Source organism: Achromobacter sp. GW823-FHT04E03, assembly GCF_058796095.1.
This window is the reverse complement of record NZ_JBXAIJ010000004.1, coordinates 54,980-110,178: the sequence shown is the minus strand read 5'-3', so window position 1 is coordinate 110,178 and position 55,199 is coordinate 54,980. Positions and strand designations below refer to the sequence as shown.

The following is a 55,199-nucleotide window of genomic DNA, read 5'->3' as shown; positions in this document are numbered from 1 at the left end:
GCAGCTGGTCGGCCGGCACCTTGGCGTAGCGCTTGTCGAAACGCGGATGGCGTTCGTCGTCCAGCGCCAGCGGTTCCGGGGCGATGGCGTAGGCGCGGCGCCAGATCAGCACTTGCTCGTCGCCGTACTTGGCGGCGGTTTCGGCCTTGTTCAAGCCTTGCAGCGCGCCGTAGTGACGTTCGTTCAGGCGCCAGGTCACGCCGACCGGGGTGTACATGGCGTCCATGGAGTCCAGGGCGATCCACAGGGTGCGGATGGCGCGCTTGAGCAGCGACGAGTAGGCCAGATCGAAGGTGAAGCCTTCTTTCTTGAGCAGTTCGCCGGCCTTGCGGGCCTGTTCGCGGCCGGTCTCGGTAAGGTCGACGTCGGTCCAACCGGTGAAGCGGTTTTCCAGATTCCACTGGCTTTCGCCGTGGCGCATCAGAACGAGTTTGTGCATGATTTGGGACGCTTGTAACGCGGGTTAAAGTGAAGGAATGCGCTCATTTTATAATTGAGCGATTTTGCCCTTGATTTTGCCCCGGCGCACCCGCCCATTTCTGCGGCGCGGCGCATCAGGGTTCGCCTATACCAGGCTAGTCGCCGCACTTCAGGATGCCCCGTGGACCTTTTGCAATTCTTGATCGATAAAAACAACGTCTTCATCGTCGCCGTTGCCGTGATCTCCGGCATCATGCTGGCCATCCCCGCCCTGCGCAAAGGCCGCACCGGTTCGGCCGTGAGCACGACCGAGGCCATCCAGATGGTCAACCAGCGCCAGGCCGTATGGGTCGACGTCCGTCCCGCCGAACAGTTCCAGGCCGGCCACATCGCCCAGGCCCGCAACGTGCCGGCGGCCGATCTGGAGCAAAAGGCCGCCGCGCTGCCCAAGAACAAGCCGCTGGTCGTGGTTTGCGACAATGGCCGCGATTCGGCCCGCGCCGCCGCCAAGCTGCGCGCCCAGGGTTTCGCCGACGTCGTGCCGCTGGAAGGCGGCATGCGCGCCTGGTCGGCCGCCAGCCTGCCCGTGACCCAGAAGGGTTGAAGCCTGGGGCCGCGCCCCCATCTACCTATTCTTGTACTCACAGGAGCGCCCATGAATAAAGTCGTCATGTACAGCAAGGACTATTGTCCCTATTGCGCCCGCGCCAAAGCCCTGCTGGAGCAGCGCGGCGTGACCGACCTGGAAATCATCCAGATCGACCGGGACCCGTCCCAGCGCGACGTCATGATCGAACGCACCGGCCGGCGCACCGTCCCGCAGATCTTCATCGGCGATACCCACGTCGGCGGTTGCGACGACCTGATGGCCCTGGACCGCTCGGGTGGCCTTGCCCCCATGCTGGCCAGCTAAATCGCCCCCTTTTTGCCCCTCCCACCAACGGAAACACTCATGGCTGATCAAGACCAAAACACCCAGCAAGAAGGCGGCAACGCGCCCTCGTTCAATCTGCAGCGCGTCTACCTGAAAGACCTTTCGCTGGAAATGCCGAATGCGCCCCACGTCTTCCTGGAGCAGGAAGCGCCCCAGGTCGAGGTAAGCATCACCGTGGGTGGCCAGCGCCTGGCTGAAACCGTGTTCGAAACCACGGTTACCGTCACCGTCACCACCCGCATCAATGAAAAGGTCGTGTACCTGGTCGAAGGCACGCAAGCCGGCATCTTCGAGGCCGCCAACATCCCCGAAGAACAGCTCGACCCGCTGCTGGGCATCGTCTGCCCGACCATGCTGTACCCCTACCTGCGCGCCAACATCGCCGACGCGATCACCCGCACCTCGATGCCGCCGCTGCACCTGACCGAAGTGAACTTCCAGGCCCTGTACGAGCAGCGCCTGGCCGAGCTGCAACAGCAGCAAAGCGCCGCCAACGGCAACGGCAGCGACTCGGGCATCATCCTGCCCCCCGGCGCGACCCGCCAGTAAAGCAGCCGCGGCGTCCAATGAAAAGAGCCCCCACGCTGCGCCTTCGGCTTGCTGCCCCCCGTGGGGGCGCTTTTCATCTTGAGGCGGCTCGGCGATGAAAAATCCCATCGAGCCACGCCTGCGCGTCGCCGTCCTGGGTGCGGGAAGTTGGGGCACCGCGCTGGCGGCGGCTGCCAGCCGCCGCCACGCCACCGTACTCTGGGCGCGCGATGCCGCGCAGGCCGCCGACATGGCCGCCTCGCACGAAAACGCGCGCTACCTGCCGGGCATCGCCCTGCCGCAGGCACTGAATATCTCCTCCGATCTCGACGCCACGCTGCGCAGCCTGCAAGAAGACGGCGCGCGCCGGCTGATCGTGCTGGGCGTGCCCGTGGCCGGCTTGACCGCCATCTGCGGCGAGCTGTCCCGCCGGCTGCCCGCGCTGGGATTGCAGGACACTCCCATCGTCTGGACGTGCAAGGGCTTTGAAGCCGACACGGCCAGGCTGCCCCATGAAATCATGCGCGAGGCCCTGCCTGGCGCCACCGGCGGCGCATTGTCGGGCCCCTCGTTCGCGCGCGAAGTCGCGCAGGGCCTGCCGGTCGCGCTGACCGTGGCCAGCGACAGCCCCGCCTTGCGCGCTGCCACCACTGCCGCCTTCCACGGCGCGGCGCTGCGCGTCTACGCCAGCACCGACCTGGTGGGCGTGGAAGTGGGCGGCGCGCTGAAAAACGTGATCGCGGTCGCCTGCGGCATTGGCGACGGCCTGGCCCTGGGCACCAATGCCCGCGCCGCGCTGATCACCCGCGGCCTGGCCGAGATGACCCGCTTCGGCGTGGCGCTGGGCGCGCAGGCCGAGACCTTCGCCGGGCTGACCGGCCTGGGCGACCTGGTCCTGACCGCGACAGGCGAGCTGTCGCGCAACCGCCGCGTGGGCCTGGAGATCGGCGCCGGGCGCAAGCTGGCCGACATCCTGGCCAGCGGCATCACGGCCGAAGGCGTGCGCTGCGCGCGCGCCGCGCTGGACCGCGCCCGCGCCATCGGGGTCGAACTGCCCATCACCGAAGCCGTCTGCGCCGTGCTGTTCGACGGCGTGGCCCCCATGACGGCCGTGTCCGCCCTGTTGGCGCGCGACGCCCGCTACGAAAGCGGGATAGCCAGCCAGCCGGACGCGTCGCCGGACAACCGGCCCCGCTGAGCCGCCCCAAAAACAAATACCACGCACAACCCCGAGGAGACATCCTTCATGACGCAAACCCGCAAGTTCCGGGTCGGCCCGCTGCTACGCGGCCTATGCCTGAGCCTGGCCGCCATCCTGCCCGCCGCCGCCCATGCCGACTGGCCCGACCGTCCGATCCACATGGTCGTGCCCTTCCCGCCCGGCTCGTCGCCCGACATCCTGGCGCGCACCATCTCGGAACCGCTGTCGCAGGCGCTGGGCCAGCCCATCGTGATCGACAACAAGCCGGGCGCCGGCGGCAACATCGGCACGCGCATCGTGTCGCAGGCCAAGCCGGACGGCTACACGCTGCTCTACACGATCAACGGCCCGCTGGTCACCGCCCCCACGCTGTACAAAAAGACGCTGGGCTACGACCCGCTGCGCGACCTGCAGCCGGTATCGCTGGTGGGCACCAGCCCCAACGTGCTGGTCGTGCCCAGCAGCCTGAAGGTCGATAACGTCAAGGACTTCGTCGCGCTGGTGAAAGGCCGCGGCAATTCGCTGAACTACGGTTCCGTGGGCCCGGGCAGCTCGGCTCATCTGGCGATGGAAATGTTCAAGGAAAGCGCCGGCGTAGACCTGGCGCACATCCCCTATTCCGGCTTCCCGCAGGTCATCTCGGCCATCATCGGCGGCGATGTCCAGGCCGGCTTCATGGTGCCCGCCATCGCCGTGCCCCAGGCCCGCGACGGCAAGGTGAAGCTGCTGGCCGTGACCAGCCTGCAGCCCAGCGAGGCGCTGCCGGGCGTGCCGACGATGGCATCCCAGGGCTATCCGGACTTTGAAGCAATTTCCTGGAATGCCGTGCTGGTTCCCGCCGGCACGCCCACGCCCATCGTCGAACGGCTCAACAGCGAGCTGGCGCGCATCATCGGCAGCGAAGCGGTGCGCAAGCAGCTGGCGCTGCAGTACTTCACCCCCGCGCCGTCCACGCCGGAAGCCCTGACCGCCCGCATCAAGAATGAAAAGGCGCGCTGGGACCAGGTGATCGAGAAGCTGAATCTGTCGCTGGATTGATTGCAGCCCAGCCGTGACGGGCCAGGCGCGCCGGCTTCAGCGCGCACCCGTCACACTCCCCCTTCATACCCCTGTTGACGCCAGGCCTCGAACACCGTCACGGCGACGGCATTCGACAGGTTCAGGCTGCGTTGGCCAGCGCGCATCGGCAGGCGCAGGCGCTGCTGGGGCAGGAACATCGCCTGATGTTCTTCCGACAGGCCCGACGTTTCGCGGCCGAATACGAACACGTCGCCCGGCTTGAAGCCGATATCCGCCACGCTGCGTTGCGCATGCGTGGTCAGCGCGTAGATGCTGGACGGCGCGGCGCCGGTATCGGCCAAAGCCTCCTCCAGCGTGTCGTGCACGCGGACGGGCTGCCATTCGTGGTAATCCAAGCCGGCGCGGCGCATGCGGGCGTCGTCGAGCTCGAAGCCCAAGGGACGAACCAAGTGCAATTGCGCGCCCGTATTGGCGCACAGGCGGATGGCGTTGCCGGTATTGGGCGGGATTTCGGGACAAACAAGGATGACGTGGAACATGGCGCTAGGGACTCGGGACGGCTTGCGGCGGAAACGTCGCCGCGCACCGGGAATTGTCGCCGATTTACCTGGGGGCCGGCTCAGGGCGTGCGCGCCGCCACCAGCACCGTGACATCCGCAGCTCCTGCTGCCAGCAGCGCAGCGGCGGCCGCGTTGGCGGTGCTGCCGGTGGTCATGACGTCGTCCACCAATAGCAGCTGCCGGCCGCGCACGTCGCCCACGCAATAAAACAGGTTTTGCGCCCCGAGCCGGCGGGCCTGGCGGCCCTGCGCGGTCTGCCGGGGCGTCTCGCGCCGGCGCCGCAGCAGCCCGCGCGCCAGCGGCAGCCCCAGCTCCGCCACCAGGCTGCGCGCAATTTCACCGGCCGGATTCATGCCGCGCTGGCGCAGCGATGCGCGGCTGGCGGGAACGGGCACCAGCAAGGCGCCGTCCGGCGCAGGCCCGTCGCGGGCCACGGCAGCCGCGATCATCCGGGCCAGCACCGGCGCCATGCTGAGGCGCAGCCGGGTCTTCAGCATCAGGATCAAGGTGTCGGCGGGCGGCGCGTAGTCAAAGGCGGCAATCGTGCGCGAAAACGTCCGGGGCGCGCCCAGGCAGGCGGCGCAGTGCGGCGCATCCGGGCGCAACCGCAGGGCGCAACGCGGACAGCGTGGCGCTGCAGGGCGACGCGCGACCACCCCACTATCGGCCCGGCGGAGAGCATCGCCGCAGATATCCGCCTCGCAGCCCGCGCAAAGCCTAGCACCCGCCACCCGGGCGCCGCACAAGGGGCAGTCGCAACCGACGCGCGACAGCAGCCACCGCCCCATGACCCGTAGGGGCAATCGGAAGCCGCGGCCGGGATGCGCAATAATGGATGCCATCCCTCATGAAACCATGATCCGCCCGCGTTGCAGACGCGGGTGCGACCGAAATGTCCCTGCCAGAATCCGCAACGCTCCCCTCCCTGCCCATCGTCAGCGCCGACGTGCCCCGGCAATTCGCCCGCCGCGGCGACCTGGCCGAGGCCCAGTTCCTGTACGGGGAAATCGCCCGCCGCATGCTGGGCCGCCTGCAATACATCCGGGTCCAGCCGCAAGCCATGCTGGACGCGGGCTGCGGCGCGGGCGACAACCTGCCGCTGCTGCGTGAACGCTATCCCGACGCCGCCTATACCGGGCTGGACAACTGCGAACCGCTGCTGGAACAGGCGCGCAAGCGCCATGCCCCTGCCGGCCTGTCGGCCTGGATCGGCAAGCTGGCGCGCCGCGGCCCGGCCGCCCCTGCCTTCGTCAACGCCGACCTGGCGGCGACGGGCCTGGCGCCCGAATCGCTGGAACTGGTGTGGTCCAACCTGGCCATGCACTGGCACCGCGCTCCGCACGCCGTGCTGGCGGAATGGCGGCGCATCCTGAAAGTGGGCGGACTGGCGATGTTCTCCTGTCTTGGGCCGGCCACACTGCGGGAACTGCGCCAGGCCCTGGACGACGCCGGGCTGCGCACGGCTACGCCGTCCTTCGTGGACATGCATGATTTCGGCGACCTGCTGGTGGAAAACGGCTTCGCGGATCCGGTCATGGACCAGGAGATCCTGACCCTGACCTACCGCAGCCCGGAAAAGCTGCTGCAGGACGTACGCGCGCTGGGCGGCAACCCGGCCGAAGGCCGGCGCGGCGGCCTGGTGGGCCGCGACTGGCGCGACCGTCTCTGCGCCGCGCTGGAAGCGCAGCGCCGGCCCGACGGTCTGATCGTGCTGAGTATCGAAGTCGCCTACGGCCACGCCTGGCGCGCCGCGGCGCATCGCACCGTGGCCGGTGAAACCCGGCTGTCGGTCAGCGCGATTGGCGGCCGGCACCGCGCGCCCTGACCTGGGCCGCAGGCTGACCGGCAGAGCCGGCGCTTTGCGGGCGCCGGCCTCCCCGTCTAGTGCAGGCGTTCCGGCATCGGCACGCTGACCCCGGGCTCGGAAGCCGGCAACGCCGACATGGGCTCGGAGGTTGCGCGAATGCGGCGCCTCAGGACCGCCGTCGGTTCTGCGGGCCCTACGCCGGGCGAAGCCACGCCGCGCCATGCGTTCGACATGGCCTCCACCACCAACGGCAGGTCGCGCAAGCGGTGGAACTGGCTGCGCAGCCAGCGGGAATCGTTGCCGCTGCGCATGGATTCATCGCGCAGGGCGGCGATCATGTCGCCCGTGCCCAGTTCTTCAGCCACCGGCATCAGGCGCTGGAACAGGTTGCGCAGGTGGTCCATCAGCCGCAGGCGCTGTCCGTCCGGCGTCACGTAGCTGCCCTGCAGGCCGAAGCGGCAAGCCTGGAAGTGATTGCTGCGATAGGACAGCCAGGCGCCGTCGCCGGGGTCGCCCTCGCGCATCAGCAGCACCGCCAGGGCCTGGGCAAAAGCCGCCAGCTGGCAAGCCCGTTCGACCGTCAGCGGCGTGTCGCACACGCGGATTTCGACCGTGCCGAATTCCGGTTTGGGGCGGATGTCCCAGTACAGGTCCTTGATGCTTTCCGCCAGGCCATAGGCGCGCAGCTGCGCCAGATGGGCCTCGAATTGGTACCAGTCCTTCACTTCGGGCGGCATGTGCCCGGCCAGCGGGAAGCTGTTCACCGCGTTCAGGCGCGAGCACGAGAACAAGGTGTCCACCCCCTCGCAATAGGGCGACGAGGCCGACAGGGCGATAAAGTGCGGCACATAGGGCGACAGGCGGCGCAACAGTTTGATGGAATCGTCGCCGTTCTTGACGCCCAGGTGGATGTGCTGGCCGAAGACCGTAAATTGACGCGCCAGGTAACCGTACATTTCGGCCAGGTACTGGAAGCGCGGGGTGTCCGAAATGGACCGTTCCTGCCAACGCATGAAGGGGTGGGCGCCGCCACCAGCGACCGATACGCCCACGGCGTCCGCCGCTTCGATCAGGGCGTCGCGCATTTCGCGCATCTCGGCCAAGAGGCCCATGGGGTGCTCGTGCACCGAGGAATTCAGTTCAATCATGGACCGCGTGATTTCCGGTTTAACGCGGTCGGCGATGGGGTGGTTGGCCATTTGGGCCAGCAGCTCGTCCGAGGCTGCGGTCAGGTCAAAACTGCGCGGGTCTATCAGTTGCAGCTCGAGCTCGATGCCCAGGGTGTTGGGGGCCGACGAAATGAACGGGATCTGTTCCATCTCGGACTCCTTTCTGAATGTTTGATGAGGGTGTGCGCCGTTCGACCTTGAAGCCCGGAAACAGCCCGGGGGGCACTAGACGGCAGCTTGTGCACGCATGATAGCCGCTGTTTTGTGGCAAGAAGATGGAAAATCGTGACATTTATGTGCAACATCACGAAGCAATCGGTTTTTCCCTGTGAAGGAAAGTGAGCGAGCGCTCACGGCATAGAAATGGCGCGGCCTCCCGGGCTGCGGCAGCCGGAAAGCAAGCACTCAAGGGGCTTTCAAGAGGGGGTGGGACAACCCTTATAAGGGTTATCCCTTATCTATTTCCGCCAGAAAATAGGGGTGAACAACACCAGCACCGTCAGCAGTTCCAGGCGCCCGATCAGCATCGCGAAGGTGCAGACCCAGATCTGGAAATCGGACAGGACGGCGAAGTTGCCCATGGGTCCGACGGGCCCCAGGCCTGGTCCGGTGTTGTTGACGCTGGCGAAGACGGCCGAGAAGGCGGTGATCGGATCCAGGCCGGACAGGAGCAGCAGGCTGGTGAAAACGGCGATGGAAAGGCCGTAGAACAGCATAAAGGCCAGCACCGACGACATGGTGCGGGTCTCGACCGCGCGGCCATTGATGCGCACCGGGCTGACCGCGTGCGGGTGCAACATTGTGACCAGCTCATTGCGCGCCTGCTTGACCAGCAGGATCGCCCGGATCATCTTGATGCCGCCCCCGGTCGACCCGGCCGACGTGGCGAAGCCCGACAGCAGCAGCATGGTCAGCGGAGCGAACAGCGGCCATTGCGCGAAGTCGGTATTGGCGTAGCCCGTGGTGGTCGCCATGGAAATCGTGTTGAACATGCCGTAGCGCAGCGCCTGCAGCGGGTCTTCATAGACCCCTTTCAGGAACAGGAACACCGAGATGACCAACCCGACTCCCAATACCACCACCAGGTAGGGGATCGCCTCCGGACACCGCACGTAGGCGCGCGCGCTGCGCTGGCGGAAGGCATTGAAGTGGGTGGCGAAGTTGATGCCTGCGATCAGCATGAACACCATCGCGACCATTTCCACCGCGACCGAATCGAAATGAGCGAAGCCGTCATCCCAGGTCGAAAAGCCGCCCAGGCCCATGGTGGTGGCCATGTGGCACCAGGCCTCGAACCACGACAGGCCGACCGCCCGGTAGGCCAGGAAGCACAGGATGGAGAACACGAAATACACCGCGTACAGCGCCTTGGCGGTGCTGGCGATGCGCGGCGTGAGCCGCTCGTCCTTCATCGGTCCGGGGGTTTCCGCCCGCACCACCTGGTGCCCGCCGACCCCGAGCAGGGGCAGAATGGCCACGGCCAGCACCAGGATGCCCATGCCGCCGATCCAGATCAGCGTGGCCCGCCACAGGTTGATCGACGCGGGCAAGGTGTCCAGATTGGTCAGGACGGTGGCGCCGGTGGTGGTCAGGCCCGACATGGCCTCGAAATAGGCGCCGGTAAACGACAGCGGCAAGCCGGCGCCATGGAAGTAGAGCAGCAGCGGAATGGCCGCCAGCAGGGGCAGGCCCGCCCACACGGCCGACACCAGCACGAAGCCGTCGCGCGCCCGCAGCTCGCAGCGGGCGCGGCGCGTTATCGCGGCCAGGCCGCCGCCTATGCCCACCGAGATCAGGAACCCGTCCAGGAAGGCCTCACGCGCGCCGTCGCCGCCCACGTAGGCGACGGTCAGCGGGATCAGCATGGTGAGCGCGAACATCACCATCGTCAGGCCCAGGATGTAGAGGGTGCCCAGGACGCGCTTCATGGAGCTATCCGGCCGCGCGCGGCCCGCGCAGAAGGAAGGAGGCGGCGCGCATCAGAAGAACGACGCCGAGACTTGGAACAGCTTTTCCACGCGCGGCATCTGCCGCCGCGAGGGCACGAAGACGATGACGTGGTCGTCGGATTCGATCACGGTGTCGGCGTCCGGCAGGATGATTTCGTCCTCCCGCACCAGGGCGCCGATGCTGGCGCCCTTCGGCAGGCTGATCTGCCCGACCGCGCGCCCCACCACCTTGGAAGTGGAGCGGTCGCCATGGGCGATGGCCTCCAGCGCTTCCGCCACGCCCTGGCGCAGCCGGTGCACGGCGGCCACGTCGCCACGGCGCACATGCCGCAGGAGTTCGCTCATGGTGGCCTGGGATGGCGACACGGCGATGTCGATATGGCTGCCCTGCATCAGTTCGCCGTAGGCCTGGCGGTTGATCAGCGCGATCACCTTGCGCGCGCCCAGGCGCTTGGCCAGCAGCGAGGACATGATGTTGTCCTCGTCGTCGCTGGTCAGCGCCAGCCAGGTGTCCATGTCCTCGATGTTCTCGCGTTCCAGCAACGCCTCGTCGGTGCCGCTGCCGTGCAGCACCAGCACGCTGTCGGGCAACTGGGTCGCCAGGTATTCGCAGCGCTTCTGGTCGCGCTCGATGATGCGGACGCTGTATTTTTCCTCGGCCAGTTGGCGCGCCAGGCGCAGGCCGATGTTGCCGCCGCCCGCGATCATCACGCGGCGCACGGCACGCTCGGCCTCACGCAGCTGCCGAACGGCGCGGCGCGCATCGCGCGAGTCCACCACCAGCACCACTTCGTCGCCCGGGGCGACGACGGTACCGCTGCCGGCCCGCAGCGGCCGGCCGCCGCGCAGCACGTCGATCACTCGCGCCTTCACGTCGGGCCAGACGTCGCGCAGCTTGTCGACCGGCGAATGGGCCATCGGGCTGCCCGCGCCGACCCGCACGGTCACGACGCTGACCCGGCCTTCGGCGAACTCCACCACCTGCAGGGCCTCGGGAAATTCGATCAGGCTGTGCAGATAGGTGGTGACGCTGCGCTCGGGGCTGATCAGGGCGTCGATGCAGAAGCCCTCTTCGCTCATGAGTTCCGGGTGTTCGGCGAACTCCACCGAACGGATGCGGGCAATGCGGCGGGGAATGTTGAACAGCTGGCGCGCGATCTTGCAGGCCACCATATTGGCCGAATCCGAGGCCGCACAGGCGATCAGCAGGTCGGTGTCGGCGGCGCCAGCGGCCTCCAGCACCGAAACCTGCGAGCCGTCGCCATGGACGACGCGCAGGTCGAAGTGTTCTTGCAGGTATTGGAGCTGGACAGGATCCGAATCGATCACCGTGATGTCGTTCTCTTCGGACACCAGGTTCTCGGCCACGCTGGTGCCTACGCGACCAGCGCCCATGATCAGGATCTTCATGAGCTCCGCTTGCGGGCGGACTCGATGCCCAATTGCTTGAGCTTGCGGTACAGGTGGGTGCGTTCCAGCCCCGTGCGTTCCGACACGCGGGTCATGCTGTGGCTTTCGCGGACCAGGTGGTATTCAAAATAGATGCGCTCGAATTCGTCGCGCGCCTCGCGCAGCGGTTGGTCCAGCGAAATGCTGCCCAGTTGGCCGTTGGACGTGACGGGGACTTCATTGGACGGCGCGGCGGCCTGGACCGGGGGATCGAGTTCGTCTTCCAGCGCCACCGCGGGGCTGGCCACGGCCGAATGCGCGGCGGCAGGCGCCGGATGCGGCGCGCGGCCGCGCGCCAAGCCGGCGGCGACCGTCTTCAGGAGGCGCTGCAGCGTGATCGGCTTTTCAAGGAAGTCCATGGCGCCGATGCGCGTGGCTTCGACTGCCGTGTCGATGGTGGCATGGCCGCTCATCATGATCACGGGCATGTCCAGCAGGCCTTGCGAGCCCCATTCCTTGAGCAGGCTGACGCCGTCCGTGTCCGGCATCCAGATGTCCAGCAACACCAGGTCAGGACGCATGCGCAAGCGTGCGGCGCGCGCTTGCGCCGCGTTTTCAGCCAGCTCGACCGTGTGTCCTTCGTCGTATAGGATTTCCGACAAAAGCTCGCGTATACCGACTTCGTCGTCAACCACCAGAATTCTGGCCATAAAGCATCCACCTATTGCGTAGCCGCATTATCCTTTTCTTGCGCGGTCGCGTCCATAGTATCGGCCTCGGAAGCCAGCCGGGTCAACAATATGGAGATCCGCGCGCCCCCTTCCTTGCGGTTCGCAAGGTCTATACGCCCGCCGTGTTCTTCCACGATCTTGCGTACGATTGCCAATCCTAACCCAGTCCCGTGGGACTTGGTGGTGACGTAGGGCTCGAACGCGCGCTGCATGACCTGGGGAGGAAAGCCCGGGCCCGTGTCGGCGACCGTGAACCTGAGCGCCTGATGGGCCGCCCGGTCGGGCTGCTCGCTGCGCATGAGCTGCGTGGTCACGCTGACCCGCCCTTGCCCGCCCTGCTCGGCGATCGCGTCGCGGGCATTGGACATCAGGTTATGGATCACCTGCCGCAACTGGGTGGGATCGCCCTCGATGGGCGGCAGGTCCGGCGCCAGCGTCACGTCCAGATTCAGGGCCTTTTCGGCCAGGCGCGACGAACCGCCTTCGGGCTCCCAGCCGTACAGCGACAGCACGTCCGCCACCAGGGCGTTGAAGTCGATGCGTTGCATCACGGCCGGCGGCGTGCGGGCATATTCGCGGAAGTCGTCCACCATCTGCTTGAGCGATGCCACCTGGTTGACGATGGTATTGGTAGACCGTGCCACGATCTGGGCCTCGGCGGGAGGCAGCTTGCCCTCCAGCTTCATCGCCAGGCGCTCGGCCGATAGCTGGATCGGCGTAAGCGGGTTCTTGATCTCGTGCGCCAGCCTGCGGGCGACTTCGCCCCAGGCCACGGTCCGGTTGGCCGAGATCACTTCGGTGATGTCGTCAAACACCACCAGATAGCCGTTGCCGCGCCCGTCCACGCGCAGATGCGTGCCGCGCGCCAGCAGGGTCAGGGGCTGCGAGCCAGCGGGCGCGTCGTCCTGGCCCGGGGCGATCTCGAATTGCTGCTGCCAGTGCTGGCGCTCGGACCCCACCGCGGCGTGGGCGGAAAAAGCCTGCCGCACGATGTTGGCGAACTCCAGCATGCCGGCCACGGTTTCCAGCGGCCGTCCGATCACCGAGCGCAGGTCCGCGCCCAGGATGGTCTGGGCGCCCTGGTTGACGGTGGTGACGCGGAACGATTCGTCGAACACCAGCACCCCGGAGGACAGGTTCGACAGCACGCTTTCCAGATAGACATTGGAGCGTTCCAGCTGCTGCCGGTTGCTCTCGACCATGCGGCGGGCCTCGTCGAGCTGGCGTGTCATGGCGTTGAACGAACGCGTGAGCTGGCCGACTTCGTCGCGCTCGGGCGGCTCGGGCAAGGGCCGGTAGTCGCCCACGCCCACGGCCTGCGTGCCGCCCGCCAGGCTGAGCAGCGGGCGCACCAGCCGCTTGGACAATGAGAGCGCCACCGCGATGGCGCCGAAGGCCGCCAGCAGCAAGGCCAGGGTCAGGGTGATGCCGTACAGCTTGCGCAAGCCCAGCCGCGACAGCGCCAGCTCCTGGTAGTCGCGAAAACCCTGCTGCACCAGATTGGCGTTGTGGGCGATCTGCTCGGGTACCGGCTGCAGCAGCTGCAGCCAACGCGGTTCGGATGCCGGTCCCAACAGGTTGTCGTAGCGGTCGGGGCCGGTCAGCGGAATCACCACCCGCAGGTGCAGCCCGCCTTCAGCGCCGGGGGTCACCGGGTCATCGGCCTCGGCGGCGGAGTAGCCGCGCGCCAGCCGCAGCTGGTTCATGACGGTGGACGGCGGCATCGCGGGCAGCAATTGCCCGTACTGGCTGGTGGAGAACGCGATCATGCGCCCGCTGCCGGTAAAGACCATGGCTTCCTGCACGCCGTTGGCCTCGCGCAGCCGCGTCAAGGCGAGCGTCACGCCGCTGTCGGAACTGCGGTTCAGTTCCATCGCCATGGAGCGCGCACGCGCGTCCAGGTCGGCCAGCAGCGAATCCAGCGCGGCGCGGCCCAGGTTCAGGCCCGCCTCCAGCGCCGTGTCCACGCGCACGTTGAACCAGGATTCGATCGAGCGCGACATGAACTGCACCGACACGGTGTAGATCAGGGCGCCGGGCACCACGCCGATCAGCGCAAACGCCAGGGAAAAACGGGCCGTCAGCCGCGCGCCGAACTGGCGTCGACGGATCTGCCGCGCCAGCCTCACGGTCAGCGCCACCACCCAGATGAAGAGCGCCAGCGCAAAAATGCCATTCAGCACCAGCAGCGTGTCGTAGTAGCGCGCAAAGCGCGAGGCATTGCCGGTGGACCACGCCAACAGCCCCAGCAATGCCAGGCCGCTTGCGGCGCCAACCATCAGGGCCAGCCGAAGCACAAGCCTCATGACGGGTCTTTCTCCTTGTCGCTGAGCACGAACGTGAAGTCCATCCACGGCGTCGACTGTACCCAGGAGCTGCTGTTCAGGGCGTTGACCTGGAAGGGCCGCGGCAGCAGCGACGTATCCAGGCGCAGGCGCAACTGGCCGCCGTACAGCACGCCCGCATCGAAGTCGGCGGCGTCCGCCACCGGCCAGTTGCGGATATGCCGGATGACCCCCATGGCGTCATCCAGCGAGGCGACTGGAAAGGTCAGTTCGCCCACGCCCACCCGCCATTGCCGGGTCAGGGCGTTGTAGATGATGCGCCAGGTGCGGGACGTGTCGACCAGGGACTTGTCGAACCACCACCAGCGTTCGCGCGTGACGGTGAGGTCGGCGGTGAGATACAGCGGCACTCCGCGCTGGGCGGCTTCGCGCAGCTGCGAGTTCAGTTCGAACTCGATGTCCGCGTCGATCTGGAGCTGGCCGTCTCGAACCGCCGGGCGAACTTCGGTGACCTTGGGTTCCGCCCCATGCGCCTGCCCGCCCGGCACGAAGGAAAGCAAGGCAGATGCGAGCAACAACCCGAGAAATAAGCGCGGAATAATGGACATACGGCACCGGAACTACGTCATGCCCCCTATTCTTGGCGATTCAGGACTGCTTGGCAAACAAGGCGTAGAAAAACCCGTCGCGCTGCGCCGCAGGTGTTGCATCGACCGCAACTGGCAGCAATTGGCCGGGCGCGTCCAGGCGCTGCGCCTCCGGATGGCGCTGCATGAACTCCAGCGCCTGGCGCGTACCCTCGATCGGGAAGATCGAGCAGGTCACGTAAAGCAGCCGCCCGCCGGGCGCCACGGTGCGCCAGAGCGCGTCCAGGATGCTGGCCTGCAGGGTGGCCGTGCGACGCACGTCGTTCTCGCGCCGCAGCCAGCGGATGTCGGGATGGCGGCGCACGATGCCCGAGGCCGTGCAGGGGACGTCGGCCAGCACGGCGTCGAACGGCTTGCCGTCCCACCAGGCGTCCAGGTCGGCCGCATCCGCCGCTTTCAACTGGACACGATCGCTTGCCAGACCCAGCCGGTCCAGGTTCTGCCCGACGCGGGCCAGCCGGTCGGCGTCGGCATCCAGCGCCAGCAGGTCGATATCGGCCAGCTCCAGCAGGTGGGCGGTCTTGCCGCCAGGGGCCGAGCAGGCGTCCAGCACCCGCATGCCGTCGGCAGGCGCCAGCAGTTCGGCCGCCAGTTGCGCGCCGGCGTCCTGTACCGACCACCAGCCCTCGGCAAAGCCGGGCAGTTGCGTGACCGGCTTGGGCGTGGCCAGTACCAGGCCGGACTGGCCCACAGGTTCGGCCGCCAAGCCGGCGGCCTGGAAGGCGGCCAACACCTGCTCGCGGCTGGCGCGGCGGCGATTGACCCGCAGGGTCAGCGGCGCGGGCACATTGGCCGCAGCCAGGATCTCGCGCCATTCCCGCGGATAGGCCACGCTCAGCTGCTTGACCCACCAGCCGGGGTGGTTCCATTGGGCCTCGGGGCTGTCCGCCACGGCAGCCTCGAGCGCCGCGCGCTCGCGCAGGAAACGACGCAGGCAGGCGTTGAGCATGCCCTTATAGGAAGCCAGGGCGCGGCTGCGGGAGGCCGCCGTCACGGCCTGGTCCACCACCGTATGCGCGGCGTAGACCGGCATGCCCGGCAGGGCCGCGGCGGCATCGCCCTCTTCCTTCAGCAGGGTCAGGGACACCAGCAGCAGGGATTCGAACAGCACGCTGGGATAGCGCTGCACCATCTCGCGGCCCACGGCGTCGGCCCAGCCCAGGTAGCGCATCGCATGGAACGACACCGCCTGCGTGGCGGGCCGCAAGGACGATTCCACGCCGGCCAGCGCGTCCGTCAGGGAGCGGCCGTCCAGCACGCCCTCGACCACCTCCGCGCTGGAAAGCAGGACGGAGGACAGCGGAGGGGCAAGATTGGGGGAGTCGGAACGCGTGGACATGATGCAAATTCAGGAGATAAGACCGCTATGGTAGCCGGACCTGGACGAATGGCGGCCGTCGCGGCACACTGGCCCCAGCCACGGAGCCCCCTCATGACCCTCGCCACCCTGCTGCTCTTCATCCTGGCCTCGGCCGTCACCATCATCACGCCGGGCCCCACCGTCCTGCTCGCCATGAGCAACGGTTCGCGCCACGGCGTGCGCGCGGCCTGCTGGGGCATGGCCGGCGCAGTCCTGGCCGACCTGGTCCTGATCGGCGCGGTGGCGTCGGGACTGGGCGTGGTGCTCGCGGCGTCCGAAATCGCCTTCCAGCTCATCAAATGGGTGGGCGCGGCCTATCTGGCGTACCTGGGCTGGAAGATGCTGCGCTCGGACGCGGCGCTGGTCATGCCTGCCGCCCAGGCGGACGCCCGCCGTCCGGCCGGCCTGGCGCTGGGCCTGCGCAGCTTCGCGGTGGCGCTGACCAACCCCAAGGCGCTGCTGTTCATGTCCGCCTTCCTGCCCCAGTTCATCAATCCCGCCGCCCCTCTGCTGGCGCAGTACGCCGTACTGGCCGGGGTCATGGCGCTGATGAACGTCGCCGTGATGCTGGCCTACGCCGCGCTGGGCGCGCAGATGGTGCGCGCCTTCCAGGGCGCCGGCCTGCGCTGGCTGAACCGCGTCTGCGGGGGACTGCTGATCGGGCTGGCGGGGACGCTGGCGCTGTATCGGCGCAGCGCGCCTTGAGCGGCATCGCCCCCGGCCGGGCCGCCCGCTAGGCCCGCCCCAGCTGCCGCGACAAAAAGCTGCAGGTCGCCACCAGCAGCTTCGCGCACTCGGCCACATTGCCCTCCATGCGGTGCTTGGGCCCGGCAACCGCCACGGCCAGCGTCTCGTTGTTGATGGTGAGCGTCGTCGCGACTGCCCACACGTCATAGACGTTCTCGCCCCGGGTCACGAAATAGCCGTTCTTGCGGCTTTCCAGAATGTCCTGGATCAGCGCCGCATGCTCGGTCTTGGTCTCCGGCGTGATCGCGGCCAGTTGCTGGTTCTCCAGCCATGCGCGCAGCTCGCGCTCCTTCAGGGTGCCCAGGAAGGCCTTGCCGATGGAACTCGAATGCAGCGGTTTGAACTCCCCTGGTTTGGCCGAATAGCGGATGGAGTGCAGCCCTTCGATGACCTGCAGGTAGATCGCCGATTCGCCCAGGCGCTTGCCCAGGATCACGGTTTCCCGCGTGGAATCGCGCAACCGCTCCAGAACCTGGGTGACGTGTTCGATGAACGGGTCCTTGGCCAGGATGTCGCTCGTCACGTCATACATGCGTTTGGTGGGGTACAGCGTGCGCGGACGGTTCAGCGTGTACAGGTAGCCGCGCGCCGTCAGCGTCGAAACGATGGCGTGGCAGGTGCTCTTGGGAATGCCGGCCGCCTCGGCCAGATCGGTCAGGGATAAAGGCCGCTCGTTGGCCTGAAACGCTTCAAACACGTCAAGCACTCGCTCGACGCCGGTCACCGTGACTCCAGACATGGCGCTTCCTTTTGGAAAGTGGGATAGCCGTAATTCAGCCCGCTGAATAAATCCGATAAATCCGTTCCGTTCCCGATTTGCCGCAGGATTTTGTTCGTAATACCGAACAAGTGTCCTTGTTCCCGAATATTTTGCTTCATACCATCCTCAGCACGCAATACACCTCGACGGAGATCAGAAAGCGTGCAGACGAACAAGGACATCGCGGTAGAGGAGCGCGCCGGCGGCGAGGTGTGGATCACCGTCGAGCGGCCGCATAAGCACAACGCGCTTGCCCGCAGGGTGCTCACCGAACTCGGCTTGGCAGTGCTTGCGGCGGGCGCGCGCACGGATACGCGCTTCATCGTCCTGACCGGCGCCGGCGACCGGTTCTTCGCGGCCGGCGGCGATCTGGTGGAACTGGCCGAAGTACGCGACGAAGCCGCAGCCATTGACATGGCCGAGCAATCCCGCGCAGCGCTGGACGCGGTGCGCAACTGCCCCGTGCCAGTGCTGGCCTACCTGAATGGCGACGCGATCGGCGGCGGCGCCGAGCTGGCCCTGGCCTGCGACCTGCGCATACTGGCCAGCCACGCGCACATCGGCTTCATCCAGGCGCGCCTGGCCATCTCGTCCGTGTGGGGCGGCGGCGTCGATCTGTGCCAACTAGCCGGCGGCGCCCGCGCCATGCGCATGATGGGCCGCGGCGAACTGATAGACGCGCCGCTGGCTCTGGACTGGGGCTTGGCCGACGCCATCGTCTTCGACGGGCCGGCGGGCGCGGACATGCAGGCCTTCCTCAAGCCGCTGCGGCTCTGCGCGCCACAGGTGCTGCGAGCCATCAAGGCGCAAGCCGCGGCCTGGCGCCAAGGCGCATCGTACGAGGCGCGCCGCGCCGTCGAACGGCAGCACGCGATCGGCACCTGGCTGCATGAGGATCACTGGCGCGCGTCCGACGCGTTTCTTGCGAGGGGTGCCAAATGAGCGCCGACCAGAATCGCGAACCGCGCGACATGGAACCGCAGTTGAGTTCCTCCAGCCCCAGCGGCATCGAGGTCCCCACCAGCGTCGGCGCGGACGCGGTCGACCCCGCCCGCATCGGCGCGCCCGGCGAGTATCCCTACACGCGAGGGATCTTCCCCGACGGCTATCAAGGCCGCCTCTGGACCATACGCCAGTACTCCGGCTTCGGCACCGCGGAAGAATCCAACGAACGCTACAAGTTCCTGCTGGAAAAAGGGCAGACCGGCCTGTCCGTGGCGCTGGACCTGCCCACGCAGTGCGGCCTGGATCCGGTACACCCGATGGCGCGTCCGGAGATCGGCAAGGTGGGAGTATCGCTCTCCAACCTGAGCGAGGCCGAGATTCTGTTCAAGGACCTGGACCTGTCGAAGATATCGACCTCGTTCACGATCAACGGCACGGCCGCCATCATCTACGCCATGTATCTGGCTGTGGCCGACAAGCAGAACGTGCCGCGCGAAAAGCTCACCGGCACCATCCAGAACGACATCCTCAAAGAGTACGTGGCGCGGGGCACCTGGATCTTCCCGGTGCGCCCGTCGATGCGGCTGATCGCGGATTCGATCCTGTACTCCAACGAGGTCTCCCCGCGCTTCAACCCCATCAGCATCGCAGGCGCGCACGTGCGCGACGCGGGCTCTACCGCGGCCGAGGAAATGGCCTACACCCTGGCCAATGGCCTGGCCTACGTGGAGGAGCTGCGCGCGCGGGGCGGCGATGTCGAGAAGTTCGCCAAGCGCCTGTCGTTCTTTTTCTACGTCCACATGGACTTCTTCGACGAAATCGCCAAATTCCGCGCCGGCCGCAGGCTCTGGGCCCGCCTGATGAAGGAACGCTACGGCGTAAAAGATCCGAAAGCGCAACACTTCCGCTTCGGCGTGGTGTGCGGCGGTTCCTCGCTGGTGGCGCCCCAGCCCTACAACAACGTCGTGCGCGTGGCGGTGGAAACCATGGCCGCCGTGCTGGGCGGCGCGCAATCCATCTTCACCTGCGCCTTCGACGAGGCGTTCCAGATCCCCACCGAATTCTCGGCCGAACTGGCCGTGCGCACGCAACAGATCATCGCTTTCGAGAGCGGCATAGGCCGCACTGTCGACCCCCTGGGCGGCAGCTATTTCCTGGAGCAGCACACCGACCGGATGGAAGCGCAGATCACCAAGGTGATGGACGAAATAGACGCCTACGGCGGCGTGATTCCGGCCATCGAAGACGGCTGGATTCAGCTGCGCCTGGCCGAGCGCGGCCTGGAGCGCAAGCTCAACACCGACTCCGGCCACAACGCGATCATCGGCCAAAACTACTTCAGGAAGGCGGACGAGGAGATCAAGGTCGGCGAGGTCTTCAAGCTGGATCCGACCGTGGCCGAGCGCGCGCTCGAAAAGTACCAACGGGTGCTGGACACGCGCCGCCAATCCGAGGTCGACCGCGCGCTGTCCCGGCTTTCCGCCGTGGCCGCCAAGGACAACGAGAACATCATGCCCTACCTCGTGGAGTGCTGCCACGCCTACGCCACCGTGGGCGAGATGGTGGAGCGCCTGAAGGAAAAATGGGGCGAATTCAAGGAGCCGGTGAATCTATGAGCGCCCAACAGACCTCTGCCGCCCTGGCGGCCAAGCGTATCCTGATCGGCAAGCCCGGCCTGGATGGCCACGACATCGGCGCCAAGATCGTCGCGCTGACGCTGCGCAACGCAGGCGCGGAAGTCATCTATACCGGCCTGCGCCGCAGCCCGCTGCAGATAGCGCAGGTGGCGGTGGACGAAGGCGTGGACGCGGTCGGCCTGAGCATCCTGTCCGGCAGCCACCGCGAACTGGTCGCCGAAGTCATGGCGCAGCTGCGCGAACTGCGGGCGCACGGCGTGAAGGTCTTCGTGGGCGGCACCATTCCCGCCGAGGACTGGCCCTACCTGAAAGAACTGGGCGTGGCCGCGATCTTCACCGCCGATATGCCGCTGGACGACATGGTCCGGGCCCTGGCGCAGAGTCTGTCATGAATGCGCCGCTCGCGGGGATCCGGATCGTCGAAGTTGGCCACATGCTGGCCGGCCCCTACTGCGGCCTGATGCTGGCTGACATGGGCGCCGAGGTCATCAAGATCGAAACGCCAGAAGGCGACATCGGCCGCAACGTCAGCCCCCATTTCGTGGGTCCGCACAATGCCTACTTCGCCAGCCTGAACCGCAACAAGAAGAGCGTGGTGCTCGACCTGGCCGGCGACGAAGGCCGCGCGGCGCTGGGGCGCATCGTCGAAACCTCGCACGCGCTGGTGACCAACCTGCGGCCTTCGGCCATCCGCAAGCTCGGCCTCACCTACGACGCGCTGCGGCGCTGGAACGAACGGCTGGTCTGCGTGGCGCTCACGGGTTATGGGCTGGACGGCCCCTACGCGGACAATCCCGCCTACGACTATGTCATCCAGGCGATGACGGGCGTCATGGCGCTGACCGGCGACCCCGACGCGCCGCCCACCAAGGCCGGCTATTCGGCGGTGGACAACTCCGCCGGCCTTGTGGCCGCAGTAGGACTGCTGGCCAAGATCGTCCAGGGCCAGGGCGGCCAGGTCGACGTGGCGATGTACGACGTCATGCTCTCGCAGCTCAACTACCTGGCAGGCGCGGCGCTGAATGCAGGCGAAACCATAGGGCGCCTGGCGGACTCCTCGCACCCCTATGTGGTGCCGGCGCAGATTTTCGCGACGGCGGACGGCTGGCTCACGCTGTTCATCACCCACGACAAATTCTGGAAGACCTTTTGCGACGAAATCGGCCGCCCTGAATGGATCGCGGACCCGAAGTTCGCCACCATGGCGGGACGTCGCAAGCATCGGGCCGAGGTCATCGCCGCCATCGCGCAAGTGCTGCGCCAGATGCCCGCCAGCGCATGGGTGCGTCGCCTGAGCCCGCTGGGCGTGGTGGCGGCCGAGGTCGGCACCTTGAATGCGGCGCTCTCCAGCGACATCGCCGCTGCCCGCGAACTGGTCGTGGCGTTGGGCGATGGCCGCCTGCCGCTGCAGGCCGTGGCCAGCCCGATTCGCTTCCAGGGCTATGCGCCCGCCTATGGCTTGCCCCCCCTGCTGGACGAGCACGGCGACGAAGTGCTGGGCAGGGTCAGGACATGAGCGCCCCGCCCCTGGACCGCTGGGCGCTGAGCCGCGCGCTCACGCGCATGGCCAACGCCGACGCCGCTGAGGTGGCGCGCTTCGCCCTGCGTGACGCAGCGACGCACGCCGCCCGACGGATCGGCATCACAGGAGCTCCGGGCGCCGGCAAGAGCACCCTGGTCGGACACCTGGCGCTGGAACGCGCGCCGCGGGGACGGCTGGGCGTGCTGGCCGTCGATCCCAGCAGCCCCAACAGCGGCGGCGCCATCCTGGGCGACCGCGTGCGCATGGACGACCTCGCCGGCATCGGCGACTTGTACATCCGCTCCCTGGGTTCGCGCCGCACTTGCGACGGGCTGGCCGACAACTTGCCCGAGATGCTCGACATCATGGACGAGTTCGGTTTCGACGAAGTGCTGTTGGAGACGGTCGGCATCGGCCAGGCCGAATATGCAGCCCGCGCGCAGGTCGACACGTTGGTGCTGGTTCTGCTGCCCGAAAGCGGCGACATGGTCCAGGCCATGAAGGCCGGCATCATGGAAATGGCCGACATCTATGTCGTCAACAAGGCAGACCTGCCGGGCGCGAAAAGAATGGCCACCGACATACAGCGCATCGCCGCCGTGAGCCGGCAGCCCGAGGGCGCTTGGCGCGCGCCCGTGCTGCTGGCCTCGTCGACGCAACCGGACTCGGTCCGGGCTCTATCGGAGGCCATAGACCGGCATCAAGCCTGGCGCGCCACTGATCCGGCGCGGCGCCAGCGCCTGCACGCCCAGCGGCTGCGCTACCGGCTGCGGCGCATGCTCGAAATGCGCATCGCACACACCATCGCGCGCGCCGACGATAACTTGTTCGACGCCCCACTGCGCCAGCAGATGAGCCGGATACTCGCGGCTGCCGGCGCCACGCTCGACTCTTGACCCCTGGGGATCCGCCATGCTCACACGCCTGTTCGCATCGTTGTTGACCGCCGTCTGCATCGCCGCGCCGGCCGCAGGCGCCGACGCCGTATTTCCAGACAAGCCGGTCAGGATCATCGTCCCGCAGACGCCCGGCGGCGCCTCCGACGTGCTGGCCCGCATCATCAGCCAGAAACTCACCGCGAAATGGGCCCAACCGGTGGTGGTGGAGAACCACGCAGGCGCGGGCGGCAATGTGGGCATGGAACTGGTCGTGCGCGCCGCGCCCGACGGCTACACCCTGCTGATGAGCTACGTCGGCACCCAAGCCATCAACGGCGCGTTGTACCGCAAGCTTTCCTTCGATCCGGTCCGGGATTTCGCGCCGGTCGCCACGCTGGCGACCCTGCCATTCGTGATGGTGACCCGGGCGGACTCGCCGTTCAAGACCGTTGCCGCGGTCGTGGCTGCCGCGCGCACGTCGCACATCACCTACGGCTCGGCCGGCAATGGCTCCGTCAACCACCTGCTGGGGGAGATGTTCAACACCGCCACCGGCGTCAAGCTCACGCACATTCCTTACCGGGGCGCGGCGCCGGCGCTGCAGGACTTGATGGGGGGACGGATCCAGGTGGTGTTCACCAGCCTGCCCTCCGTCATCGGCGCCCTCAAGAGTTCCACCCTTTATCCGATCGCCGTCACCAGCGCGCGCCCCGCCGCCGCATTCGACAGCATTCCCACCATCGCTCAGGCCGGGTTCAAGGACTTCGACGTCAATCCGTGGTTCGGCCTCATGGCCCCCGGACGCACACCCCCCGCGTTGATCCAAAAGATCAATAGCGATGTGAACGACATCCTACGCATGCCGGAAGTCGCGGCCAGTTTCTCGGCCCAGGGCGCCGAGCCCTACATCACGCAGCCGGATGAGTTTGCCAGCATCCTGCGGGCCGACGCCCTGAAGTGGGGAGACGTGGTGCGCGCCTCGGGCGCTCAGGTGGACTGACCCATGTCGCGCGCGCTGATCCGATCGTTGAAGAAGACGCAGCGCCTGGGAGCACATTCCCAGGCATCAACTGCGCAGCGGCAGGACGCGTGCTCGGCCGCGCTATCGCTGTTGCAGCGCAGTGTGAGATTCAAACATGACCGCCTGGCCGTCCTGCGGCTGGCGAACGCGGTACAGCTGGGCGCCAACGTCGACGAGACGCTGTGGGATTACTGCCTTGCGGTAGCAAGCAATTTGGCGGACCCGACGCAGTTGCAGAAGGTCCTGGCGCTGCGCCGCGGCGCGACGGACCAGCCGACCGGTGACATAACGCCGGCGGAACCGAACCCAAGGAGACAGGCATGAAAACTTCTTCCTATCGCTGTTCGTTGCGCAAGCTTCCGTCGCCGGGCCGCCGCGTCATGGCGTCCCTGTTCTGCCTCGCGTCCTGTGTCCCCGCCTGGGTCCTGGCGAGCGGCGACGTCATCAAGATCGGCGTGCTGGCCGACATGTCGGGCATCTATTCGGACATGGGCGGAGCCGGCATCACCGAGGCCGTAAGAATGGCCATTGCCGACTTCGGCGGCCAGGTCAACGATAAGAAGGTCGAGGTCGTGACATCCAATCACTCGGCCAAGCCCGACGTCGCGGCGACCGCAGCGCGCGGCTGGTTCGACACCCAAGGGGTGGACATGATCATCAGCGGTCCCAGCTCGGGCACCAGCCTGGCCATCGCCACGGTCGCGGCGGAAAAGAAAAAGATCGTCATCGTCACGGGCGGGGTCGCCGCCCAGCTGACCAACGAGGAATGCTCGCCGTACACGGTTCACTACCTCTATGACACGGTGGCCCTGGCCCGCGGCACCGGCACCGCCATGACACGGCAAGGCGGCAAGACCTGGTACTTCCTGACCGTCGACTACGCCTTCGGCAAGTCGTTGGAGAAAGAAACCACCGAGGTCGTCAAGGCCAATGGCGGCAGCGTGCTGGGCAGCGTGCGCCACCCCTTGTCCACGCCCGATTTCTCGTCCTTCCTGCTGCAGGCCAAGGCGTCGGGCGCGCAGGTCCTGGGACTGGCCAACGGCGGCTCCGACACCATCAACTCCGTAAAGGCCGCGAGCGAGTTCGGCCTGTCTTCGTCGATGAAACTGGCGGGCCTGATGCTGTTCATCACCGACGTGCATGCGCTGGGCCTGGAGCAGACCCGCGGCATCAACCTGACCGAAGCCTGGTACTGGGACTCGGACGATAAATCGCGCGCCTGGGCCGCCCGTTTCCAGCAAAAGATGAGCAAGATGCCCACCAGCATGCAGGCGGCCAGCTACTCGGCGACGCTGCACTACCTGAAGGCTGTCCAGCACGCGGCCACCAGCCAGGCCGAGGATGTGATGGCGCAGATGAGGAAAGAGAGAATCAACGACATGTACACCCAGAACGGCTACATCCGGGAGGACGGCCGCATGGTCCACGACCTTCGGCTCATGGAAATCAAGAGCCCGGCCGAATCCAAGGGGCCTTGGGACTACTACAAGCAGGTGCAGATGATTCCCGGAGAGCAGGCGTTTGCCTCCAAGGCGGAATCCAAGTGCAAGTTCTGGAACTGATGAAAACGCCGTCCGAGTGTTTGAAGACCAGAGTGGTTTGGTAACTACCAGTACATCAAGGAGACATGGATCATGACTACTTCAGTGAATCAGGTAAGCGCTTCGGAAAACGTCAGGCAAGCCATCGAAAGCGGCAAGGGGCTGCCGATTCTCGACGTCGGCCCCTATCTGGCCGGCGAACCCGGCGCCCTCGAACAACTGGCAGCGGACGTGCGCTGGATCCAGGAAAACCTGGGCTTCTTCGCCATCGTCAACCACGGCATTCCGCAGGAACTCATCGACGAGTCATTCCGCCAGACCGCCCAGCTGTTCGAGATCCCGATGGAGGAGAAGCTCAGGCACCGGGTCGGTTTCCACCACCAGGGCTATCTGCCGCCCAAGGCATCGATCCTGCAATCGACCGCCATCAAAGAGAAGATCGCGCTCAATACCAAGAAGGACACCAATGCCGCGTGGCTCTTCATGCGCAACCGCACCGCCGATGATCCCAAGGTGGTCGCCAACGTGCGGCACCGCGGCCTGAACCAATGGCCCGAAAGCCTGCCGGAATTCCGCAAAACGCTGTTCAACTACCAGACCTCCATGGAGGCGCTCGCGACCAAGCTGCTGCCGATCTATGCGCGGGCGCTCGATCTGCCGGCCGAGTATTTCAACGATATGTTCAAGGCGCCCGAGTACTACCAGCGCTGCGCCTACTACCACCCGGAAGAACGCATGGAGGAAGGCCAGTACGCCCTGGCTCCGCACTCCGACGGCAGCTTCCTGACGCTGCTGCCGATGACGCCAGTGCCGGGCCTGCAGGTCATGACGCCATCCAAGGAATGGCTCAACGTCACCTACGTCAAGGACGCGCTGATCGTGAACACCGGCCAGGTCCTCAACCGCCTGTCCAATGACCGCTTCATCGCCACCCCGCACCGCGTGGTCAATCCGCCGATGAAGCGCTATGCGCTCACGTTCTTCTTCTACCCCGACGACGACGCCAATGTCGGCCCCATCCCGGCCTGTGTCAAACCGGGCGAAAAGGCCAAGTACGACTCCCGCTCCTTCTACGACTTCTTCGTGCCCTACCTGGACGATCTGTACCACTACAACGATCCCAAGTTCATGAGCGAAGTCGAGCCCGAAGGCATCCGTTCGCAAGCCTGACGGCGTGCAGCTGCGGCCGGCAGCGCGCCTTCGAGGCCGCTGCCGCCGTCTCAACATTAAGGAGCGGCGCGTGAACAAATTGTTGATCGACGGCCGGTGGGTCGATGCGCTCGACGGCGAAACGATAGATGTCATCGATCCCTGTAGCGGGGAGGCCTTCACTCGGATCGCGCGCGGCCGGGCGGCGGACGTGGAGCTGGCGGTCGCGGCAGCGCGGCGGGCGGTGGAAGGCGCCTGGGGCAGCATGACGGCTACCGAACGCGGCCGGATCCTGCAACGCCTGGGGCAGCTCATTCTGGACCATGGCGCAGAACTGGCCGATCTGGAAGCGCGCGATACCGGCAAGCCCCTGTCCGTGGCACGCGCGGACGCCGGGGCCGTGGCCCGCTACTTCGAGTTCTATGGCGGCGCGGCCGACAAGGTCCACGGGCAGACCATTCCTTACCTGGCCGGCTACAACGTCAGCGTGGTCCGCACTCCGCACGGCGTCACGGCCCACATCATTCCCTGGAACTATCCCGCGCAAATGATGGGACGCACGCTAGCGCCGGCCTTGGCCATGGGCAACGCGGCGGTGGTCAAGCCCTCCGAGGACGCCTGCCTGACCGCCTTGAAGCTGGGCGAACTCGCGCTGCAAGCCGGTCTTCCGCCTGGCGCGCTCAACATCGTGACGGGGTACGGCGCGGAGGCCGGCGCGGCGCTGACCTCGCACCCCGGCATCAACTTCGCGACCTTCACCGGGTCCCCGGAAGTCGGCATCCAGGTCCAGCAAGCCACCGCGCGCAACCATGTACCCTGCGTGCTGGAACTGGGCGGCAAGTCGCCGCAAATCGTATTCGACGACGCGGACCCGGCCAAGGCCGCGCCCATCATCGTCCGGGCCATCGTCCAGAACGCGGGGCAGACCTGCTCGGCCGGCAGCCGCCTGCTGGTGCAGCAGGGTATTCATGACCGCTTCGTCGATATCATCGCGACCCATTTCGCGGCGCTGAAGGTCGGCACGCCGCAGATGGATCTGGACTGCGGTCCGCTGATCAACGCGCGACAACGCGACAAGGTGCAGGCCTTCATCGCCGAGGCCGCCGCCATGGGCGTGCCGATGCTTGCGCAAGGCAGCCTGGCGCCGGACCTGCCCGGCGGTGGGTACTTCGTCAAGCCGGCCTTGTTCGGCCCGGTCCCCCGCGAACATCGCCTGGCCTGCCAGGAAGTCTTCGGCCCGGTGCTGTCCGTGATGCCGTTCAGCGACGAGGACGACGCCGTACGGTTGGCCAATGCGACGGACTACGGCCTGGTCGCGGGCGTCTGGACGGAGAACGGCAGCCGCCAGTCCCGCCTGGCGCAACGCATCGCCAGCGGCCAGGTATTCATCAATTGCTACGGCGCGGGTGGCGGCGTGGAACTGCCTTTCGGCGGCGTCAAGAAAAGCGGATACGGCCGCGAGAAGGGGTTTCTCGCCCTGGAAGAAATGAGTACGACCAAGACCATTGTTCAACACTACGCATAAGGAATGCCATCATGTCCGGATTGAGCAACAAGATCGCGATCGTAACGGGAGCGGGCAGCGGGTTCGGCGCCGCCATCGCCCGCGCCTATGCCAAGGAAAACGCCAAGGTCGTCCTCGCCGACCTCAATCTTGAAGCCGCCCAGCGGGTCGCCAAGGAACTGGCCGAGAACGGTAGCGCCGTCGCCTGCGACGTCAGCAACGGCGACCAGGTGCAGGCCATGGTGCGCCATTGCGTGGAGCGCTTCGGCGCGCCCGACGTGGTGATCAACAACGCCGGCACCACGCACCGCAACCAGCCCATGCTGGACGTGGACGAAGCGACCTTCGACCGCGTTTTCGCGGTCAACGTGAAGTCGATCTATCTCATGACGCAGGCGGTCATTCCCCTGATGCGGGAGAAGAAGGACGGCGTGATCATCAATGTAGGCTCTGTGGGCGCCATCCGACCGCGTCCCGGCCTGACCTGGTACAACAGTTCGAAGGGCGCGGTCAGGGTCATGACCAAGTCCATGGCCGCCGAGCTCGCCTCGGACGGCATCCGCGTCAATCTCATTTCGCCGGTCATGGCGCCCACCGGGTTGCTCAACGACTTCATGGGCGTGGCCGACAATGCCGAAAACCGGGCCCGCTTCGTGTCGACGATACCGCTGGGCCGGATGTGCGATCCCGACGACGTGGCGAACGTGGCCGTATTCCTGGCCAGCGCCGAAGCGCGCTTCCTGACCGGCGTCGAGGTCCCGGTCGACGGCGGACGCTCCATCTAGGACAAGGGGCGCGGCCCCGTCAGACGCTTGCGCGCGCGCCGCGCGCAGCCCGACCCAGGAAGGAAACCATGGCCAACCGTTTATCCGTCATCGCCACCCGCACCGGCGATGACGGCACCACCGGACTGGGCGACGGCTCGCGCACGCCCAAGGACGCCCCACGCATCGCCGCCTTGGGCGATGTGGACGAACTGAATAGCGTCATCGGCGTATTGCTTGCGGAAAATCTGGCCGACGAAGTCGCGGCGGATCTACACATCATCCAGAACGACCTGTTCGACATAGGCGCCGAGCTCTGCATCCCCGGACATCGCGCGCTGGACGAGGCACAGATCGCCCATCTGGACCGCCGCCTGGCGCACTACAACGCCGCTCTGCCGCCCCTGAAGGAATTCATCCTGCCTGGCGGCTCGCGCGCATCGGCGCAATTCCACATGGCCCGCACCGTCTGCCGCCGCGCCGAACGCGCGGTAGTGGCGCTCGCGCGCACCGGGAGTCTCAGCCCGACGGTGCGCCAGTACCTCAACCGGCTTTCGGATCTGATGTTCGTGCTGGCCCGCGACGCGAACCAGCGGCTGGGCTTGTCTGATGTGTATTGGAGCAGCCAGCATTCGCGATCGACTTGACCTTCTCACAGTGTGAAGGTGCCCACTGCCGGGCTAAGAGGCACGCCATGGTCCATCAAGTATCGGTCCTGCCGCACCTGGCCTACGGCAATGCCGTATAATTAAAGATTCGCCGTCGCCCCCCCTTTATGGTGCGACGGCATGACCCCCTGGGACGCCACACAGGCGCCCGACTTTTGAAGAGCCATGAAGAATGCTGCCCCGACGGCGCGCAGCGTACCGTGGCAGGCGTCGCATATCAGCGAAGCACGCAGCCGCGTGGGCCTGCCGCAAACGGATTTCGCTGAACTGCTGGGCGTGAGCGTACGCACTCTGCAAGATTGGGAGCAAGGACGGCGCACCCCCTCGGGCGCGGCGAAGACCCTGCTGCAGGTAGCAATGATGCATCCCGAGACCCTGCGAGAGCTGCCCCCGTGGCCCGCCAACGAACACGCTGAATCCTGAGGCCAGCCGCCCCGGCCTCGCCCGACACGAACAACACATCCGCCGCGCGACACGCTTGCCGCGCGATTTTTTGGTGAACGACATTGGAAATCCTCGAAACCTCCCGGCCTGGCAAGGGCCCCGGCAAGGCCAACGACGCTGACGCGAACGCGTCCGCCACCTCCGCCCTGGCCGACACCATCGCCGCCGCCAACGCCGACGGCCGGACCCCGCGCGTGGGATTCGTTTCCCTGGGCTGTCCCAAGGCCCTGGTCGACTCCGAGCGCATCCTGACCCAACTGCGCACCGAAGGGTACGTAGTCACGCCCGAGTACAACGATGCCGACGTGGTCGTCGTCAATACCTGCGGCTTCATCGACAGCGCCAAGGCGGAATCGCTGGAGGCCATTGGCGAAGCCCTGGCCGAGAACGGCAAGGTCATCGTGACCGGCTGCATGGGCGTCGAGGAATCGGTGATCCGCGACGTGCACCCCAGCGTGCTGGCCGTGACCGGCCCGCAGCAATACGAAGAGGTGGTGCGCGCGGTGCACGAGGCAGCGCCGCCCAAGAAGGACCACAACCCCTACCTGGACCTGGTGCCGCCGCAAGGCATCAAGCTCACGCCGCGGCACTACGCCTATCTGAAGATTTCGGAAGGCTGTAATCACCGCTGCAGCTTCTGCATCATCCCGTCGATGCGCGGCGACCTGGTCAGCCGGCCGGTGGGCGACGTGCTCAGCGAGGCCGAGCGCCTGGTCAAGGCGGGCGTGAAGGAATTGCTGGTGATCTCGCAGGACACCAGCGCCTATGGCGTGGACGTGAAGTACCGCAGCGGCTTCTGGAACGGCCGTCCGGTGAAGACCCGCATGACAGAGCTCTGTACGGCCTTGTCCGAGGTGGGCGTGTGGACGCGCCTGCACTACGTGTATCCGTACCCGCACGTGGACGAAGTGATCCCGCTGATGGCCGAGGGCAAGATCCTGCCCTACCTGGACATCCCGTTCCAGCACGCCAGCCCGCGCATCCTGAAGGCCATGAAGCGCCCGGCCTTCGAGGACAAGACCCTGGCCCGCATCAAGCGCTGGCGCGAGATCTGTCCGGACCTGACGATCCGTTCGACCTTCATCGTCGGCTTCCCCGGAGAAACCGAGGAAGACTTCCAGTACCTGCTGGACTGGATGCAGGAAGCGCAGCTGGACCGCGTGGGCTGTTTCCAGTATTCGCCGGTGGAAGGCGCGCCCGCGAACCTGCTGGACAATCCGGTGCCGGACGAGGTCAAGCAGGAACGCTGGGAACGCTTCATGGAGCTGCAGCAATCGATCTCCGCCGCCCGCCTGGCCAGGAAGGTGGGCCGCGAGATCGACGTGCTGATCGACGAAGTGGACGAAGACGGCGCCGTGGGCCGCAGCAGCGCCGATGCGCCTGAAATCGACGGCTGCGTCTACGTCAGCTCGGACAAGCCCCTGAAGGCGGGCGATCTGGTGCGCGCCCGCGTCACCGATTCCGACGAATACGACCTCTGGGCCGACGCGATCTGAATCCGCTCCCGCGCGCGGCGCCCGCCGCGCGCAGCTCAGGCTTCCAGCAGCTTGAGCCCCGCCACGCCGCCCACGATCATCGCAATGCACAGCAGGCGCGCGGCAGACGGCGAATCCCCGAACAGCATGATTCCCAGCACGGTAATGCCCACTGACCCGATACCGGTCCAGATGGCGTAGGCCGTGCCAGCAGGCAGCTGCTTCATGGCCAGCGTCAGCAGGAACACGCTGCCCAGGGCGGCCGCAATGCCGATCACGCTGGGCCAGAATCGCGTCCAGCCATCCGCATACTTCAAGGCCAGGGCCATCACGATTTCCACCGCGCTCGCGGCGACCAGAATCAACCAGGCCATTGCGGCCTCCTGCCAGAACCAGGGAACGGCTAGCTTAGAGACTATAGTTACCACAAGACAAGTACGCACCTTTTGGTAACTATGAAAAAGCCATCCGCCTCCGTGCCCTCGGGCGACGTGTTCGACGCTGCCTGCCCGTCGCGCCGAGCGCTGGAACTGATTGCCGGCAAATGGGTGCCGCTGATCCTGCCTGCGCTGGAACATGGCCCCATGCGCAACAACGAGCTGCTGCGCAGGCTGGACGGGATTTCACAGAAGGTCATGACCCAGACGCTCAAGGAACTGGAGCGTCACGGCCTGGTGCTGCGCGAGGACCTGGGCACCGTGCCGCCGCACGTGAACTACCGGCTGAGCGAACTGGGCCAATCCCTGAACGTGGCCCTGATCGCGCTGGACCGCTGGGCCGAGACCCATCATGCGGCGCTGGACGCGGCCGCGCGCCGCCATGACGCCCGGGCGGCGCGGCGCGTCCGCTAGCGCTTGGCCAGGAAGTCCGACATGTCGTCGGCGTGCTCTTCCTCCACCGCGAGGATCTCTTCCAGCAGGCGGCGCGTGGTGGTGTCCTGTTCGCCGATGTACTCGATCATCTGGCGGTAGCTGTCGATGGCGATGCGCTCGGCGATCAGGTTCTCCTTGATCATGTCCTCCAGCGACGTGCCTTCGACGTACTCGGAATGGCTGCGCTCCAACAGCCCCTTGGGCGACAGGTTGGGCTCGCCGCCCAGCTGCACGATGCGTTCCGAGAGCCGGTCGGCATGGTCCTGTTCCTGCGTGGCGTGTTCGGCGAATTCCGCGGCCACGGGCTCGGCGTTCAGCCCGCGGGCCATGAAGTAGTGGCGCTTGTAGCGCAGCACACAGACGATCTCGGTGGCCAGCGCTTCATTCAGCAGCTTCAGCACGGTCTGGCGGTCGGCGCGATAGGTGTCGGTCACGGCGCCGGACTCGATGTCCTGGCGCGCCTTGGCGCGTATGGCCTTCACGTCCATGTCGAACGGGCGGTTCGCCTGCGCTTGGGTACGGGTTGCTTGTTCCATATCGTGGCTCCTCTTGGTTAAGTGAAAGCACTGCGACACTGGGCTTCCAGTCTCTCCGTACAACCCAGTCTACCGATCGTGGCGGAACATGCTGTGTCCAAACATTGCCTGCGCCCCCTCCAAATTGCCCGGCGAAAACGGTTTTCGATCCTTGCGTAAACTATGGGCTTCCCGAAAACCCGTGACGCAATCTGTAACGGGATGGGCATCACCCGAAGATCTATGACTTTGAAGAACATTTGCGTGTATTGCGGCTCGAACCCGGGCGCCCGGCCGGATTACATCGAGCAGGCCCGCGTGCTGGCCCGCGAACTGGTGCGGCGCGATCTGGGGCTGGTGTATGGCGGCTCGGTCGTGGGCATCATGGGCGTGGTCGCCAATGAGGTGCTGGCCGCCGGCGGCCGCGTGATCGGCGTGATCCCCGAACTGCTGATGAAGAAGGAGCAGGCGCACCGCGGCCTGACCGAGCTGCACCTGGTGCAGAACATGCACGAGCGCAAGGCCATGATGATGGAGAAGGCCGACGGCTTCATCGCGCTGCCCGGCGGCGCGGGCACGCTGGAAGAGTTCTTCGAGGTCTGGACCTGGGCGCAGCTGAACATGCACCAGAAGCCCTGCGGCCTGTTGAACATTGCCGGCTACTACGACGCGCTGGTCCAGTTCGTGGACCATGCGGTCGAGGAAGAATTCATCCGCCCCCAGCATCGCGACATGCTGGTGGTGGAAGAGGACCCTGCTTTGCTGCTGGACCGCTACGCCATGTACGAACCGCCCAATGTCTCGAAGTGGTTCGAACAGATCAAGGCCTGAGGCCATCCATCCACCCGACCACAACGGAAGCCCCGCAATGCCCACCCATGCGTTGACTCCCGCCAGCACCGAGTCCGTCCTGCGCGACTACTTTCATGCCAAGGACGAGAACCGCCCGCACTACATGGCGCGCGCGTTCGCGCCGGACGCCGTGCTGAAGATGGCCTTGCGCACGCAGGCCATCGCCTTCCCGCCCGAGTCGCACGGCCTGGCCGCCATCACCGATACGCTGGTGCGCAAGTTCGGCCAGACCTACGACAACGTCTACACGTTCTATCTGGCGCGACCCGAGGCCGGAGCGCGCCTGCCCGCCTACCAGTGCGACTGGATCGTGGGCATGACGGAAAAGGCCACGGGCAACGTCCGGGTGGGCTGTGGCCGCTATGACTGGGAATTCCAGCCCGAGCCCTATCGCGCGAGCAACCTCGTCATCACCATCGAAACCATGGTGACGCTGCCCGCGCACGACACCGAAGCCGTGTTCGGCTGGCTGCTGGGTCTGGACTATCCCTGGACCAGCGCCGCCCGCGTCGTGGCCGGCGCGCCGCCGCTCGAGGGCCTGGCTCCCGTCGTGCACTATCTGCTGCATCCGAATGGCGCCTAGGGCCGGCACAACGCTATTTTCAGCATCAACAGGCTCAGAGACCCGCGACTTGAAATACGACATCGCCGCTTTTGATTTTGATGGAACCCTGGCGGACACCATGCCATGGTTCAACTCCATCCTGAATACGGTGGCCGACAAATATGGCTTCCGCAAGATCGACGCCTCCGAACGCGACCAGCTGCGCCATCGCGATGCCGCCGAGATCCTCAAGTTTCTGGGCATCCCGCTGTGGAAGCTGCCCGCCATCATGGCCCACGTGCGCACGCTGATGCAGGAAATCGACCCCAGCGTGCACCTGTTCGACGGCATTCCCGACGCGCTGGCGCGCCTGAAGGCGGGCGGGCTGCGGCTGGCGGTGGTCAGCTCCAACTCCATCGAGAACGTGCAGCGCGTGCTGGGCGCGGAAACCGCCGCCCTGTTCGACGACTACGAATGCGGCACCGACCTGTTCGGCAAGTCCGCCAAGATCGACCGCCTGCTCAAGCAGCATGGCACCGCCCCCGAGCGCTTCCTGCTGGTGGGCGACGAAATGCGCGACATCGACGCCGCCCGCAAGGCCGGCGTGCGTATCGGTTCCGTCGCCTGGGGTTATAACCATGTCGAGGCCCTGCGCGAACGCGGCCCCGACGAGCTGTTCCTGACCGTTGCCGACCTGCCAGCCGCGCTGGCCTGAACCTGGAACCCGCAGCCATGCATATCGATCCCGCCCATCTGGTCACCGACGCAAACGCCCTGCAGGCGCTGTATGGCGCGTCCGGCGAAGCCTCCATCAAGAAGGAGGTGGATCATGTGCATCCGCACTACCGCGCCTTCATCGAAGCGGCGCCTTTCGCGGTGCTGGCCACTGCGGGCCCCGATGGCCTGGACGCTTCGCCGCGCGGCGATCCCGCCGGCTTCGTGGTGGTAGAGGACGACAAGACGCTGCTGCTGCCGGACCGCCGCGGCAACAACCGCATCGACAGCCTGCGCAACATCCTGGCCGATCCTCGGGTCGCGCTGCTGTTTCTGGTGCCGGGCGTGGGCGAGACCCTGCGGGTCAACGGCGCGGCGCGCATCAGCGTGGACCCGGCGCTGCTGGCGCGCTTCGAGATGGACGGCAAGCTCCCGCGCTCGGTGCTGGTCGTGGACGTGCACACCGTGTACTTCCAGTGTTCGCGCGCCTTGCTGCGCTCCAAGCTATGGGATCCGGCGACACAGGTGCCGCGCACCGCGCTGCCCAGCGTGGGCCGCATCCTGTCGGACCTGACGGCGGGCACCTTCGACGGCGTCACCTACGACCGCGAATTGCCTGCCCGCGTGGCCAGCACCTTGTATTGAAGAAAGATCCCGGGGCCGCCTGGCCCCGGCGGGTTCAGGCCGGCTGCCAGCCGCGCGCGAACACGTCCACGGGCTGGCGCTTGCCGCCCGCTTTCTGCAGTTCCAACAGACGCAGCACGCCGTTGCCGGTGGCGATGTCGATGCCCGTGGCATCGGCGCGCAGCACGCTGCCTGGCGCGGCCGTCGTGGCCTGGTCCAGCGCCTGCGCGCGCCACACCTTCACCGGATCTGCCAGGCCGGGCAGGCGGATGCTGGCGCCCGGCACGGGATTGAAGGCGCGCACGCGGCGCGCCAGCAGTTCAGCTGGCTGCGTGCAATCCAGCGCGCCTTCGGCCTTGTCTAGCTTGGCGGCGTAGGTCACGCCGGCCTCGGGCTGCTTGCGCGGCGTCAGTCCGCCTTGAGCCAGCGCGTCCAACGCCGCAACGATCGCCTCCCCGCCCGCCAGCGCCAATGCATCGTGCAGTTCGGCCGCCGTGGTGTCGCCGCCGATGGGCACGATGCGTTCCAGCAGCATGTCACCCGTATCCAGGCCCTGATCCATTTGCATGATGGTCACGCCGGTCTGCGCGTCGCCGGCTTCGATGGCGCGCTGGATGGGCGCGGCGCCGCGCCAGCGCGGCAGCAGGCTGGCATGGATGTTCAGGCAGCCCAGGCGCGGCAGGTCCAGCACCCACTGCGGCAGGATCAGGCCATAGGCCGCCACCACCATCACGTCGGGCGCCACACGCTCAAGCAGGGCCCGGGCCTCGCCGGCCTCTTCGGGATAGCGGCCGTCCAGGCGCAGGCTGCGCGGCTGGGCGACCTCGATGCCGGCGTCCAGCGCCGCCTGCTTCACGGGGCTGGGCGTCAGCTTCAGCCCGCGCCCGGCCGGGCGGTCGGGCTGGGTCATGACCAGCGGGATCTCGTGGCCTGCGGCGCGCAGGGCGTCAAAGGCGATACGGGCGAATTCCGGCGTGCCGGCAAAGACTAGGCGCATGGGACGAGAAAAGAAGAATGAAATGGAACGGACGTTCAAAGAATCGCGTTGCCCGCAGCCAGGAGGCCTGGCCGATCCGGGGCGCCGCGGATCCGGCTTTGCCGGTTCGCCTGAGCCACCCCTTGGACGGCGGCCCGCCTGAGGGGGCCCGCGCAGCGGGTAGGGGGTGAGCCCCTTACGCTCGCAACGCTTCGCGCTCGGCCTTCTTGAGCCTGGTCTTGATGCGGTTCTGCTTCAGGCTGGACAGGTATTCCACGAACACCTTGCCTTCCAGATGGTCAAGCTCGTGCTGCACGCACACGGCCAGCAGGCCGTCGGCCTCGAACTCGAAGGGCTTGCCGTCGATATCCAGCGCCTTGCAACGGATGCGGGAGGCCCGCTCGACGTCGTCATAGACGCCGGGCACGGACAGGCAACCCTCTTCGTAGATCTTGTAGTCGTCGCTGCGCCAGGTGATCTCGGGATTGATCAGCACCAGCAGCTGGTTGCTTTCCTCGGACACGTCGATCACGACGACGCGCTCATGCACGTCGACCTGGGTCGCGGCCAAGCCTACGCCCGGCGCGTCGTACATGGTTTCGGCCATGTCGCGCACCAGTTGGCGGATGCGGTCGTCGACCTCGGCGACCGGCTTGGCCTTTTTGTGCAGGCGCGGGTCCGGGTAGCGAAGAATAGGAAGTAAAGCCATTGCGGGGGAAATGCCAGTAGTCAGGTTTACATAAGAGTTTAATTCATTAGACTCTTGATTTCTAATAGTTTTCGGCTAATCCCGGGATTGGCCGGATTGCCATGTCCGCGGCGTTTCCTGGCCGCTCCGCGCCGCAAATCAATCCGCCTCGGGCCCGCGGTCCAGCGCCCCGCATGCGACACTCTCGCACCACCGACGCCCTTACGCGCCCGCACGATGCCGCTTACGCAATCCCCTTCCGAACTGGCCGCCTGGCTGCGCCTGTCCCTGGAACCGAACATAGGCTCCGCCACCGCCTGCACCCTGCTCGGCGCGCTCGGCCTGCCCGAACAGATCTACGCCCAGCGCGCCACCGCCTTGTCGCGCCATCTGCCCGAGGCGCTGGCGCGGCAACTGGCCTCCCCGATGCCGCCAGAAATGGCAGCGCAGGTCGAAAGCGCGCTGGAATGGGTAGCCGCGCCCGGCCGGCACATCCTGACGCTGGCCGATCCGACTTATCCGCAAAGCCTGCTGACCATCGCCGACCCGCCCATCCTGCTCTACGTAGCGGGCGATCCCGCTTTCCTGCAGGGACCGTCGCTGGCCGTGGTGGGCGCGCGCAACGCCACGCCCGGCGGCCAGGAGAACGCCCGCGCCTTTGCGCGGCATCTGGCTGGGCATGGCTGGCGCGTCATCAGCGGGCTGGCGCTGGGCATCGACGGCGCCGCCCATGAAGGCGCGCTGGACGCCGGCCCCGATGGCGCCGGCACCGTGGCCGTCATGGGCACCGGCATAGACCGCATCTACCCCGCCAAGCATCGCGACCTGGCGCACCGCATCGCGGCGCACGGCGCACTGGTGTCGGAACTGCCACTGGGCACGGGCGCGCTGCCGCAGCACTTCCCCAAGCGCAACCGCATCGTGGCCGGGCTGGCGCGCGGGGTGCTGGTAGTGGAAGCCGCCCGCCAGAGCGGATCGCTGATCACGGCCAGGCTGGCGGCCGAAGGCGGGCGCGAGGTCTTCGCCATTCCCGGATCCATCCATTCACCGCTTTCGCGCGGCTGCCATGCGCTGATCCGCCAGGGCGCCAAGCTCGTGGAGACCGCCCGCGACATCACCGACGAATTGGGCGGCGACCCCACGCCGGCCGCGCGCGCCCAGCCTGCCGCCGCGGAGGCCTTGCCTGACCACCCGGTGCTGGACGCGCTGGGCTACGATCCGCTGCACCTGGATGCGATCCAGGCCCGCAGTGGAATGGACACCGCCGACCTGCAGACGCAACTGGTGCAACTGGAGCTGCAAGGCCGCGTCGTCCAGCTGGACGACGGCCGTTACCAACGCATGAAATAGGGTTGTTCCCCCTGGACCTCCCTGCAAAACAGGGTCGGCGCTATGGCGCTAATATTGAGCAGATAGCGCCGCCCTGCCGCGCCGCCTACCCCATCCCGAGACAGGAATAGACATGGCTTTGCCCTCCCGCGTGAAGATCGTCGAGGTGTCGCCCCGCGATGGCCTGCAGAACGAAAAGGAATTCGTGCCCACCGACATCAAGGTGGAACTGGTCAACCGCTTATCCGCCGCAGGCTTCCCCAACGTGGAGGCCGCCTCGTTCGTGTCGCCCAAATGGGTGCCGCAAATGGCCGACGGCGCGGAAGTCATGGCCCGCATCGAGCGCCGTCCCGGCACCATCTATTCCGTGCTGACGCCCAACATGAAGGGCTTCGAGGGTGCGCTGGCCGCCGGGGCCGACGAAATCGTGATCTTCGGCGCGGCCAGCGAAGCTTTCTCGCAGAAGAACATCAACTGTTCCATCGCCGAATCGATCGCGCGCTTCGAGCCCGTGGTGCAGGCCGCGCGCGCCGCCGGCATCCGCGTGCGCGGCAGTATCAGCTGCGCGCTGGGCTGTCCCTATCAGGGCGAAGTACCGGTGGAAGCGGTGGTGGACGTGGCGCAGCGCTACCTGGCAATGCAGGTCGACGAGATCGACGTGGCCGACACCATAGGCGTGGGCACGCCCAGGCGCGTGCGCGAAGTGATGACCGCGGTGACGCGCGTGGCCGACCCGGCCCGCATCTCCGGCCACTTCCATGACACCTACGGGCAGGCGTTGGCCAACATCCTGGCGGCGCTGGAAACCGGCATCTCGATTTTCCACACGTCGGTGGCCGGCCTGGGCGGCTGCCCCTACGCCAAGGGCGCCACCGGCAACGTCGCCACCGAAGACGTGCTGTACATGCTGCGCGGACTGGACATCGACACCGGCGTGGATTTCGACGCCGTGGTCGATATCGGCCAGTGGATGTCGGCCCACCTGAACCGCAAGGGCTCGAGCCGCGCCGGCAACGCCATCGCCGCCAAACGGGCGGCATGACGGATCGCATGAATACTCCGGCCAGCACGCCCTCCGCCGAGGAGCACGCGGCGCTGCTGCGGACCATCGGTCCCCTGCCCTTGTCCGGCCAGGCCTGGCCCGACTGGGTCCGCATCCTGACCTGGGTCATCCTGGCAGTGCTGGGCGTGCAGGTGGTCACCACCGCCATCCGCGCGCCCTCGCAGCCCTTCGACACTTTGCTGGCCGTCGTGGTGGGACTGTGCTTCCTGGGGCTGCTGTTCGTTTCCTGGCACATGCAGACATCCATCACCACCATCGATGAACGCGGCCTGCGCCAGACCTGGTTCACGCGCCGCGAAGTCGCCTGGGAAGACGTGCGCTACGCGCGCTTCGTGCCGATGCTGTTTTCCAAGCGGCTGGTGGTGTTCACGCACCGCGGCCGGCCGATGATCTTCCAGGGCGGCACGCGCGAATTGCGCGCCGCGTTCGTGAAGATCGCGGAGTTGTACCGGCGCGGATAAAGCCATCGGGCTTCGCGCACGGGCAATCGAGTACCCAACGCGCGAAACCCGCCGTCATCACCGTATTGGCAACGCGTACATCAGGCCGCCCTGCGTCCATTGCGCATTCAGCCCGCGCTTGATCTTCAGCGGGCTGCCCTGGCCCACGTTGCGCTCGAAGCTTTCGCCGTAATTGCCCACCTGCTTGACGATGTTGTAGGCCCATTTCTCGTCCAGCCCCAGGTTGGCGCCGCTGCCGGGCGTGACGCCCAGAATGCGCTTGATATTAGGGTTGGCGCTCTTGGCCTGCTCGTCCACGTTGGCGGACGACACGCCGTATTCCTCGGCTTCGATCATGGCCGACAACGACCAGCGCACGATGTTCAGCCAGGCATCATCGCCCTGGCGCACGAAGGGGCCGAGCGGTTCCTTGGAGATGATCTCGGGCAGCACCACGTAGTCGTCGGGGTTCTGCAGCTTGGAAATGCGAATCGAGGCCAGGCCCGAGGCGTCGGTGCTGAAGACGTCGCAACGGCCCGCGGCGAAGGCGTTGACCACCTCGTTGAAGGTCTCGATCACGACCGGCTTGTAGCTCACGTTGTTGGCGCGGGCCCAGTCGGCCAGCGTGTTTTCGTTGGACGTGCCGGTCTGCAGGCAGATGGTGGCCCCGTTGATCTCCTTGGCGCTCTTAACGCCCAGGGACTTCGGCACCAGGAAGCCCTGGCCGTCATAGAAGTTGATGCCGGCGTGGATGATGCCCAGTGCGGTATCGCGCTGCTGCGTCACCGTGGTGTTGCGCGTCAGCACGTCCACCTCGCCGGATTGCAGGGCGGTGAAGCGCTGCTGCGAATTCAGCGGCACCACCTTGATCTTGCTGGCGTCGCCGAAGACCGCTGCGGCAATCGCGCGGCACAGGTCGACGTCCAGCCCCTGCCACTTGCCTTGCGCGTCAGGCGCGGAGAAGCCCGCGAAGCCTGTGGTCGTGCCGCAAGCCACGGCGCCGCGCTGGCGCACCACGTCCAGCGTGGCCGCTTGCGCGCCCTGCGCCGCTGCCGCCAGCAACGCTGCGCCGATCAACCCTTTTGCAATGTTCATGACCTCGTTTCCTGTTCTGCTTTGCGGGCGCGGGAACGCGCCGAGGCAAGAAGCTTATAGACATGAAGCGCCCAAACCAAATAACCAGCGCTTATTTAGGTATGCGCGCCCCGGCACGCAAGCGCCGGGGCGGACAGGCAGAAGAGCATAGCAACAGGCCGCACAGCGGCGCATGCGCTCCGTCAAGCCGGCATCAGGCAGCCAGCGAGATCGACACTGGTTCGTTGGCCTCGCACGCGTCCAGCGCGCGGCCCAGCCGCACCATGCCCTGGGCGATCTGGCTTTCATTCATGGTGGCGAACGACATGCGCATGGCATGCAGGTCGGCCTGCGCAGCATCCGCGTAGAACGCCTTGCCCGGCACGTAGACGACCTCGTGCTCGATGGCGTAGGGCAAGAGGCGCGTGGCGTCGATCTCGCCCGTCAGGCGGGCCCAGAAGAACATGCCGCCCTCGGGCTTGCTGAAGGTGACGCGGCCGTTGAGTTCGCGGGCCAGCGATTCCGCCATGGCGTCACAGCGCAGGCCGTAGGCTGCGCGGATGCGCGGCACGTGTTCGCCGTAGCGGCCATTGGCCAGGTATTGGGCCACGACTTCCTGGATCCAGGCGGACGAGGCCATGTCGTCGGCTGCCTTGGCGCTGACGCAGCGGCGGCGGACTTCGGGCGGCGCCACCAGCCAGCCGATGCGCAGCGCCGGCGCCATGGTCTTGGACATGCTGGCCAGGTACACGGCCCAGTGGCGCGCTTCGCCCTCGGCCAGCGCGGCGATGGGCGGCACTGCTTCGCCGGCAAAGCGCAGTTCGCTGTAGGGATCGTCTTCAACGATCAGGAAGCGGTGCTTGACCGCCAGTTCCAGCAGCCGCAGGCGGCGCTCGCGCGTCAGGGTCGCGCCGCAGGGGTTGGAGAACGATGCGACCACGCAGACCATCTTGGGCTTGATGCGGCCGGCCAGTTCGTCCAGCGCGTCCACGTCGATGCCTTCGGGACCCGACTGCACCGTATGCACCGTTGCGCCGGTGTAACGCAGCGCCTGCACGGAATTCGGAAACGCGGGCGATTCGATGATGGCATGGTCGCCGGGCTGCAGCATGACGCGGGTCAGCAAAGCCAGGGCCTGCTGCGAGCCGCCGGTCACGACCAGCTCGGTATCCGCGTTGCAGATAAGGCCGCGCTCGGCCGACAGACGCGCCAGCTCGTGGCGCAGGCTGGCCTGGCCGTCGATGTTGGAATACTGCAGGCAGGCGCCCAGGCGGGCCAGGACCTGGGTCGACGCGATCGACAGGCCTTCCACGTCGAACAGTTCCTGCGCGGGATAGCCGCCCGCCAGCGAAATGGTGCCCGGCCGCATGGCATACGGCATGAGCGATCGGATGGGGGAAGCTGGGGGATTCAGGAAAGGCGTGGCGAAAGCGTATTCAGGCGCTGCGGTGGACATGGCGGGAGACTGTGTAGGTTGGATACCGTGTCGCCCGCTGGGGCGGCGCCGGATGGCATAGAACATTGAAATATAAACAAATATCTTCAAATTCTAAGCCTGCCGATCAGACAGGGTCAACGACGCGCACGGGCGCTGTGGCGAAACGATCGGGCGCAGTCCTACACTATGGGACATCCCGTTCCTACCAGAGAGCTGAATGACCGCCGTAGACACCATGGCCGGGCGCCTTGCCCAGATCCAGCAACGCATCGCCGACGCCTGCGCGCGCGCCGGCCGCGGCCCGGACAGCGTGACGCTGCTGCCCGTCAGCAAGACCTTCGGCGTGGACGCCATCCGCGAGGGCATGGCGCTGGGGCTGACCCGCTACGGCGAAAACAAGACGCAGGAAATCCGCCAGAAAGCCGCGGCGCTGGACGGCCTGGGCCTGCAATGGGTGCTGATCGGCCATCTGCAGACCAATAAGGCCCGCGACGCGGCGCGCGACGCCGCCGAAGTCCAGTCGCTGGACCGGGTGGAGCTGGCCGAAGCCCTGCACCGCCGCCTGGCCAACGAAGGCCGGACGCTGGACGTGCTGGTGCAGGTCAAGACTTCGTCCGAGCCCACCAAGTACGGCATGGACCCCGCCGACGTGCCCGCCTTCCTGCGCCGCATCACCGCCGACTTTCCGACGCTACGCGTGCAAGGCCTGATGACGCTGGCCGTGAATTCGCCGGATCCCGCCGAGGTGCGCGCCTGCTTCCGCACCCTGCGCGAGTTGCGCGACCGCCTGCGGCAGGAAAACCTGCCAGGCGTATCGCTGGACCGTCTCTCGATGGGCATGAGCGGAGACTTCGAGCTGGCGATCGAGGAAGGCTCGACCGAGGTGCGTATCGGCTCGGCGATCTTCGGCGCCCGCAGCTATCCCGATCCGCAATAAGCCGCTGAAAGCAGGGCACAAAACATCTGCCGATTGCCGGGGACGCAAGGCATAATAACGGCGCATAACAGGCCCCCCGCATACCCTGCGGCGGCGGCCCATACTCAATTCCGCACTTGGAGACACCCCATGCATAAGCACGCGAAGCGCCTGTTGGCGCTGGCCGCCCTGTCCCTGGCCGCCGGCGCGGCCTCGGCCCAATCCTGGCCCACCCAGCCGATCCGCTGGATCGTGCCCTACCCGGCCGGCGGCGGCACCGACGTCGTGGCGCGCACGGTGGCAAGCGGCCTGGAAAAGCCGCTGGGCCAGACCATCGTGGTCGAAAACCGCCCCGGCGCCGCCACCATCATCGGCGCCACCGCCATCGCCCAGGCCGAGGCCAACGGCTACATGGTCGGCACGGCCGACTCGGGCACGCTGGCCTTCAACCCGTCGCTGTACGCCAAGCTGTCCTACGATCCGTCCAAGTTCACCTACATCGGCGGCATCGCCAAGTTCCCGCTGCTGCTGGCCGTGAACGTCAATTCGCCGTTCAAGACCGTGGACGACGTGATCCAGGCCGCCAAGAAAGAGCCGGGTAAGCTGTCGGCGGCGTCCGCCGGCGCGGGTTCGCCGCATCACTTGGCGCTGGAACTCTTCAAGCAGCGTACCAACGCCAACGTGCTGCACGTGCCCTACAAGGGCGCAGCGCCCGCCGTGCAGGATCTGCTGGGCGGACAGGTGGACCTGATGTTCATCGACCTGGCCTCGGGCTTGCCCAACGTCAAGGCCGGCAAGCTGCGCGTGTTGGCCGCGGCCACTCCGGAACGCGTCGCCGCGCTGCCGGACGTGCCCACCATGGCCGAACAAGGCGTGCCCAACTTCACCGCCTATGCCTGGCAAGGCCTGGTCGGCCCGGCCGGCCTGCCGGAGCCCGTCGTCAAGAAGCTGGCCGCCGACCTGGAAGCCACGCTGAAGTCGCCCGCCGTATCGCAGAAGATCCTGGACATGGGCGTCATCCCGATGCCGATGTCCTCGCAGGAGTTCAAGGCCTACGCCGAACAGGAACGCAGCGCCTGGGCGGACGTGATCAAGAAGGCCGGCATCAAGCTGGAGTAAACCTCCGGCTCACTGCCACAGCTGAAAAAAAACCGCGGCCAGCAATGGCCGCGGTTTTTTCTTGCGCGTATGTTGCGCGGACTGCCGGCCTAGACCAGCACCCGCTCGATGCCGCCCGCGTTGGCGCGGCGCACGTACTCTTCCATCCAGCCTTCGCCCAGGATATGGCGCGCCATCTCGACCACGATGTAGTCCGCGTCCATGCCGGTGTCGCCTTCATAGCGCGACAGACCCTGCAGGCACGACGGGCAGGAGGTCAGCACCTTCACGTCGCCGGTGAAACCGTCGCTGCGCAAGGCGGCATCGCCCTTGAGCAGCTCTTCCTGCTTGCGGAAGCGCACCTGCGTGGAGATGTCCGGACGGCTCACGGCCAGCGTGCCCGATTCGCCGCAGCAGCGGTCGCTCTTGACGGCGTCGTCGCCAACCAGGGCGCGCACGGTCTTCATGGGTTCCTGCAGCTTCATGGGCGTGTGGCAGGGGTCGTGGTACATGTAGCGCACGCCCTTGGCCCCTTCCAGCTTGATGCCCTTTTCCAGCAGGTACTCGTGGATGTCGATCAGGCGGCAGCCCGGGAAGATCTTGTCGAACTCGTAGCCCGCCAACTGGTCGTAGCAAGTGCCGCAGCTGACCACCACCGTCTTGATGTCCAGGTAGTTCAGCGTGTTGGCAACGCGGTGGAACAGCACCCGGTTGTCGGTGATGATCTGCTCGGCCTTGTCCGTCATGCCGTTGCCGCGCTGGGGATAGCCGCAGCACAGGTAGCCCGGCGGCAGCACGGTCTGCACGCCCGCGTGCCACAGCATGGCCTGCGTGGCCAGGCCCACCTGCGAGAACAGGCGTTCGGAGCCGCAGCCCGGGAAGTAGAACACCGCTTCCGTGTCGGCCGTGGTGGCCTTGGGATCGCGGATGATGGGCACGTAGTTCGCGTCTTCGATGTCCAGCAGCTTGCGCGCCGCCTGCTTGGGCAGCCCGCCGGGCATCTTCTTGTTCACGAAGTGGACCACCTGCTCGCGCAGCGGCGGCTTGCCCACCGTGGCCGGAGGCGCGGCGGTCTGCTTCTTCACCAGGCCCGACAGCAGGTCATGCGCGGCGCGCTGGACCTTGTAGCCCACGCCCACCATCGCCTTGCGGGTGGCGTTGATGGTCGCCGGATCCTTGGCGTTCAGGAAGAACATGGCGCTGGCCGTGCCCGGATTGAACGACTTGCGGCCCATGCGGCGCAGCACGGCACGCATGTTCATCGACACGTCGCCGAAGTCGATGTCGACCGGACAGGGGTTGTAGCACTTGTGGCAGACCGTGCAATGGTCGGCCACGTCCTCGAACTCTTCCCAGTGCTTGAGGCTGACGCCGCGCCGGGTCTGCTCTTCGTACAGGAAGGCTTCCACCAGCAACGAGGTGGCCAGGATCTTGTTGCGCGGCGAATACAGCAGGTTGGCTCGCGGCACGTGGGTGGCGCATACCGGCTTGCACTTGCCGCAACGCAGGCAGTCCTTGATGGATTCGGAGATGGCGCCGATGTCGCTTTGCTGCATGATCAGCGACTCATGGCCCATCAGGTTGAAGCTGGGCGTCCAGGCGTGGCGCAGGTCCGCGCCCGGCATCAGCTTGCCGGCGTTGAAGTGGCCGTTGGGGTCGACGCGGCGCTTGTAGTCCTGGAACGGGGCCAGTTCGGCCTCGGTCAGGAATTCGTACTTGGTCAGGCCGATACCGTGCTCGCCCGAGATCACGCCGTCCAGGTCGCGGGCGATCTGCATGATGAGTTCGACGGCCTGGTGGGCCTCCTGCAGCATGCCGTAGTCGTCCGAGTTGACCGGAATATTGGTGTGCACGTTGCCGTCGCCGGCGTGCATGTGCAGCGCCACGAACACGCGGCTCTTCAACACGCGGCCATGGATGGCGATCATCTCGTCGATGATCTTCTTGTAGGCTGCGCCCGAGAACGTGCGCTGCAGGCCCGCCAGCACTTCCGTCTTCCAGGACAGGCGGATGGTGCGGTCCTGCACCACGTCGAAGACGCGTGCGCCGGGCTGCGCCGCGAGGCGGTCCGACAAGGCGGGTTGCAATTCACCCAGGCCCAGGCCGTGCAGCTCGGGCAGCGCCTGCAGGAGCGGCAGGTCCAGGTTGTCCAGCAGCCACTGCCAGCGCTGCCGGACGGCGGCCACCAGTTCCAGCGCCTGGCGCGTGCGCTCGGCCAGCATTTCGGCGCGGGTCGTCTCGACGTCCGTGTCGTCGATCTTGCCGACCGGCAACGGCGTGCACAGATAGGCGTCCAGCTCGCCCAGCAGCTTGAGCTTGTTGCTGGTCGAGAGTTCGATGTTGATGCGTTCGATGTGGTCCGTGTACTCGCCCATGCGCGGCAGCGGGATCACCACGTCTTCGTTGATCTTGAAGGCGTTGGTGTGGCGCGCGATGGCGGCGGTGCGCGAACGGTCCAGCCAGAACTTCTTGCGCGCTTCGGGGCTGACGGCCACAAAGCCTTCGCCGTGGCGCGTGTTGGCCAGGCGCACGACTTCGCTGGACGCCGCGGCCACGGCGTCTTCGTCGTCGCCGACGATGTCGCCGATCAGGACCATCTTGGGCAGCACGCCGCGCTTGCTCTTGGTGGCGTAGCCCACCGCGCGCAGATAGCGTTCGTCCAGGTGCTCAAGACCTGCCAGGATGGCGCCGCGGGCGCGGCCTTCGCCGTCCAGGTAGCCCTTGACCTCGACGATCGACGGGATCGCGTCGCGCGCCTGGCCGAAGAACTCCATACAGACGGTGCGCGTGTAGCGCGGCATGCGGTGCAGCACCCAGCGCGCCGACGTGATCAGGCCGTCGCAGCCTTCCTTCTGGATGCCGGGCAGGCCAGCCAGGAACTTGTCGGTGACATCCTTGCCCAGGCCTTCCTTGCGGAACACGCGGCCCTGGATTTCCAGGGTTTCGGTCTTCAGCAGGCGCTCGCCCGGCTTGCCGCGGCCGTCGAACCACTTGAGCTCGAAGCGCGCCACGTCCACGTCATGGATCTTGCCCATGTTGTGGTCGAGGCGGCTGACTTCCAGCCAGTTGCCGTTCGGGTCGACCATGCGCCACCAGGCCAGGTTGTCCAGCGCGGTGCCCCACAGCACGGCCTTCTTGCCGCCCGCGTTCATGGCGATGTTGCCGCCCACGCAGGAAGCCTCGGCCGAGGTCGGGTCGACGGCGAACACGAAGCCCGCAGCCTCGGCGGCCTCGGAAACGCGCTTGGTCACCACGCCGGCGCCGGCATGGATGACCGCCACGGGCTCGGTCAGCCCGGGCAGCAGACAGGACTCGACCTTGCCCAGCTTGTCGAACTTTTCGGTGTTGATCACCGCCGACTTCCAGGTCAGCGGAATGGCGCCGCCGGTATAACCGGTGCCGCCGCCTCGCGGGATGATGGTCAGCCCCAGTTCAATACAGGCTGTGACCAGCGCGGCGATCTCGTCTTCCGAGTCCGGCGTCAGCACCACGAAGGGGTATTCCACGCGCCAGTCGGTGGCGTCGGTCACGTGCGAGACGCGCGACAGGCCGTCGAACTTGATGTTGTCGCGGGCGGTGATGCGGCCCAGCACCTTCTGCGCCTGCTTGCGCATCATGGCGGTCTGGTCGAATTCGCCCTCGAATGCGGCGATGGCGGAGCGCGCCCGCGCCAGCAGTCCGACGACCTTCTCGTCGCGGTGCGGATCATGGCCGGCCTCGGCGGGCACGTCCGGTTCGCGGCGACGGTCGATTTCGCCCAGGCGGTGATGCAGGGCTTCGATGAGCTGCTTGCGGCGCTTGGGGTTGTCGAGCAGGTCGTCCTGCAGATAAGGGTTGCGGCGCACCACCCAGATGTCGCCCAGCACCTCGTACAGCATGCGCGCGGAACGGCCGGTGCGGCGTTCGCCGCGCAGGTCGCTCAGCAGGCTCCAGGCGTCGTCGCCCAGCAAGCGGCCGACAATCTCGCGGTCGGAAAACGACGTGTAGTTGTACGGGATTTCGCGCAAGCGCGCGGGTGCTGCGGGCGGCATCGCCCCGTTCAAGATGTGGCTAGCGAGTGGGGCGTTCATGGCTGCAAGAAGGGGGCCCTTAAAAAATTATTTTATGCCATAGGCCGAGTCTGGCCCCTAATACCCCTAGGGAAGCGCTCGAAACTCGGAAATGAGAGGGGCGGTGCGTCCCCAATTAAGTGCAATCCTGGCGCTAGATCTGCCCGGGGAAAAACCACAGCAGTCCGGCCGTCATGACCAGATAGCGCAGGAATTTGCCGATGGCCATGTAGACCACGCAAGGCCAGAACGACAGCCGCAGCCACCCTGCCACGGCGCACAGCGGATCGCCCACTGCGGGCAGCCAGGACAGCAGCAGCGCCGGCGGCCCCATGCGGTGGATCCAGTCATGGGCCCGCTCGTTCCAGCGGCCGCGCATGCGTCCGCCTTCGGTCGCGTCAGGATGCGGATGGGGGTGGTGTTCCTTCCAGCGCTGCACGGCGCGCTCGGCGCCCAGGCCCATGGCATAGCTGATGGCGCCGCCCACGGTATTGCCCGCGGTCGCCACCAGGATGGCCGGCCAGAACATGTCCGGCGCCAGCTTGATGTAGCCGAACACGGCGGGTTCCGAACCCAAGGGCAGCAGGGTCGCGGACACCAGCGAGACCGTGAAGATCGCGGACAGGCCGACCGAGGGCAGCGACAGCACCCCCAGCATCCAATGCACAGCGGATAACAGACTTTCTTCCATAGTGGGGCGAGTGTAGCCGCGCGCGGGTGCATAATCTGCCCCACCTTCCTACTTCTTGCCCCGCCCGCTGTCCATGTCCACTGACTATCTGAAACGCATCCTGACCTCCAAGGTTTACGACGTAGCGGTCGAATCGCCGCTGGAGACGGCGCCGCTGCTGTCGCAGCGGATCTCGAACACGGTGCTGCTCAAGCGCGAAGATACCCAGGCGGTGTTCAGCTTCAAGCTGCGCGGGGCTTACAACAAGATGGCCAACCTGAGCCCGGCCGCGCGCAACCGCGGCGTCATCGCGGCCTCGGCGGGCAACCACGCCCAGGGTGTGGCGCTGGCGGCCAGCCGGCTGGGCTGCCGCGCCGTCATCGTCATGCCCACCACCAGCCCGCAAGTGAAGATCGACGCGGTGCGCCGCCTGGGCGGCGAAGTCGTGCTGGCCGGCGAGAGCTTTTCCGACGCCTACGCGCACGCGCAGATCCTGGAAAAGAAAGAGAAGCTGACCTTCGTCCACCCCTTCGACGACCCTGACGTGATCGCCGGCCAGGGCACCGTGGGCATGGAGATCCTGCGCCAGCATCCCGGCCCGATCGACGCCATCTTCGTGGCCATCGGCGGCGGCGGGCTGATCGCGGGCGTGGCCGCCTACATCAAGCAGCTGCGTCCGGAAATCAAGATCATCGGCGTGCAGACGGAAGATTCCGACGCCATGCTGCGCAGCGTGCGCGCGGGCCGCCGCGTGCAGTTGAACGATGTGGGGCTGTTCTCGGACGGCACGGCGGTCAAGATGGTGGGCGCGGAAACCTTCAAGCTCACGCGCCAGTACGTGGACGACTTCGTGGTGGTCAACACCGATGCGATTTGCGCAGCCATCAAGGACGTGTTCCAGGACACGCGCAGCGTGCTGGAGCCGGCTGGCGCGATGGCGGTCGCGGGCGCCAAGCAGTACGCGGCCGAACACAATCTGAAGGGCAAGACGCTGGTGGCGATCGCCTGCGGCGCCAACATGAATTTTGACCGGCTGCGCTTCGTATCCGAACGCGCCGAGGTCGGCGAAATGCGCGAAGCCGTGTTCGCCGTCACCATGCCGGAGCAGCGCGGCAGCTTCCGCCGTTTCTGTGAACTGGTGGGCGAGCGCAGCGTGACCGAGTTCAACTACCGCATCTCCGACGCGGACCGCGCACACGTCTTCGTCGGCATCCAGGTGTCCTCGGCGTCCGAACCCGACAAGATCGCCGCAAACTTCCGCCGCCACGGCTTTGACACGCTGGACCTGACCCACGACGAAATGGCCAAGACCCACCTGCGCCACATGGTGGGCGGGCGCTCGGCGTTGGCGCGCAACGAACTGCTGTACCGCTTTGAATTCCCGGAACGCCCGGGCGCGCTGATGCGTTTTCTGAACGCCATGAATCCGGACTGGAACATCAGCCTGTTCCATTACCGCAACCAGGGCGCGGATTATGGCCGCATCCTGATCGGCATCCAGGTGCCGCCCGCCGACAAGAAACAGTTCCGCAGCTTCGTCGCGGAACTGGGCTATCCCCACTGGAACGAGACCGACAATCCGGCCTACAAGCTGTTCCTCTAAATCCACGCCCTTCACGCGGGCGCATAAAAAACGAGAGGGCCTCCTTGCGGAGGCCCTTCCCTTCCCTGCTCTACAAACGTCCGGCGGCAACCAGTAGGGGGGGTTCGCTGTCACTCGGCGGCCCACGGAGATGAGCCGCGCATTCAGCAAGGTCTTGCCGGACGTCCTAGCGCTTAGAAACGGTGACGCACACCCACGGCGACTGCCGTGTCGGTCGCATCGCGCTGGAACGCGTAGTTGTCGCCGTAGGAGGCGTACGCGTACAGGTTGGTGCGCTTGGTGAAGTCGTAGGTGTAGCCCAAGCTGTAGACGTTGAACGTTGCGTCGTCGCCCGTCAGCTTGTCGTTGCTGGCGGTCGCGCGCTGCCACGAACCGAAGACCGCGTGGCGGCCCAGCGGCACGGTCGCGCCGATCATGTACGAATTGGCGCGGAAGCCATCGGCCAGCTTGAACGTGCCCAGGTTCTGCATGCCAGCGGGCGTGGTGCCCATGTTCTGGCCGACGAACCAGCCGTCGCGGGTCTGGCCGAATGCCGCCGCAACCTTCACGACTTCGAAGTCGTACGAACCGCCCAGGATGTATTCCTGGATGCGGGCTTCGGACTTGCCGCCGGTCTGGCCGTTGGACGGATTGAAGCGGTCATACGCAGCAGCCAGGTTCAACGGGCCGTTGACGTATTGCACGCCCGCGGTCAGCACGCGGTTGTTGTTGCCAGTCTGGAAGCCGGTCTGCGAGGTGTCGCTGACGGCGTCATCGGCGCTGAAGGAGTAACCCACGCCCACCTTGAAGCCGCCCATGCTGGGGGTCTGGTACAGGACCATGTTGTCCAGGCGCATCGTGTTGGCGCTACCGAACGTGGTACCCATGTTGGCGGTGTTGTAGCTGATCGAGAACGGGTCGATCGAACCGAAGTACTTGGAAGCCAGGTTGGTCTGGCGGCCGAATTCCAGGCGGCCCCAGGTATCGCTGTCCAGGCCCACGGTGGCCTGGCGGCCCCACAGGCGACCGTTCTGCAGCGACTTGCCGTTCATGGGGCCGAAGCCGCCTTCCAGCGTGAACACCGCGCGCAGGCCGTCGCCCAGATCTTCGGTACCGCGCAGGCCAAAACGCGAGCCGCTGCTCACGCCCTGCACGCCGCCGAAACGGCTTTGCGAATTGCCGTCGAACTTGACCTTCTCGTAGCCGATACCGGCGTCGATCAAGCCGTACAGCGTCACGGAGTCTGCGGCTTGCGCAACGCCGGCAAAACCAGCCAGCAGCGCGACAGCCAATAGCGTCTTCTTCATATAAGTCCCCAAAATGGCGAGATGAAAGGCAAACCGCAAACCCACCGCGCACAGAGCTGGGAGTCTGCGTGCCGCTGCGAACAAGTTAGCGGCGCATGCACTGAAGCCAGTGTCCAGCCTGCGCCAATTCGAAGTAACCCGGATTTCGAAGAACTACTTTCCATGGTTGGGATAATCACGGCCCTCTTACTAGCTACCCTCTTTGGAAACCTGCGTTAACGTGTTGATATCAAATGCGAATTAAGGCTCGCAAAAAATCAAACAAGCCTCGGATATTCTCCTGCCGCGCCTGACCGGCCAACAAGACTTGTTGGCTGATTCGCACAATTCTGATGCGCAAACGCGACACTATTTGGCAAGCGCAGCCGAGCGCACCGCGCAGAAAAAAGCCCCTCGGCGTCCGTAGGGGCTTTTTCCTTGGTAGCGGGGCGACTTAACGGCCTTGGGGCGGATAGTCCAGTTCACCAAAGCTGTACTCGCCGCGCGCCTTGGCTTCAGCCAGTTCCTGGCGCACTTGTTCGCGGCTCTTGCCCGCGGTTTGCGACACGGCGGCTTTGGGCGGGTAGTCCAGTTCAGCAGAGGTCACCTGGCCAGCGGCCTTGGCGCTTTGCAGTTCCTGCTGGACTTGTTCACGCGACAGGCTGGTGCGCTCGACGGTGGCGGGCGGGTAGTCCAGTTCACCAAACGTGACCTGGCCGGCGGCCTTGGCGGCTTGCAGTTCCTGCTGGACCTGTTCACGCGTCTTGCCATCGGCGTGAGCGGCGGACATACCCACCAACGTTGCGGTAACCATGAGTGCGGTAGCTAGGGCTTTCATTGAGATGACTCCATCCTAAACCTTGCACATCGTCTTCTGCCAGGCTGGCAGGTGCGATATGACAATTTGATTGCTGGGACGAAGTATCTGGCGATTGCAGCCTAGTAAAAACCCTTATTTTGGGGAACATATTTGCACAGATGGGACAATTACGGGATGTTATCGCCAGAATCTGCGCATTTTCTGCACGGTTCCCCATACCATCCAGCGACGGCAAGACTTGCCAGCATTCAGCGGGAAGCAAGCTAGGTAAGAGAACATATGCAGCTGATCGGGTGGATGCGCCGTTCAGCGTGGGGAAATAGACATTTCTACTGGCGGGACAATTATTCCATTTATCATATGAATCCACCCAGAAATGGAATTAAATCGTGAGAGCCCCCATGGATATCCAGCTTAACGACATCGCTCTGTTTGTCGAAGTCGCCAAGCGCAAGAACTTCAGCCACGCGGCCGAAGCCTTGAATATTCCCACGTCCACGCTCTCGCGCCGCGTCAGCGAACTGGAGCGCAGCATCGGCATGCGGCTGCTCAACCGCAGCACGCGCAAGATCGACCTGACCGAGGCCGGCGCCATCTACTTCGAACGCTGCCGTCATATCGTGGAAGAAGCGCGCATTGCGCACGATCAGTTGCTGGACATGGCGGTGCAACCCAAGGGACGCCTGCGCATCTCGCTGCCCACCAGCCTGGCGCAGCTGTTCCTGCCCGCCGTCATCAGCGAGTTCCGCGAGCAGCATCCGGATATCGAATGCGACTTCGATCTGAGCATGCGCCCGATCGACCCCATCAGCAATCCGTTCGACCTGATCCTGCGCTTTGGCCAGCAGCCGGACTCCAGCCTGATCTCGCGCAAGATCGTGCTGATGGCCCATCAGCTATATGCCTCTCCCGAGTACCTGGCCCGCCACGGCGAGCCTCGGGTGCCCGCGGATCTCAGCCATCACGAATGTCTGCGCCCCACCATGCGCGAGGAGTCATCCTTCTGGATGCTGCATTCGGGCGACAAGGTGGAACGCGTACAAGTGTCGGGACGCCTGTCGGCCAACAACGTCGGCATGCTCGGACGGCTGGCCGGACAAGGCCTGGGCATCACGCCGCTGCTGGTCTTTGACGCGATGGAACGCGCAATCAAGCAAGCGGGCCTGGTGCGGGTGCTGCCGGAGTGGAGCCTGACGCCCCTGCCGCTCTTCGCGCTGCTGCCTTCGCGCATGCTGCCGGCGAAGACCAAGGCTTTCCTGGATTTCATACAACCCAGGTTGTCGGACGCTTGAGCGGCGGTTGTTGATGAGTTACGCGGGCGTGTCGGCGCTGTACTGACAGACGGTGTAGAGCGGCGTGCCGGTGGCGGCGACCTTGGCGGAACCGCCCAGGTCGGGCAGATCGATGATGGCGGCCGCCTCGACCACGTTGGCGCCCAGGCGCTGCAGCAGCTTGATGGCGGCCAGCATGGTGCCGCCGGTGGCGATCAGGTCGTCCACCAGCAGGACGCGCTGGCCGGTGCGCACGGAGTCCGTGTGCATTTCAACCGACGCGTTCCCGTACTCGAGCGAGTACTCCTCGGCCACGGTGCGGAACGGCAGCTTGCCCTTCTTGCGCACCGGCACAAAGCCCAGATTGAGTTCGTAAGCCAGCACGCTGCCCACGATGAAGCCGCGCGCATCCACGCCAGCCACCAGGTCCAGGCGCTGGCGCATATAGCGATAGACGAAGAGATCGATAAGCACCCGGAACGCGCGCGGATCCTGCAGCACGGGCGTGATGTCGCGAAAAATGACACCGGGTTGGGGCCAGTCTGGAACGCTGCGGATGGTGCGCCGGATGTACTCGGCGTTGTCGGTCTGCATGGAAGACGGCCCTGAAGAATTGAAGCAAGGCGAACTATAACCTCGCAACAGCGCTTAAGCCAGGGTTGCCGTCCGCGATGACAATTCACATTGCTGTAGCCGGCCGCCCTGCAGTGCGTAGCGGCGATCGACCGCCCCTGCGGGCAACGCAGCGTGGGTGGCCAGCACCACGGCGCGTCCCCGCAAGGCGCCCGCCAGATCGCTGAAGAATGCCGCTTCGGCCTCGACGTCCAGACCGGCAGTGGGTTCGTCCAGCACGATGACCGCAGCTGGCGACAACAGCGCACGCGCCAGGCACAAGCGGCGCGCCTGTCCCGCCGACAGCTGCGACCCCGTCTCCCCCGCCCAGGTGTCCAGGCCATCGGGCAGGCCACGCACGAAGTCGCCCAGCCGCGCAGCGTCCAGCGCGCGCCACAAGGCGGCGTCGTCCGCCTCGGGATCGCCGATGAGCAGATTGGTGCGCAGGGTTCCCAGGAACACGGGAGCGTCCTGCGACAGCAGCGCGATGCGCCGGTGCCAATCCGCCTGCGTACAGGCCCGCGCGTCGCAGCCGCCGAAACGCACCTGTCCCGCCTGCGGGTCTTCCAGACGAAGGAGCAGGTGCAACAGTGTCGACTTGCCCGCGCCGCTGGGTCCCACGATGGCGATCCGTTCGCCAGGCGCCACGCGCAGGCTTACGCCGGCCAGCACGGGCGGACTCGCGGCCGCTCCCCGGGCGGGATAGGCAAA

The 55,199-nt window shown here is 66.3% G+C and carries 56 protein-coding genes (2 of these 56 running past the window's edge); 33 read left to right on the top strand and 23 right to left on the bottom strand.

Translation table 11 applies throughout. From position 1 onward, the window contains the following. Window positions 1-439: the 5' portion of a 2,3-diphosphoglycerate-dependent phosphoglycerate mutase gene (gpmA, locus tag AC1RHV_RS25660; RefSeq protein ID WP_492302231.1), read on the bottom strand. 314 nt of this gene lie to the left of the window's left edge; the window shows 439 of its 753 coding nt (coding positions 1-439); the start codon lies at window positions 437-439; the stop codon falls past the left edge of the window. A 162-nt stretch (window positions 440-601) separates the two neighbouring features. On the opposite strand from gpmA, the gene AC1RHV_RS25655 reads away from it, so the two are divergent. From AC1RHV_RS25655 to AC1RHV_RS25635, 5 genes are all read left to right on the top strand, one after another. Further along, entirely contained in the window at window positions 602-1,024 is a 423-nt protein-coding gene (locus AC1RHV_RS25655; RefSeq protein ID WP_054457720.1) for a rhodanese-like domain-containing protein, read from the top strand. A gap of 51 nt (window positions 1,025-1,075) precedes the next feature. Next, window positions 1,076-1,333 carry a glutaredoxin 3 gene (grxC, locus tag AC1RHV_RS25650; protein ID WP_054457721.1) on the top strand — a complete coding sequence of 86 codons (258 nt, stop codon included), beginning with the start codon at window positions 1,076-1,078 and terminating at the stop codon, window positions 1,331-1,333. 39 nt (window positions 1,334-1,372) lie between these two features. Beyond that, the gene (secB, locus tag AC1RHV_RS25645; RefSeq protein WP_054457722.1) at window positions 1,373-1,903 is read left to right on the top strand and encodes a protein-export chaperone SecB; all 531 of its coding nucleotides are present in this window, start codon (window positions 1,373-1,375) and stop codon (window positions 1,901-1,903) included. 94 nt (window positions 1,904-1,997) lie between these two features. Then, entirely contained in the window at window positions 1,998-3,080 is a 1,083-nt protein-coding gene (locus AC1RHV_RS25640) for an NAD(P)H-dependent glycerol-3-phosphate dehydrogenase (RefSeq protein ID WP_492302230.1), read from the top strand. 48 nt (window positions 3,081-3,128) lie between these two features. After that, entirely contained in the window at window positions 3,129-4,121 is a 993-nt protein-coding gene (locus AC1RHV_RS25635) for a Bug family tripartite tricarboxylate transporter substrate binding protein (RefSeq protein ID WP_054457724.1), read from the top strand. 50 nt (window positions 4,122-4,171) lie between these two features. Here the strand turns inward: AC1RHV_RS25635 and AC1RHV_RS25630 are convergent, their stop codons facing one another. After that, on the bottom strand, window positions 4,172-4,642 hold the full coding sequence (locus AC1RHV_RS25630) for a tRNA (cytidine(34)-2'-O)-methyltransferase (protein WP_492302229.1): 471 nt from the start codon (window positions 4,640-4,642) through the stop codon (window positions 4,172-4,174). An 80-nt stretch (window positions 4,643-4,722) separates the two neighbouring features. Next, window positions 4,723-5,268, bottom strand: coding sequence for a ComF family protein (locus AC1RHV_RS25625; protein ID WP_492302228.1), 546 nt, complete (start codon window positions 5,266-5,268; stop codon window positions 4,723-4,725). Window positions 5,269-5,555: 287 nt separating this feature from the next. Between AC1RHV_RS25625 and AC1RHV_RS25620 the strand changes: the two genes are divergently transcribed. Continuing rightward, on the top strand, window positions 5,556-6,488 hold the full coding sequence (locus tag AC1RHV_RS25620) for a methyltransferase domain-containing protein (protein ID WP_054457727.1): 933 nt from the start codon (window positions 5,556-5,558) through the stop codon (window positions 6,486-6,488). A 56-nt stretch (window positions 6,489-6,544) separates the two neighbouring features. On the opposite strand, the gene AC1RHV_RS25615 is transcribed toward AC1RHV_RS25620, so the two are convergent. From AC1RHV_RS25615 to rsmB, 7 genes are all read right to left on the bottom strand, one after another. After that, window positions 6,545-7,789, bottom strand: coding sequence for a YbdK family carboxylate-amine ligase (locus tag AC1RHV_RS25615; RefSeq protein ID WP_175182286.1), 1,245 nt, complete (start codon window positions 7,787-7,789; stop codon window positions 6,545-6,547). 308 nt (window positions 7,790-8,097) lie between these two features. Next, window positions 8,098-9,567 carry a TrkH family potassium uptake protein gene (locus AC1RHV_RS25610; protein WP_054457729.1) on the bottom strand — a complete coding sequence of 490 codons (1,470 nt, stop codon included), beginning with the start codon at window positions 9,565-9,567 and terminating at the stop codon, window positions 8,098-8,100. A gap of 51 nt (window positions 9,568-9,618) precedes the next feature. Beyond that, window positions 9,619-10,998 (bottom strand): Trk system potassium transporter TrkA, encoded by a 1,380-nt coding sequence (gene trkA / locus AC1RHV_RS25605; protein ID WP_054457730.1) that lies wholly within the window; start codon window positions 10,996-10,998, stop codon window positions 9,619-9,621. Then, window positions 10,995-11,687, bottom strand: a complete 693-nt coding sequence (locus tag AC1RHV_RS25600; protein ID WP_119450201.1) for a response regulator — start codon at window positions 11,685-11,687, stop codon at window positions 10,995-10,997. Before AC1RHV_RS25600 ends, trkA begins: the two co-directional genes overlap by 4 nt. 11 nt (window positions 11,688-11,698) lie before the next feature. Then, window positions 11,699-14,014, bottom strand: coding sequence for a sensor histidine kinase (locus tag AC1RHV_RS25595; RefSeq protein ID WP_054457732.1), 2,316 nt, complete (start codon window positions 14,012-14,014; stop codon window positions 11,699-11,701). Further along, a complete protein-coding gene (locus AC1RHV_RS25590; RefSeq protein ID WP_082401241.1) occupies window positions 14,011-14,601 on the bottom strand; it encodes a DUF4390 domain-containing protein in 591 nt (196 codons plus the stop codon). The genes AC1RHV_RS25595 and AC1RHV_RS25590 overlap by 4 nt, the downstream gene beginning before the upstream one ends. 40 nt (window positions 14,602-14,641) lie before the next feature. Then, window positions 14,642-15,979, bottom strand: a complete 1,338-nt coding sequence (gene rsmB, locus AC1RHV_RS25585) for a 16S rRNA (cytosine(967)-C(5))-methyltransferase RsmB (RefSeq protein ID WP_460360418.1) — start codon at window positions 15,977-15,979, stop codon at window positions 14,642-14,644. A gap of 93 nt (window positions 15,980-16,072) precedes the next feature. Between rsmB and AC1RHV_RS25580 the strand changes: the two genes are divergently transcribed. Continuing rightward, window positions 16,073-16,705 carry a LysE family translocator gene (locus tag AC1RHV_RS25580; protein WP_175163464.1) on the top strand — a complete coding sequence of 211 codons (633 nt, stop codon included), beginning with the start codon at window positions 16,073-16,075 and terminating at the stop codon, window positions 16,703-16,705. Between the two features lie 28 nt (window positions 16,706-16,733). On the opposite strand, the gene AC1RHV_RS25575 is transcribed toward AC1RHV_RS25580, so the two are convergent. Further along, window positions 16,734-17,486, bottom strand: a complete 753-nt coding sequence (locus AC1RHV_RS25575) for an IclR family transcriptional regulator (RefSeq protein WP_313388529.1) — start codon at window positions 17,484-17,486, stop codon at window positions 16,734-16,736. A 183-nt stretch (window positions 17,487-17,669) separates the two neighbouring features. Between AC1RHV_RS25575 and AC1RHV_RS25570 the strand changes: the two genes are divergently transcribed. The 14 genes from AC1RHV_RS25570 to rimO all read left to right on the top strand — a co-directional run bounded on the left by AC1RHV_RS25570 (window position 17,670) and on the right by rimO (window position 31,076). Continuing rightward, window positions 17,670-18,449: an enoyl-CoA hydratase/isomerase family protein gene (locus AC1RHV_RS25570; protein ID WP_492302227.1), complete on the top strand. Its 780-nt coding sequence runs from the start codon at window positions 17,670-17,672 to the stop codon at window positions 18,447-18,449. Then, window positions 18,446-20,068 (top strand): acyl-CoA mutase large subunit family protein, encoded by a 1,623-nt coding sequence (locus tag AC1RHV_RS25565; RefSeq protein WP_313388528.1) that lies wholly within the window; start codon window positions 18,446-18,448, stop codon window positions 20,066-20,068. Before AC1RHV_RS25570 ends, AC1RHV_RS25565 begins: the two co-directional genes overlap by 4 nt. After that, window positions 20,065-20,481, top strand: coding sequence for a cobalamin B12-binding domain-containing protein (locus tag AC1RHV_RS25560; RefSeq protein ID WP_118933575.1), 417 nt, complete (start codon window positions 20,065-20,067; stop codon window positions 20,479-20,481). The genes AC1RHV_RS25565 and AC1RHV_RS25560 overlap by 4 nt, the downstream gene beginning before the upstream one ends. Next, window positions 20,478-21,605 (top strand): CaiB/BaiF CoA transferase family protein, encoded by a 1,128-nt coding sequence (locus tag AC1RHV_RS25555; RefSeq protein ID WP_492302226.1) that lies wholly within the window; start codon window positions 20,478-20,480, stop codon window positions 21,603-21,605. Before AC1RHV_RS25560 ends, AC1RHV_RS25555 begins: the two co-directional genes overlap by 4 nt. Beyond that, window positions 21,602-22,507, top strand: a complete 906-nt coding sequence (locus AC1RHV_RS25550) for an ArgK/MeaB family GTPase (RefSeq protein ID WP_313388526.1) — start codon at window positions 21,602-21,604, stop codon at window positions 22,505-22,507. Before AC1RHV_RS25555 ends, AC1RHV_RS25550 begins: the two co-directional genes overlap by 4 nt. Window positions 22,508-22,523: 16 nt before the next feature. Beyond that, a complete protein-coding gene (locus tag AC1RHV_RS25545; RefSeq protein WP_492302225.1) occupies window positions 22,524-23,489 on the top strand; it encodes a Bug family tripartite tricarboxylate transporter substrate binding protein in 966 nt (321 codons plus the stop codon). Window positions 23,490-23,492: 3 nt separating this feature from the next. After that, window positions 23,493-23,834, top strand: a complete 342-nt coding sequence (locus tag AC1RHV_RS25540) for a hypothetical protein (RefSeq protein WP_313388524.1) — start codon at window positions 23,493-23,495, stop codon at window positions 23,832-23,834. Continuing rightward, window positions 23,831-25,072 carry an ABC transporter substrate-binding protein gene (locus AC1RHV_RS25535; RefSeq protein WP_376784741.1) on the top strand — a complete coding sequence of 414 codons (1,242 nt, stop codon included), beginning with the start codon at window positions 23,831-23,833 and terminating at the stop codon, window positions 25,070-25,072. Before AC1RHV_RS25540 ends, AC1RHV_RS25535 begins: the two co-directional genes overlap by 4 nt. Before the next feature lie 72 nt (window positions 25,073-25,144). Continuing rightward, complete coding sequence (locus AC1RHV_RS25530; protein ID WP_313388523.1) at window positions 25,145-26,221, top strand: isopenicillin N synthase family dioxygenase; 1,077 nt, start codon at window positions 25,145-25,147, stop codon at window positions 26,219-26,221. 70 nt (window positions 26,222-26,291) lie between these two features. Next, on the top strand, window positions 26,292-27,725 hold the full coding sequence (locus tag AC1RHV_RS25525) for an aldehyde dehydrogenase family protein (protein ID WP_492302224.1): 1,434 nt from the start codon (window positions 26,292-26,294) through the stop codon (window positions 27,723-27,725). Between the two features lie 11 nt (window positions 27,726-27,736). Further along, window positions 27,737-28,489 carry an SDR family oxidoreductase gene (locus AC1RHV_RS25520; RefSeq protein WP_313388521.1) on the top strand — a complete coding sequence of 251 codons (753 nt, stop codon included), beginning with the start codon at window positions 27,737-27,739 and terminating at the stop codon, window positions 28,487-28,489. A gap of 68 nt (window positions 28,490-28,557) precedes the next feature. Continuing rightward, a complete protein-coding gene (locus AC1RHV_RS25515) occupies window positions 28,558-29,115 on the top strand; it encodes a cob(I)yrinic acid a,c-diamide adenosyltransferase (protein ID WP_313388520.1) in 558 nt (185 codons plus the stop codon). A gap of 186 nt (window positions 29,116-29,301) precedes the next feature. Then, window positions 29,302-29,559, top strand: a complete 258-nt coding sequence (locus AC1RHV_RS25510; RefSeq protein ID WP_054457735.1) for a helix-turn-helix domain-containing protein — start codon at window positions 29,302-29,304, stop codon at window positions 29,557-29,559. A gap of 179 nt (window positions 29,560-29,738) precedes the next feature. After that, window positions 29,739-31,076 (top strand): 30S ribosomal protein S12 methylthiotransferase RimO, encoded by a 1,338-nt coding sequence (gene rimO, locus AC1RHV_RS25505; protein WP_492302307.1) that lies wholly within the window; start codon window positions 29,739-29,741, stop codon window positions 31,074-31,076. A gap of 35 nt (window positions 31,077-31,111) precedes the next feature. Here the strand turns inward: rimO and AC1RHV_RS25500 are convergent, their stop codons facing one another. Further along, window positions 31,112-31,429 carry a DMT family transporter gene (locus tag AC1RHV_RS25500; RefSeq protein WP_042796135.1) on the bottom strand — a complete coding sequence of 106 codons (318 nt, stop codon included), beginning with the start codon at window positions 31,427-31,429 and terminating at the stop codon, window positions 31,112-31,114. Between the two features lie 81 nt (window positions 31,430-31,510). Between AC1RHV_RS25500 and AC1RHV_RS25495 the strand changes: the two genes are divergently transcribed. Beyond that, on the top strand, window positions 31,511-31,906 hold the full coding sequence (locus AC1RHV_RS25495) for a winged helix-turn-helix transcriptional regulator (RefSeq protein ID WP_119450198.1): 396 nt from the start codon (window positions 31,511-31,513) through the stop codon (window positions 31,904-31,906). Here the strand turns inward: AC1RHV_RS25495 and AC1RHV_RS25490 are convergent. Continuing rightward, window positions 31,903-32,463 carry a ferritin-like domain-containing protein gene (locus AC1RHV_RS25490; protein WP_119450197.1) on the bottom strand — a complete coding sequence of 187 codons (561 nt, stop codon included), beginning with the start codon at window positions 32,461-32,463 and terminating at the stop codon, window positions 31,903-31,905. The two genes, AC1RHV_RS25495 and AC1RHV_RS25490, sit on opposite strands and share 4 nt — an antisense overlap. A 222-nt stretch (window positions 32,464-32,685) precedes the next feature. Between AC1RHV_RS25490 and AC1RHV_RS25485 the strand changes: the two genes are divergently transcribed. From AC1RHV_RS25485 to AC1RHV_RS25470, 4 genes are read left to right on the top strand one after another with little or no spacing between them, the layout of a single operon-like run. Further along, the gene (locus AC1RHV_RS25485) at window positions 32,686-33,273 is read left to right on the top strand and encodes an LOG family protein (RefSeq protein ID WP_054457738.1); all 588 of its coding nucleotides are present in this window, start codon (window positions 32,686-32,688) and stop codon (window positions 33,271-33,273) included. 37 nt (window positions 33,274-33,310) lie between these two features. Beyond that, window positions 33,311-33,877 carry a hypothetical protein gene (locus tag AC1RHV_RS25480; protein WP_175163468.1) on the top strand — a complete coding sequence of 189 codons (567 nt, stop codon included), beginning with the start codon at window positions 33,311-33,313 and terminating at the stop codon, window positions 33,875-33,877. 49 nt (window positions 33,878-33,926) lie between these two features. Further along, a complete protein-coding gene (locus AC1RHV_RS25475; protein ID WP_054457740.1) occupies window positions 33,927-34,553 on the top strand; it encodes an HAD hydrolase-like protein in 627 nt (208 codons plus the stop codon). A gap of 17 nt (window positions 34,554-34,570) precedes the next feature. Continuing rightward, on the top strand, window positions 34,571-35,197 hold the full coding sequence (locus AC1RHV_RS25470; RefSeq protein WP_054457741.1) for a pyridoxamine 5'-phosphate oxidase family protein: 627 nt from the start codon (window positions 34,571-34,573) through the stop codon (window positions 35,195-35,197). Between the two features lie 34 nt (window positions 35,198-35,231). On the opposite strand, the gene fmt is transcribed toward AC1RHV_RS25470, so the two are convergent. Both fmt and def read right to left on the bottom strand, forming a co-directional pair. Continuing rightward, window positions 35,232-36,173 (bottom strand): methionyl-tRNA formyltransferase, encoded by a 942-nt coding sequence (gene fmt / locus AC1RHV_RS25465; RefSeq protein WP_192492741.1) that lies wholly within the window; start codon window positions 36,171-36,173, stop codon window positions 35,232-35,234. Window positions 36,174-36,348: 175 nt separating this feature from the next. After that, entirely contained in the window at window positions 36,349-36,861 is a 513-nt protein-coding gene (def, locus tag AC1RHV_RS25460; protein WP_054457743.1) for a peptide deformylase, read from the bottom strand. A 216-nt stretch (window positions 36,862-37,077) separates the two neighbouring features. Between def and dprA the strand changes: the two genes are divergently transcribed. From dprA to AC1RHV_RS25445, 3 genes are all read left to right on the top strand, one after another. Then, a complete protein-coding gene (gene dprA, locus AC1RHV_RS25455) occupies window positions 37,078-38,190 on the top strand; it encodes a DNA-processing protein DprA (RefSeq protein WP_492302223.1) in 1,113 nt (370 codons plus the stop codon). A gap of 112 nt (window positions 38,191-38,302) precedes the next feature. Beyond that, the gene (locus AC1RHV_RS25450; RefSeq protein ID WP_054457745.1) at window positions 38,303-39,211 is read left to right on the top strand and encodes a hydroxymethylglutaryl-CoA lyase; all 909 of its coding nucleotides are present in this window, start codon (window positions 38,303-38,305) and stop codon (window positions 39,209-39,211) included. An 8-nt stretch (window positions 39,212-39,219) separates the two neighbouring features. Continuing rightward, window positions 39,220-39,693 carry a hypothetical protein gene (locus AC1RHV_RS25445; RefSeq protein ID WP_054457790.1) on the top strand — a complete coding sequence of 158 codons (474 nt, stop codon included), beginning with the start codon at window positions 39,220-39,222 and terminating at the stop codon, window positions 39,691-39,693. 57 nt (window positions 39,694-39,750) lie between these two features. Here the strand turns inward: AC1RHV_RS25445 and AC1RHV_RS25440 are convergent, their stop codons facing one another. Together AC1RHV_RS25440 and AC1RHV_RS25435 are read right to left on the bottom strand one after the other, a co-directional pair. Beyond that, the gene (locus AC1RHV_RS25440; RefSeq protein ID WP_054457746.1) at window positions 39,751-40,767 is read right to left on the bottom strand and encodes an amino acid ABC transporter substrate-binding protein; all 1,017 of its coding nucleotides are present in this window, start codon (window positions 40,765-40,767) and stop codon (window positions 39,751-39,753) included. A 193-nt stretch (window positions 40,768-40,960) separates the two neighbouring features. Continuing rightward, entirely contained in the window at window positions 40,961-42,202 is a 1,242-nt protein-coding gene (locus tag AC1RHV_RS25435) for an aminotransferase-like domain-containing protein (RefSeq protein ID WP_054457747.1), read from the bottom strand. A gap of 199 nt (window positions 42,203-42,401) precedes the next feature. Between AC1RHV_RS25435 and AC1RHV_RS25430 the strand changes: the two genes are divergently transcribed. Both AC1RHV_RS25430 and AC1RHV_RS25425 read left to right on the top strand, forming a co-directional pair. Then, on the top strand, window positions 42,402-43,121 hold the full coding sequence (locus AC1RHV_RS25430; protein WP_492302222.1) for a YggS family pyridoxal phosphate-dependent enzyme: 720 nt from the start codon (window positions 42,402-42,404) through the stop codon (window positions 43,119-43,121). Window positions 43,122-43,250: 129 nt separating this feature from the next. Beyond that, window positions 43,251-44,219 carry a Bug family tripartite tricarboxylate transporter substrate binding protein gene (locus AC1RHV_RS25425; protein ID WP_054457749.1) on the top strand — a complete coding sequence of 323 codons (969 nt, stop codon included), beginning with the start codon at window positions 43,251-43,253 and terminating at the stop codon, window positions 44,217-44,219. A gap of 89 nt (window positions 44,220-44,308) precedes the next feature. Here AC1RHV_RS25425 and AC1RHV_RS25420 read toward each other — a convergent pair whose 3' ends face one another. Further along, window positions 44,309-48,268 (bottom strand): DUF3683 domain-containing protein, encoded by a 3,960-nt coding sequence (locus AC1RHV_RS25420; RefSeq protein WP_492302221.1) that lies wholly within the window; start codon window positions 48,266-48,268, stop codon window positions 44,309-44,311. Between the two features lie 133 nt (window positions 48,269-48,401). Further along, window positions 48,402-48,938, bottom strand: coding sequence for a YqaA family protein (locus tag AC1RHV_RS25415; protein ID WP_054457751.1), 537 nt, complete (start codon window positions 48,936-48,938; stop codon window positions 48,402-48,404). A gap of 73 nt (window positions 48,939-49,011) precedes the next feature. On the opposite strand from AC1RHV_RS25415, the gene ilvA reads away from it, so the two are divergent. Then, window positions 49,012-50,520 (top strand): threonine ammonia-lyase, biosynthetic, encoded by a 1,509-nt coding sequence (gene ilvA / locus AC1RHV_RS25410; protein ID WP_054457791.1) that lies wholly within the window; start codon window positions 49,012-49,014, stop codon window positions 50,518-50,520. Between the two features lie 173 nt (window positions 50,521-50,693). Here the strand turns inward: ilvA and AC1RHV_RS25405 are convergent, their stop codons facing one another. Together AC1RHV_RS25405 and AC1RHV_RS25400 are read right to left on the bottom strand one after the other, a co-directional pair. Beyond that, window positions 50,694-51,806 (bottom strand): porin, encoded by a 1,113-nt coding sequence (locus AC1RHV_RS25405; RefSeq protein ID WP_054457752.1) that lies wholly within the window; start codon window positions 51,804-51,806, stop codon window positions 50,694-50,696. Window positions 51,807-52,239: 433 nt separating this feature from the next. After that, a complete protein-coding gene (locus AC1RHV_RS25400) occupies window positions 52,240-52,623 on the bottom strand; it encodes a DUF4148 domain-containing protein (RefSeq protein ID WP_054457753.1) in 384 nt (127 codons plus the stop codon). A 383-nt stretch (window positions 52,624-53,006) separates the two neighbouring features. Between AC1RHV_RS25400 and AC1RHV_RS25395 the strand changes: the two genes are divergently transcribed. After that, window positions 53,007-53,897 carry a LysR family transcriptional regulator gene (locus AC1RHV_RS25395; RefSeq protein ID WP_013396712.1) on the top strand — a complete coding sequence of 297 codons (891 nt, stop codon included), beginning with the start codon at window positions 53,007-53,009 and terminating at the stop codon, window positions 53,895-53,897. Window positions 53,898-53,915: 18 nt separating this feature from the next. Here AC1RHV_RS25395 and AC1RHV_RS25390 read toward each other — a convergent pair whose 3' ends face one another. Next, on the bottom strand, window positions 53,916-54,470 hold the full coding sequence (locus AC1RHV_RS25390) for an adenine phosphoribosyltransferase (protein WP_054457754.1): 555 nt from the start codon (window positions 54,468-54,470) through the stop codon (window positions 53,916-53,918). Between the two features lie 54 nt (window positions 54,471-54,524). Then, window positions 54,525-55,199, bottom strand: partial view of a thiol reductant ABC exporter subunit CydC gene (gene cydC, locus AC1RHV_RS25385; protein ID WP_492302220.1) — the 3' end only. Its footprint extends 1,029 nt past the window's final position; only the last 675 of its 1,704 coding nucleotides appear in the window; its start codon lies off the right edge, out of view; it ends in the stop codon at window positions 54,525-54,527.

Bases quoted from the DNA above. Each gene is read 5' to 3' on its own strand.
- grxC (WP_054457721.1), top strand. From the start codon at position 1,076: ATGAATAAAGTCGTCATGTACAGCAAGGACTATTGTCCCTATTGCGCC.
- secB (WP_054457722.1), top strand. From the start codon at position 1,373: ATGGCTGATCAAGACCAAAACACCCAGCAAGAAGGCGGCAACGCGCCC.
- AC1RHV_RS25640 (WP_492302230.1), top strand. From the start codon at position 1,998: ATGAAAAATCCCATCGAGCCACGCCTGCGCGTCGCCGTCCTGGGTGCG.
- AC1RHV_RS25635 (WP_054457724.1), top strand. From the start codon at position 3,129: ATGACGCAAACCCGCAAGTTCCGGGTCGGCCCGCTGCTACGCGGCCTA.
- AC1RHV_RS25630 (WP_492302229.1), bottom strand. From the start codon at position 4,642: ATGTTCCACGTCATCCTTGTTTGTCCCGAAATCCCGCCCAATACCGGC.
- AC1RHV_RS25620 (WP_054457727.1), top strand. From the start codon at position 5,556: ATGTCCCTGCCAGAATCCGCAACGCTCCCCTCCCTGCCCATCGTCAGC.
- AC1RHV_RS25615 (WP_175182286.1), bottom strand. From the start codon at position 7,789: ATGGAACAGATCCCGTTCATTTCGTCGGCCCCCAACACCCTGGGCATC.
- AC1RHV_RS25610 (WP_054457729.1), bottom strand. From the start codon at position 9,567: ATGAAGCGCGTCCTGGGCACCCTCTACATCCTGGGCCTGACGATGGTG.
- trkA (WP_054457730.1), bottom strand. From the start codon at position 10,998: ATGAAGATCCTGATCATGGGCGCTGGTCGCGTAGGCACCAGCGTGGCC.
- AC1RHV_RS25600 (WP_119450201.1), bottom strand. From the start codon at position 11,687: ATGGCCAGAATTCTGGTGGTTGACGACGAAGTCGGTATACGCGAGCTT.
- AC1RHV_RS25595 (WP_054457732.1), bottom strand. From the start codon at position 14,014: ATGAGGCTTGTGCTTCGGCTGGCCCTGATGGTTGGCGCCGCAAGCGGC.
- AC1RHV_RS25590 (WP_082401241.1), bottom strand. From the start codon at position 14,601: ATGTCCATTATTCCGCGCTTATTTCTCGGGTTGTTGCTCGCATCTGCC.
- rsmB (WP_460360418.1), bottom strand. From the start codon at position 15,979: ATGTCCACGCGTTCCGACTCCCCCAATCTTGCCCCTCCGCTGTCCTCC.
- AC1RHV_RS25580 (WP_175163464.1), top strand. From the start codon at position 16,073: ATGACCCTCGCCACCCTGCTGCTCTTCATCCTGGCCTCGGCCGTCACC.
- AC1RHV_RS25575 (WP_313388529.1), bottom strand. From the start codon at position 17,486: ATGTCTGGAGTCACGGTGACCGGCGTCGAGCGAGTGCTTGACGTGTTT.
- AC1RHV_RS25565 (WP_313388528.1), top strand. From the start codon at position 18,446: ATGAGCGCCGACCAGAATCGCGAACCGCGCGACATGGAACCGCAGTTG.
- AC1RHV_RS25560 (WP_118933575.1), top strand. From the start codon at position 20,065: ATGAGCGCCCAACAGACCTCTGCCGCCCTGGCGGCCAAGCGTATCCTG.
- AC1RHV_RS25555 (WP_492302226.1), top strand. From the start codon at position 20,478: ATGAATGCGCCGCTCGCGGGGATCCGGATCGTCGAAGTTGGCCACATG.
- AC1RHV_RS25550 (WP_313388526.1), top strand. From the start codon at position 21,602: ATGAGCGCCCCGCCCCTGGACCGCTGGGCGCTGAGCCGCGCGCTCACG.
- AC1RHV_RS25545 (WP_492302225.1), top strand. From the start codon at position 22,524: ATGCTCACACGCCTGTTCGCATCGTTGTTGACCGCCGTCTGCATCGCC.
- AC1RHV_RS25540 (WP_313388524.1), top strand. From the start codon at position 23,493: ATGTCGCGCGCGCTGATCCGATCGTTGAAGAAGACGCAGCGCCTGGGA.
- AC1RHV_RS25535 (WP_376784741.1), top strand. From the start codon at position 23,831: ATGAAAACTTCTTCCTATCGCTGTTCGTTGCGCAAGCTTCCGTCGCCG.
- AC1RHV_RS25530 (WP_313388523.1), top strand. From the start codon at position 25,145: ATGACTACTTCAGTGAATCAGGTAAGCGCTTCGGAAAACGTCAGGCAA.
- AC1RHV_RS25520 (WP_313388521.1), top strand. From the start codon at position 27,737: ATGTCCGGATTGAGCAACAAGATCGCGATCGTAACGGGAGCGGGCAGC.
- AC1RHV_RS25515 (WP_313388520.1), top strand. From the start codon at position 28,558: ATGGCCAACCGTTTATCCGTCATCGCCACCCGCACCGGCGATGACGGC.
- AC1RHV_RS25510 (WP_054457735.1), top strand. From the start codon at position 29,302: ATGAAGAATGCTGCCCCGACGGCGCGCAGCGTACCGTGGCAGGCGTCG.
- AC1RHV_RS25500 (WP_042796135.1), bottom strand. From the start codon at position 31,429: ATGGCCTGGTTGATTCTGGTCGCCGCGAGCGCGGTGGAAATCGTGATG.
- AC1RHV_RS25495 (WP_119450198.1), top strand. From the start codon at position 31,511: ATGAAAAAGCCATCCGCCTCCGTGCCCTCGGGCGACGTGTTCGACGCT.
- AC1RHV_RS25490 (WP_119450197.1), bottom strand. From the start codon at position 32,463: ATGGAACAAGCAACCCGTACCCAAGCGCAGGCGAACCGCCCGTTCGAC.
- AC1RHV_RS25485 (WP_054457738.1), top strand. From the start codon at position 32,686: ATGACTTTGAAGAACATTTGCGTGTATTGCGGCTCGAACCCGGGCGCC.
- AC1RHV_RS25480 (WP_175163468.1), top strand. From the start codon at position 33,311: ATGCCCACCCATGCGTTGACTCCCGCCAGCACCGAGTCCGTCCTGCGC.
- AC1RHV_RS25470 (WP_054457741.1), top strand. From the start codon at position 34,571: ATGCATATCGATCCCGCCCATCTGGTCACCGACGCAAACGCCCTGCAG.
- fmt (WP_192492741.1), bottom strand. From the start codon at position 36,173: ATGCGCCTAGTCTTTGCCGGCACGCCGGAATTCGCCCGTATCGCCTTT.
- def (WP_054457743.1), bottom strand. From the start codon at position 36,861: ATGGCTTTACTTCCTATTCTTCGCTACCCGGACCCGCGCCTGCACAAA.
- dprA (WP_492302223.1), top strand. From the start codon at position 37,078: ATGCCGCTTACGCAATCCCCTTCCGAACTGGCCGCCTGGCTGCGCCTG.
- AC1RHV_RS25450 (WP_054457745.1), top strand. From the start codon at position 38,303: ATGGCTTTGCCCTCCCGCGTGAAGATCGTCGAGGTGTCGCCCCGCGAT.
- AC1RHV_RS25445 (WP_054457790.1), top strand. From the start codon at position 39,220: ATGAATACTCCGGCCAGCACGCCCTCCGCCGAGGAGCACGCGGCGCTG.
- AC1RHV_RS25440 (WP_054457746.1), bottom strand. From the start codon at position 40,767: ATGAACATTGCAAAAGGGTTGATCGGCGCAGCGTTGCTGGCGGCAGCG.
- AC1RHV_RS25435 (WP_054457747.1), bottom strand. From the start codon at position 42,202: ATGTCCACCGCAGCGCCTGAATACGCTTTCGCCACGCCTTTCCTGAAT.
- AC1RHV_RS25430 (WP_492302222.1), top strand. From the start codon at position 42,402: ATGACCGCCGTAGACACCATGGCCGGGCGCCTTGCCCAGATCCAGCAA.
- AC1RHV_RS25425 (WP_054457749.1), top strand. From the start codon at position 43,251: ATGCATAAGCACGCGAAGCGCCTGTTGGCGCTGGCCGCCCTGTCCCTG.
- AC1RHV_RS25420 (WP_492302221.1), bottom strand. From the start codon at position 48,268: ATGAACGCCCCACTCGCTAGCCACATCTTGAACGGGGCGATGCCGCCC.
- AC1RHV_RS25415 (WP_054457751.1), bottom strand. From the start codon at position 48,938: ATGGAAGAAAGTCTGTTATCCGCTGTGCATTGGATGCTGGGGGTGCTG.
- ilvA (WP_054457791.1), top strand. From the start codon at position 49,012: ATGTCCACTGACTATCTGAAACGCATCCTGACCTCCAAGGTTTACGAC.
- AC1RHV_RS25405 (WP_054457752.1), bottom strand. From the start codon at position 51,806: ATGAAGAAGACGCTATTGGCTGTCGCGCTGCTGGCTGGTTTTGCCGGC.
- AC1RHV_RS25400 (WP_054457753.1), bottom strand. From the start codon at position 52,623: ATGAAAGCCCTAGCTACCGCACTCATGGTTACCGCAACGTTGGTGGGT.
- AC1RHV_RS25395 (WP_013396712.1), top strand. From the start codon at position 53,007: ATGGATATCCAGCTTAACGACATCGCTCTGTTTGTCGAAGTCGCCAAG.
- AC1RHV_RS25390 (WP_054457754.1), bottom strand. From the start codon at position 54,470: ATGCAGACCGACAACGCCGAGTACATCCGGCGCACCATCCGCAGCGTT.